This window comes from Pseudomonas sp. NPDC089392 (genome assembly GCF_044749595.1).
In the GTDB taxonomy this organism is placed as follows: domain Bacteria; phylum Pseudomonadota; class Gammaproteobacteria; order Pseudomonadales; family Pseudomonadaceae; genus Aquipseudomonas.
In genome coordinates, this window is record NZ_JBIVIF010000049.1 from 1 (window position 1) to 42,004 (window position 42,004).

Consider the following 42,004-nt stretch of genomic DNA (forward strand, 5'->3'; position numbering starts at 1 on the left):
GGCCTGAGAGGTATCTCTCGGTTATCTGAAAGTCTCAGTCAGAGATCAGCGCTGGCGGGCTGAACTCTGATTTTGAGTTTTCACACAGCCTGTGTGGGAGCGGGCGTGCCCGCGAATGGGCCTGAAAACATACCCACTGGAAATCCCCGGCCCCCTCTCTTTTTCCAACCCCACCAAGCTGTTACTGTACCCGATCAAAGCCCAACGCCTCTGGATCGGATGCCGACTTGATACGTCCCCTCCTGCTGTCACTCAGCCTGGCCTTGAGCTTTCCCGCAGTCGCGATGGTGAGCGAAAGCCACGGATACGCGCAGTTCGGTACGCTCAAGTACCCGGCCACCTTCACCCACTTCGACTGGGTCAACCCGCAAGCGCCCAAGGGCGGCACCTTGCGGGCCATGGCTTTTGGCACCTTCGACACCCTCAACCCCTACACCTTCAAGGGGTCGAGCCCGATCACCACGCCCAATTTCCAGCAGTACGGCATCAGCGAGCTGAACGAGCCGCTGATGGTCGGCACCGGCCAGTACGACCCGTCCGGCGACGAGCCCACCTCCAGCTATGGCCTGATCGCCCGCTCGGTGGAGTACAGCGAGGACCGTAGCTGGGTAGTGTTCAACCTGCGCCCTGAAGCCCGCTGGCACGACGGCCAGCCGATCACCGCGACAGACGTGGCCTTCTCCTACCGCACACTGCTCAAGGACGGCCACCCGATCTACCGCACCAACCTGCAGGAAGTGCAACGGGTAGACATCCTCGGCCCGCTGCGTATCCGCTTCGTGTTCAAGCGCGCTGGCAACCCGCTGCTGATCCTGCGCCTGGGCGAAATGCCGGTGCTGCCCAAGCACTACTGGCAAAAACGCGACTTCAAGGCCACCACTTTCGAGCCACCGCTGGGCAGTGGTCCCTACCGCATCACCCAGGTACAGCCTGGGCGCAGCCTGGTGTTCGAGCGGGTGAAAAACTATTGGGGCAAGGACCTGGCGGTCAACCGTGGCAAGTACAACTTCAACCGCGTGGAATACGAGTTCTACCGCGACGCCACGGTGGCCTTCGAAGCGTTCAAGGCCGGTGAGTTCGATATCTACATCGAGCACCAGGCGAAGAACTGGGCCAACGGCTACAACTTCCCGGCCGTGCGCCGTGGCGAAGTGATCAAGGCGCAGATCCCGCACCGCATCCCCACGCAAACCCAAGGCCTGTTCATGAACAGCCGCCGGGCCACCTTCAGCGACCCGCGGGTACGCCAGGCGCTGGGGCTGATGCTCGACTTCGAATGGACCAACCGCGCCCTGTTCAGCAGCGCCTACCGCCGCTCGACCAGCTATTACCCCAACAGCGAGTTCGCCGCTAGCGGCCTGCCCACTGGCAAGGAATGGCTGCTGCTGGCGCCGTTCCGCGACCAGTTGCCGGCCAAGCTGTTCAGCGAGCCCTACAAGGTCAGCCAGACCGAAGGCCGTGGTGTCAGCCGCCAGACCCTGCGTCAGGCCCTCGGCCTGCTTGCCGAGGCCGGCTGGAAACTGAACGGCCAACGCCTGGTCGATAGCAAGGGCCAGCAGTTGCGCATGGAGTTGCTGCTGGTAAACCCCAACCTTGAACGCATCCTGCAACCTTATGTCGAAAATCTGTCCAGCATCGGCATCGATGCGAGCTTGCGCACCGTGGACCGTGCCCAGTACAAACAACGCCTGGACCAGTTCGATTTCGACATGATTCTGATGACCCTCAACCAGACCCTGAGCCCCGGCCTTGAACAGTGGCTGTACTTCCATTCCAGCCAGGCCGCGACCAAGGGCAGCAAGAACTATGCTGGGGTCAAGGACCCGGTGGTCGACCACCTGCTCGACACCCTTTTGGCCGCGCGCACCCGCGACGACCAGGTCGCCGCCGCCCGCGCCCTGGACCGCGTGCTCTCATGGCAGTACTACATGATCCCCAACTGGTACCTCGACAACCATCGCCTGGCCTACCGCAACCGGTTCGCCTTCGTCACCACGCCGCCCTACACCCTGGGGCTGAACAGCTGGTGGATCAAGACTTCGGAGAAAGCCCAATGACGCCAACGCACCGCCTGCGCCAGCTGGCAGGCAGCCTGTTGCTCGCCTGCCTGAGCCTTCCCGCCCTGGCCGCACCGCAGCATGCGCTCACCCTGTACGACGAGCCGCCCAAGTACCCCGCCGACTTCAAGCACTTCGACTACGTCAACCCCGACGCCCCCAAGGGCGGTACCTTCCGCCAGTCCAGCTTCGGCGGTTTCGACAGCCTCAACCCGTTCATCAACAAAGGCGTGGCGGCCGAGAACATCGGCATCATCTACGACACCCTGATGCGCCAGAGCCAGGACGAGCCGTTCACCGAGTACGGCCTGGTGGCCGGCAAGATCGAAAAGGCCCCGGACAACAGCTGGGTGCGCTTCTACCTGCGCCCCGAAGCACGCTTCCATGACGGCCACCCACTGCGTGCCGACGATGTGGTATTCACCTTCAACGCCCTGATGAAGGACGGTGCGCCGCTGTACCGCCAGTACTACGCCGACGTCGCCGAAGTGGTCGCCGAAGACCCGCTGAAGGTGCTGTTCACGTTCAAGCACAAGAACAACCGCGAGCTACCGCTGATTCTTGGCCAGTTGCCGGTATTACCCAAGCACTGGTACGAAAACCGCGAGTTCAACCGTGGCAACCTGGAAATCCCGCTGGGTAGCGGCCCGTACAAGGTCGCCGAGGTAAAGGCCGGGCGCTCGGTGCGCTACGAGCGGGTCAAGGACTACTGGGCCAAGGACCTGCCGATCAACCGCGGCTTCTACAACTTCGACGCCATGACCTTCGACTCCTACCGCGACACCACCGTCGCCCTGGAAGCACTCAAGGCCGGGGCGTTCGACTATGCCCTGGAAGTCAGCGCGAAAAACTGGGCCACCGCCTACAACGTACCCGCCGTGCGCGATGGCCGCCTGATCAAGGAAGAACTGCCTAACGGAAACCCTACAGGCATGCAGGGTTTCATCTTCAACATCCGCCGCCCGGTGTTCCAGGACGTGCGCGTGCGCCAGGCGCTGAGCCTGCTGCTGGACTACGAGTGGACCAACAAGCAGCTGTTCAACGGCGCCTACACCCGCACCGGCAGCTACTTCGACAACTCGGAAATGGCCGCCCACGGCCTGCCCAGTGCCAGCGAGTTGAAAATCCTTGAACCGCTGCGCGGCAAAATCCCCGATCAGGTGTTCAGCGAAACCTTCCACAACCCGGTCAGTGACGGCAGCGGCATGATCCGCGAGCAGCAGCGTCAGGCCTACAAACTGCTGCAGGAAGCCGGCTGGAGAATCGTCGACGACAAGATGGTCGATGCCCAGGGCAAGCCGGTGAGCATCGAATTCCTGCTGGCGCAGACCGAATTCGAGCGCATCCTGCTGCCGTTCAAGCGCAACCTGGCCGACCTCGGTATCGAGCTGAACATTCGCCGGGTCGACGTGTCGCAATACATCACCCGCCTGCGCTCACGTGACTACGACATGATCGTCGGGGGCTACCCGCAGTCCAATTCGCCGGGCAACGAGCAGCGCGAGTTCTGGTCCAGTGCCGCCGCCGACAACCCCGGCAGCCGCAACTTCATCGGCCTGCGCGACCCAGCCATCGACCAGCTGGTGGACCAGCTGATCAACGCCGACTCGCGGCAGAGTCTGGTCGACCACTGCCGTGCCCTCGACCGCGTGTTGCTGTGGGGTTACTACGTGATCCCCAACTGGCATATCAAGACCTGGCGCGTGGCCTACTGGAACCATATTGGCCACCCGAAGGTGTCGCCCAAGTACGATATCGGCATCGACACCTGGTGGATCAAGCCCGGGGTAACCCCGGCCGCCAGCGAAGCCCCTGCGGACGAGGCCAAATAACATGCTGGCCTACATCCTGCGACGCCTGCTGCTGATCATCCCGACCCTGTTCGGCATCCTGATCATCAACTTCATCATCGTCCAGGCCGCCCCCGGTGGCCCGGTCGAGCAGATGATCGCCAAGCTCGAAGGCTTCGAAGGCGCCACCAGCCGCATTGCCGGTGGCGGTGCCGAGGTTTCGGTGGCTGGCTCCAGCTACCGCGGTGCCCAAGGCCTGGACCCGGCACTTGTCGCCGAAATCGAGCGCATGTACGGCTTCGACAAGTCGCCGCCCGAGCGCCTGTGGATCATGATCAAGAACTACGCCCAGCTGGACTTCGGCGACAGCTTCTTCCGCGATGCCAAGGTCATCGACCTGATCATCGAGAAAATGCCGGTGTCGATCTCGCTGGGGCTGTGGAGCACGCTGATCATGTACCTGGTGTCGATCCCGCTGGGCATCGCCAAGGCGGTGCGCCACGGCAGCCACTTCGACGTCTGGACCAGTTCGGCGATCATCGTCGGCTATGCCATTCCGGCGTTCCTGTTCGCCATCCTGCTGATCGTGCTGTTCGCCGGCGGCAGCTACTTCGACTGGTTCCCGCTGCGCGGCCTCACCTCCAACAACTTCGACGAGCTGAGCACTACCGGCAAGATCCTGGACTACTTCTGGCACCTGGTGCTGCCGATTACTGCGCTGGTCATTGGCAACTTCGCCACCATGACCCTGCTGACCAAGAACAGCTTCCTCGACGAAATCAACAAGCAGTACGTGGTCACCGCCAAGGCCAAAGGCCTGAGCCGGCCACGGGTGCTGTACGGCCACGTGTTCCGCAACGCCATGCTGCTGGTGATCGCCGGCTTCCCTTCGGCGTTCATCGGCATCTTCTTCACGGGCTCCTTGCTGATCGAAGTGATCTTCAGCCTCGACGGCCTGGGCCTGATGAGTTTCGAAGCGGCCATCAACCGCGATTACCCGGTGGTCTTCGGCACCCTGTTCATCTTCACCCTGCTGGGGCTGGTGGTGAAACTGATCGGCGACCTGACCTACACCCTGGTCGATCCGCGCATCGACTTCGCCAGCCGGGAGCACTGATATGGCCTTGTCCCCCCTAAACCGCCGGCGCTTCGAGCGCTTCAAGGCCAACCGCCGTGGCTGGTGGTCGCTGTGGCTGTTCCTGATCCTGTTCGGCCTGAGCCTGGGCGCCGAGCTGATCGCCAACGACAAACCGATTGCCGTGCGCTACGACGGCGAGTGGTACTTCCCGGCCTTCAAGCGCTACCCGGAAACCACCTTCGGTGGCGAATTCCCGCTGGAAGCCAACTACAAGAGCCCGTATATCCGCGAGCTGCTGGCGAAGAAAGACAGCTTCGTGCTGTGGGCGCCGATCCCGTTCAGCTACCAGAGCATCAACTACGACCTGCGCGTGCCCGCCCCGGCACCACCGTCGGCGGACAACTGGCTGGGCACCGACGACCAGGGCCGCGACGTACTGGCGCGGGTGATCTACGGCTTCCGCATTTCGGTGCTGTTCGCCCTCACCTTGACCGTGGCCAGCTCCATCGTCGGCGTCATCGCGGGTGCCTTGCAGGGCTTCTATGGCGGCTGGGTCGACCTGGCCGGGCAGCGCTTTCTGGAAGTCTGGTCGGGCCTGCCGGTGCTGTACCTGCTGATCATCCTCGCCAGCTTCGTGCAGCCCAACTTCTGGTGGTTGCTGGGCATCATGCTGCTGTTCTCGTGGATGAGCCTGGTGGACGTGGTACGCGCCGAGTTCCTGCGCGGGCGCAACCTGGAATACGTGCGCGCCGCGCGTGCCCTGGGCATGCGCAACGGCGCGATCATGTACCGGCACATTTTGCCTAACGCCATGATCTCGACCATGACCTTCATGCCGTTCATTCTCACTGGCGCCATCGGCACCCTCACCGCCCTGGACTTCCTCGGCTTCGGCCTGCCTGCCGGTTCGCCCTCGCTGGGCGAGCTGGTGGCCCAGGGCAAGTCCAACCTGCAGGCGCCGTGGCTGGGCATCAGCGCCTTCGCCGTATTGGCGCTGATGCTGAGCCTGCTGGTGTTCATCGGCGAATCCGCCCGCGATGCCTTTGACCCGAGGAAGTGACATGAGTGAACAGAACCTGATCGAAGTGCGCGACCTGGCGGTGGAGTTTGTCACCGGCGACCAGGTCAACCGCGTGGTTGACGGCATCAGCTTCGATATCCGCAAAGGCGAAACGCTGGCCCTGGTGGGCGAGAGCGGCTCGGGCAAATCGGTGACCGCGCACTCGATCCTGCGCCTGCTGCCCTACCCTTTGGCGCGCCATCCCAGCGGCAGCATCCACTACGAAGGCAAAGACCTGCTGCAGCAAAACGAGAAGACGATGCAGCGCATTCGCGGCAACCGCATTGCGATGATCTTCCAGGAGCCGATGACCTCGCTTAACCCGCTGCATTGCATCGAGAAGCAGATCAACGAAATCCTCCTGCTGCACAAGGGCCTGACCGGCAAGGAAGCCACTGCACGCACCCTGGAGCTGCTGGAACTGGTCGGCATCCCCGAGCCGCGCAAACGCCTCAAGGCCCTGCCCCACGAACTGTCTGGCGGCCAGCGCCAACGGGTGATGATCGCCATGGCGCTGGCCAACGAGCCGGAGCTGCTGATTGCCGATGAACCGACCACGGCATTGGATGTGACCGTGCAGTTGAAGATCCTCGACCTGCTGAAGGAACTGCAGGCGCGTTTGGGCATGGCCCTGCTGCTGATCAGCCACGACCTGAACCTGGTGCGACGCATCGCCCACCGCGTGTGCGTGATGCAGCGTGGGCAGATTGTCGAACAGGCTGAATGCGCCACGTTGTTCAGCGCACCGCAGCACCACTACACGCAGATGCTGATCAATGCCGAGCCCAGCGGGCTGCCGGCGCACAACCCGGTAGGCGCACCGTTGCTGGAGGTGGATGACCTGAAGGTGTGGTTCCCGATCAAGAAGGGCCTGCTGCGGCGCACGGTTGACCATGTGAAGGCGGTGGACGGGATCAACTTCAGCTTGCCGCAGGGGCAAACGCTGGGGATTGTTGGCGAGTCCGGGTCGGGCAAGTCGACGCTGGGTTTGGCGATCTTGCGGCTGATTTCCAGCCAGGGCGGCATTCGCTTCCATGGGCAGAACCTGGAGGGGCTGAACCAGAAAGCCGTACGCCCGCTGCGGCGCGAGATGCAGGTGGTGTTCCAGGACCCGTTTGGCAGCCTGAGCCCGCGTATGTGTGTGGCGGATATTGTCGGCGAAGGGTTGCGCATTCACGGCATTGGCAACGCGCAGGAGCAGGAAGCGGTGATCATTGCGGCGCTGGAGGAAGTGGGCCTGGACCCACGCACGCGGCATCGCTACCCGCATGAGTTTTCCGGTGGGCAGCGCCAGCGCATTGCCATTGCCAGGGCGCTGGTGTTGAAGCCGGCGTTGATTCTGCTGGATGAGCCTACCTCGGCGCTGGACCGCACCGTGCAGCGGCAGGTGGTGGAGTTGCTGCGCAATTTGCAGCAGAAGTACAACCTGACTTACCTGTTCATCAGCCATGACCTGGCAGTGGTCAAGGCGTTGAGTCACCAATTGATGGTGATCAAGCATGGGCATGTGGTGGAACAGGGGGATGCGCAGGCGATATTTCATGCGCCGCAGCATCCGTATACCCGGCAGTTGCTGGAGGCGGCGTTTTTGCAGGTGGATGCCGGTTCGTCTGAAGCCTTGCATCGCCCTTGAGATCGAGCGCCGCCCGCGCGGCGCTCGGTCTACGCAACACCGAAAAAACCAAGGCAGGCACCTTGCGGCCCTGATGCAATCGGGTGCAGAACGCCCTGCATGTCAGATTTAACCCCTTCCCTGTAGGCCATTTCCCAAACATACTCCTGCCGCGTGTTTTCCGTTGCGGCTGCTCTGGCAGCGCTCTAGTCTCGGGTTGTCGTTGCTCATCAACGACACGGCTTTGACAGGCCGCAACGGTATTATGTATACGGCTCGCCTTTATGGCAGCTGTACGTGGGGCACGTTCGCGTGCGCCGGAACTTGCATAGTCCGCCGGTCTGTCAACCCATGTACAGCTGCCACCCAACTGTTTGACAGCAGCCGGGGGATAGCCTCACGAAAGGTACTATGCGATGTTGAAGATTGTCCCCGATCCGCCCCCGCCCACCCATTCCCTCTATGCGCAGCGATGCCCACCGAGCCTCGGACTTTGCGCTGAGGCTTGAGTGATGTGTTGTCTGGGCTGGCCTCTTCGCGGGTAAACCCGCTCCTACAACGATAGTTGTCCCATGTAGGAGCGGGTTAACCCGCGATGAGGCCCGCACAGGCAGTCGAGAACTATGACGGGATTGAACAATGACCACAGAAGACACCCATTTCACCCCCGGGAAGACCACCTTCTGCCAAGGCGAAAACGGCACCCACCCACTGTTCCGCATCGAGCCAGGCATCCCTTGCCGCGACGCCCGCGAGCAATCGTCGGAGTTGATGGGCTATGTCCACGAACTGACCATCACCGGCCTGATGGACGAAAAACCGATGATGATCTGGGCCGCCCACTACCTCAGCGCAATGGCCAAGGCGCTGATGGATGACGCCGAACTGGGCATGATGCGCTAAGGATGAGGTTGCCTGGGAACCGCTGGATAATTTGCATCGAAAGCCAACCACGCCCTAGGCAACCCTCCATGCTGCGGTCGACTCGTTTATCGCGACTTTCAAATGTTTCGAATACAACTCAAAACCGGGCTGCTGCATCATCGTCACAACTCAGCAATCAACAACACTCTGGGGATACCTATGACCACTGCCGACGTTTCTCCCATGGTGCTTCCCGATGAGAAAGAAAACGCCTTCTGGCCGCACTGGGTAAAACCGCTCGACGAAGCGGCGATTTCCCACAGCAACACGGGGTTTCATCGCTGGGGCAACTTCTCCGAACTCGTTGCCTCCAAGGAAAAACGTGACGAGGTGAGCCGTGCTGCAATGGATGCGCTGGCAGCCCAAGCCCAGGAGTTAAAGATGGGATACCAATGAAGCGCTCGCCTTTTACGACCAATGCGAACGCACTTAACCTTGCCCATTACTTGACTTGCTCATGAACCCTTGCGCTGACCGAGAACTACCGGACTCTACGGCCAGCGAACACACATGATCTGCAACATCTCTGCTCGCTAAAAAACCAACCTTTCTTTCTGGTCGTAACCGTCATATTCACCTTCACGATTTCCTACACCCGCAACATTGAAAAACAATATTTACTCAATCATGTAGGACGCCCCTGACATACAGCCAAAAGTGTCCAGTTCAAAATCCGAGGCTTCACTTGAAGGGAGTTTCGCGATGGCTCACCACGGTTACATTTCGATCGTTGGCGCCCGGCAAGGGCTGATTTCGGCAGGTTGCTCCACCGAGGAGTCCATGGGCAACCGCTGCCAGAGCGGGCACAGGGATGAAATCATGGTACTCGGCTTCAGTCACACCCGATCCCTCCTGGGCAACATCCAGCGCACTCAACATCGCCCGATTCTGATCACCAAGCACATCGACAAATCCTCTCCCCTGCTGGCGCAGGCGATGGAAACTCTTGAACCACTCAACTGTGAAATCCACTTCTATCGCGTCAGTCGCTCCGGCGGCCAGGAGCTTTACTACAGCGTACGCCTTACGGGGGTGCTAATCGTCGACCAGCGTGTAGAGATGCCTCACTCGGTGCTGCAGAACGGCCAAGAAGCACAGGAGTACCTCGCACTCCGTTACCGCGATATCGATTGGCGACACCATATTTCCGGTACCAGCGGTTATGGATCGTGGGGTTCCAATGAATAACTCGATTGAGGCACAAGCCTACGGCTGGGCAGATCTTGCTGATGTCAGCCATGCCGCGATGCAACTGACCCAGCATGCCTGTGAGGTAGGTGGGCGGTGTATTCAGGATGACGTGCTGCGCATGCAGTTCACCCAGGAAGTCGCTTATGTGGGCAAGGCGATAGTTGAAGAAGTTGAAAGCGGTAATCTGCCTGCGGCTGAGGGCATGGTTGCGATAAAGGCAGAGCAGGATTCATTGCAACGCCAATCCTCCGACTACCTACGTCTAGTAATTGGATTGGGTGCAGGTGTGATGCAGATTGGAACTGGTATAGCCATATGCCAAGCGTCCGCTTGGATAGCGTGTGGCGCAGCAGGGATACCGATGGTATTGCATGGTTTAAATAATGTTTACGAGAACGCCTACAATATAGCTACAGGCCACACGGATACCGTGGGACCCATCCGAAAGGGATACCAGCGGCTCGCCGAATATAACGGAGGTTCGAAGTCGCAAGGCAATATTGCCTATGGGCTTGGAGACTTGGGCCTCTCTGCCTATGGGTTATTTCGCTCTGTTATCAAACCTGACGCCTGGCGTTTATTTAGATACATCGAAGCCGACAAAGGCCGTGCAATAAATCATATGGGGAGAGGCGCTCTTTCGCTTGAACTGGGAATCGACGTACTTACCGGCGAAATTATTTATGTAGAGCTAGATAAGTGACCTTGCGCCATTTACGCGGAAGCAAAAAACCATGATCATATTGATATCTGCACACATGGCCTTTGGTATTATTATCGCTTACCTTCTGAAGTGGTCATTTCACAAAAAAAAATTCTCATGGCTTTGGTTCTCTTGCAGCCTAGGGTTTAATGTATACAAGATAGATTTCTACCTCAAGCTCATCTACCAAGAATTCTTTCTAAAGGCAGACAAGCAAAGGGACCTATTTGAAAATTACCCTCTCTTGTATTGGCTTTGCATCTTGGCTGTGCTTCTGCATGCCTACGCGATACCCATTCCTTGGCGCTGTCGCCGAGGATGAGCACCTGCCAAGGCGAAAACGGCACCCACCCACTGTTCCGCATCGAGCCAGCCATTCCCTGCCGCGACGCTGGCGAACAGTCATCGGAGTTGATGAGCTACGTACGCGAACTGACCATTATCGGCCTGATGGATGACGACGAACTGGGCATGATGCGCTGAGAACCGAAGCGTTAAGTGGTTATATTGCGCTAACCACCCGTACAGTTTACCTAGGCAAAAGCCAGGTAATACCCATCGCAGTCCCGCACCCCGAACTCCCGTGAACCATAGGGCATATGCTGCAGCGGCCAGGTGATTTGAGCCCGGTCTTTCACGCGCTCGTAGTACCGCGCCACATCATCGACATGCAGGTAGAACGTTGCCGAAAACTGAGTCGGCCCGGCCCACAGGTCTTGCGTGGTGAAGACCAGATAGCAGTCCTCGAGACTGACACTGATCGTCCCCTCTGCGGTGTCGGTCTCTTCGAAACCCAGGGTATCCCGGTAGTAATCACGAGTGCGGTCCAGGTCGTCGCAGCGAAGCAGGGCTGTGAGCGGCATATGAACTCCGGTGATGGAATGCTCGGCCTATCATGACCCGGCTTCAGCTATTCGTCGACACTGCCCCACTTTGTGGGTGCGGGCTTGCCCTAATGCCAGTCAGTTAAGCGGTAAGGGCTGACGGGTGCTTGCCTTGGGATTTTGGTTGCCTGTTAGATCGAGCGCCGCGCGGGCGGCGCTCGATCGAATAGGCGCTGCTAAAGACACGGAGAACACCTTGCCTTTTGTTAACTGACTGGCATTAGGGCTTGCCCGCGAACACCGGCGAAGCCGGTGCCACGCCAGGTTTTCAGTGATGGCTGGCAATCGAAGCACGCACCGCGTGCACCTGCTCTGCCGTCACCGCCGAGGCTTGGTTCGACCAGCCTTGGCGCAGGAAGGTCGCCAACTGCGCTACCTCTGCATCGTCCATACGCTCGGCAAAGCCAGGCATCGGCAATACCGAAGGCGCACGCTCAGTCGACGGCGTCGCTGCGCCCGCCAAAATCACATGCAACAGCGCATCGGCGTTGGCAGCATTGACCACAGAAGCACCGTCCAGACGCGGGAACACGCGCTGCGCACCTTCACCGGAAACGAAGTGGCAGGCACCGCAGTTGTCGATGTACAGCCGCTCGCCCAAGGTCAGGTCCTTGGCCGCTGTCAGCTTGGCCGTGGTCGCTGCGCTGCGCTCGGCCTGCTGCTGATACGCCGGTCCTTTGGCCGGCGTCAGCGACTTCAGGTACGCGGCCATTGCCTGCAGGTCGGCGTCGCTCATGTGCGAGGTGCTGTTGGCAATCACGTCAGTCATCTCGCCGGCCACCGAGGCTTTGGCATTGCGCCCGCTGCCCAGGTACTCGATCAGTTCCTCCTCGCTCCAGTGCGGCATACCGCGCAGGGCCGGCACGTTCCAGCCGTTCAGTTCGGCACCGGTAAGGTAGCCGCCGGCGGACTCGTCCAGGCCTTTTTCCTGCATCGTAAGGGCGCGCGGAGTGTGGCACGAGCCGCAGTGGCCGAGGCCTTGCACCAGGTAGGCGCCGCGGTCTACCGGGGTGTCAGCGGCGCTGACCACGGCTGCCTCTGGAACGGGCGAGAACAGTGCACGCCAGTAGGTCAGCGGCATGCGGATCGACAGCGGCCAGGGGATGTCGTTGGCCTTGTTCGGCTGCTCGACCGCGGCCACGCCTTGCATGAAGTAGGCATACAGCGCCTCGGTGTCTGCATCGCTGACCTTGGCGTAGGACGGGAACGGCATCGCCGGGTACAGCGCGCTGCCATCATGGCCGATGCCGCGGCGTACCGCGCGCTCGAACTCGCCGTAGGTCCAGTTGCCGATACCGGTTTTCTTGTCCGGCGTGATGTTGGTCGAATAGATGGTGCCGATTGGCGAAGCGATGCCCAGTCCGCCAGCGAACGGCTTGCCGCCGTGGCTGGTGTGGCAAGCCACGCAGTCACCAGCGCGGGCCAGGTAGGCGCCCTTCTCGATCAATGCCGGGTTCACGGCCTGGGTCAGCTTGGCCTCGGCGTCGCCGGAGCGGTTGAGGAGGCTGGCGACGATCCATGCCAGCACCACGGCCAGCACAGCGACACCCAGCAATACCGACAGGATGGAACGGGATTTGTTCTTCATGCTCTCGCTCCTTACGCCTGCACCAGCGGGCCTGGGTTTTTCAGGTACAGGTCCTTGATGGCCTGGGCCGCGAACAGGGTCAGTGCGCCAATCATCGAGGTCGGGTTGGCCTGGAAGTTCTGCGGGAAGGCGTTGCCGCCCGGCACGAACACGTTGTGTACGTCCCAGCTCTGCAGGTAGCGGTTGAGTGCGCTGGTTTCCGGCGATTCACCCATGATCGCGCCGCCCACATTGTGGGTGGACACGTACTTGGTGATGTCCCAGTGCGAGTCCATGCCCAGGAAGCTTTCGCTGTAGCTGTCCGGGTTCAGCTCCTTGGTGATGTCCAGAACGATCTTGCGCAAGTGCTGCTGCAGCTTCAGTTCGTTCTCTTTCCAGTCGAAGGTGATGCGCAGCAGAGGCTGGCCCCACGGGTCCTTGTAGGTCGGGTCGAGGTCGACGTAGTGGTCGCGGTACGACATGCAGCCGGTGGAGATGCTGATCTTCATCGAATGGCCGTACCAGTCCTGCATGCCCTCCTTCCAGCCCTGGCCCCACTCCGGTGTGCCGGATGGCAGCGCGGTACCGATCGGCGTGCCGGTGGCTTGCGAGCTGTGGATCTTGGCGCCGCCGATGAAGCCCAGCGATGGGCCATCGAAGTTGCCAGGCGACACGTCGTTGAACATCTGCCCGGTGGCGCCGGCCGTGGCGAACGGGTTGAAGTGCTTGTCCTTGAAGAACAGCGTGGCACCGCCGTTGCTGAGGAACGCGTAGTTACGGCCGATGGTGCCCTTGCGGGTGACCGGGCTGTACGGCTGGCCGATGCCCGAAAGCAACATCAGGCGCACGTTGACGAACTGGAACGCCGCCAGCACGACGATCTTGGCCGGCTGGAACACTTCATTGCCCTGGGCGTCGACGTAGGTGATGCCTTTGGCGGTCTTGCCGTCCGGGTGCAGCTCGACGCGCAGGACGTTGGCATTGACCCGATAGTCGAAGTTGTCCATGCGCTTGAGCGCATCCATCACCGCAGTCTGCGGCGAGGCCTTGGAGTAGTTCAGACACGGATACTTGCTGCAGTAGCCGCAGTAGTTGCACGGCGCGATCTGGTTGCCGTAGGGGTTCTTCCAGGCCCGCGACACATTGGCCGACGGGTTGGGGAACGGATGGTAGCCGAGCTTGCACGCGGCGTCGGCGAACATCTTGTTGTTCAGCGTGTCTTCCAGCGCCGGCAGCGGGTACGGGTTGGAGCGCGGGCCTTCGAATGGGTCGCCGCCAACCAGGATCTGGCCGTTGAGGTTGCCAGTGTTGCCCGACAGGCCGCAGATCTTGTCGAACTTGTCCAGGTACGGCTCGATCTCGTCCCAGGTGAACGGGAAGTCGCCGATGGTCATGTCGCTCTGCAGGACGCCTGGGGCATAGGCCTGGTCGGCATAGGTCTTGAGCTTGATGTCGGTCGGCGTCGGGCGGATCAGCACGCCGGTCCAGTGCAGGCCCGAACCACCCACGCCGGTACCGGGCACGAAGGCGCCCCACTGGCGGGTCGGCAAGGCGGTGCCGTTGAGGTTGTGGCGCACGGTGAGCGCGCCATCCTTGGGCGTGACCATGATCTTGTTGCGCACGCCGTAGGCGTACTGGTCAGCCGGCTTGGGGTAGGCGAAATCGGCGTTGGTGCGGTCTTCACCGCGCTCGAAGGCGCGCACTTTCAAGCCTGCCTGGGCAAGCTCGATGCTCATCAGCGAGCCGGCCCAGCCCAGGCCGACGACGGCGACGTCGACTTCGTCATTGGTAATGTGTGCCATATAAACCTTGAATGCTGTAACTCGAAGCGAAGGGATCAACCGCGTTGGCCGGTCAGGCTGACCGGGCCGAGGGGGTACGGGACGTTGTGCTGGGCGACCCATTCCAGGTAGCTGGCCCTGGCACCGGGGAAGCCGATGGCGATCCACGCCTTCATGCCCTTGTTGCCGCCGTAGATGGGGTCGGCCAGCCAGCCCTGACGGCTGTGATTGAGCAGTTCGCCGAAGAACAACTTGGCTTTGAGCACGCTTTCGCCATGGGCGGCGAAGTCGACCTGGCCGGTTTGCAGCTTCTTCAGAACGTCGTCGCGCTTGCCCAGTTCGAGCAGCGCGAAGTGCTGGCCATGGGTGGCCTGGCACCAGCTTTCCAGCGCGGCGATGCCTTTGCGGTAGACCTGCTGCGGGGTGTATGGCAGCTGATAGCCGAGCGTGGCCGGGGCATTAAGGTCGAACGGCCCTTCCAGGTAGATCTCGCTGCCCAGGTCACCGGCCAGTTGCTGGTCGATGAAAATCGGCACGTTGGTTTCCAGCGCACCCGGACCACGGCCATCGGCGGGGATCAAGCGGTCGCAGGCGGCGAGGATGAAGGTCCATTCGGCCGGGGTGAAGAAGCACGGGGTGTAGCTGTCCAGGCTGGGCGCGGCCATTTCCGCGGCCATCGCGGCGCTGAGGCCATTGACGGTGATGCCCATCGCGGGCAAGGCGATCAGCGACGAAAGCAGAAACTTCCTTCGCGAGGTTTGTTTGGCTAACAACATGCAGGTCTACCTATGACTAATCACTAAGACCCGTGAAACGCTGGAAACGGCAGGCTTGGGAACTGCTCTTCTGCGACTGCGATGGTGCGCTGCAAGCAGGACAACGTATTCATACGGTCATACACATGACAGTCATCGTATATCACGGGACGCGAATGGTAGCAGGCTACCTAATAGGTAACAAATTGTTTATTTTCAGCCTGTCAACTACACAAATGTCGCAGCTGTATTGCCTGGGGTGGCCCTTTCGCGGGTAAACCCGCTCCTACAACGATTGTTGCCACATGTAGGAGCGGCCTTGTGTCGCGATGGGCTGCGCAGCAGCCCCGGCAACTTGTGTGTGAGCTCAGATCCAGGGGCCGCTACGCGGCCCCATCGCGACACAAGGCCGCTCCTGCACCGGTTGCGCACTCCCGTGAGACCGGCGCCAGCTGGGGCTGGTGGGACAACGGGTCGCCAAGTTACATCATCAACTTCTCTGACAACAATCGTCTTTCATCATCAGCCAGATCGGGCATAAATTCTCCACCGTCAACTCCAGCAGCAACGGTAGAGCCCCATGTCCAGCCCACTGCACCAGCCCACCTCCCCTGCCCTGGCCACGCTGATCCAGCGTTCCGGCCTGCCCAGCCCTGCGCTCAGCGAAGCCCAGGCACACACCGTGCTGCAGTCGCACTACGGCCTTGCCGGCAACCTGACGGCAATGGGCAGCCAGCAAGACCTGAACTTCCGCGTGGACACCCCTCAAGGCAGCCTCGTGCTCAAGGCCTGCCATGGCAGCTATGCCCAACTGGAACTGGAAGCCCAACACGCCGCCCTGGCCTACCTGCGCGAACAGGGGTTGCCAGTACCCGCCGTGCGCCCGGCCAGCAACGGCCAGACGCTGCTGGAACTGGACATCGACGGCCAACCTCTGCGCATGCGCCTGCTCGATTACATCGAAGGCCAGCCGCTGACCCGCCTCAAGCACATGGAACCTCGCCTGATGGCTGAACTGGGCGGGCTCTGTGCGAAGCTGGACAAAGCCCTGGTCGACTTCGACCACCCCGGCCTTGCACGCACCCTGCAATGGGACCCGCAACATGCCCAGGCGCTGATCGAACATCTGCTCCCAGTCCTGCAGGACAGCAGCCAACGGACCCGTATCGAACAGGCCACCCACGCTGCCAACGCGCACCTGCTGCCGCTGGTTGATCGACTGCCAAGCCAGGCCGTGCACCTGGACATCACCGACGACAACACCGTGTGGGCCCGTGACGGCGAACGCCAGTGGCAACTGCAAGGGGTGATCGACTTCGGCGACCTGCTGCGCACCTGGCGCATCGCCGACCTGTCGGTGACCTGCGCGGCGCTGCTGCACCACGCCGAAGGTGACCCGCTGCGGATCCTGCCGGCGATCAGTGCCTACCAGGCGCTCAACCCGCTGACCGAAGCCGAGCTGCGCGCCCTGTGGCCATTGGTACTGAACCGTGCTGCGGTGCTGGTGCTGAGCAGCGCGCAGCAACTCGCCGTGGACCCGGGTAACCAGTACACCCGCGATAACGTCGCGCATGAGTGGGAAATCTTCGACACCGCCACCGCCGTGCCTTTCGCCTTGATGGAGGCGGCCATCCTGCAGGCTGCCGGCCTGCAACCCGCCACGCCGGACCTGAGCAACTGCGCTCCCCTGCTCCCCGAACTGAACGGGCAGGCAGTGACGCGAGTCGACCTCGGCGTGCTCAGCGTGCATTGCGAAGCGGGCAACTGGGAGCAACCCGGCTTCGACCAGTACCTGCTGAGCTCGCAACCCGCCCCGGCCTGCAGCCTGCACGGGCAGTATCGCCTGTCGCAAACCCATATCGACCGCCCCGAAGAGCCGGCCACCTGCGCCCTCGGCGTCGAGCTGCACGTGCCCAACGGTAGCCTGGTGCAAGCGCCAGCAGCCGGCACGTGGCAGCGCCATGGCGACGGCCGTGGCTGCCTGCACACCGCGAACTGGGCCTTGTGGTTGCAGGGCCTGGAAGATACCCCGGCAGATGGCCAAGCCGTGGAACCAGGCCAGTCGCTGGGCAGCAGCTGTGGCTTCCTCAGTGTGCAGTTGTGTCTGGACACCGGCATCCAGCCGCCATTCTTCGCCACTCCGTCTCAAGCCGCCGCCTGGCTGGCCCTGTGCCCGTCACCCGCCGCGCTGCTGGGCTTCGACTGCGATGCCGAGCCACTGCCCGACCCGCAGGCACTGCTGGCCCGCCGCGATGCCAGCTTCGCCCGCTCGCAGAAGCACTACTACGCACAGCCGCCGCACATCGAACGTGGCTGGCGCAACTACCTGATCGACATGCAGGGCCGCTCGTACCTCGACATGCTCAACAACGTCGCGGTGCTGGGCCACGGCCACCCGCGCATGGTCGCCGAGTCGGCGCGGCAGTGGTCGTTGCTGAACACCAACTCGCGCTTTCACTACGCCGCCATCACCGAGTTCTCCGAGCGCCTGCTGGACCTGGCGCCCGAAGGCTTCGACCGGGTGTTTATGGTCAACAGCGGCACCGAAGCCAACGACCTGGCGATTCGCCTGGCCTGGGCCTACAGCGGCGGGCGCGACCTGCTGAGCGTGCTGGAGGCCTACCACGGCTGGTCGGTGGCCACCGATGCCATTTCCACCTCCATCGCCGATAACCCGCAGGCCCTGGAAACCCGCCCGGACTGGGTGCACCCGGTCGAGGCGCCGAACACCTTCCGTGGGCGCTTCCGTGGGGCCAACAGCGCCGCTGATTACCTGCAAGACGTCGACGCCAAACTGGCCGACCTCGATGCCCGTGGCCGCCAGCTGGCGGGCATCATCTGCGAACCGGTTTATGGCAATGCCGGCGGTATCTCGCTACCAGCGGGTTATCTGCAAGAAGCCTATGCCAAGGTCCGCGCCCGTGGCGGCGTGTGCATCGCCGACGAAGTACAGGTCGGCTATGGCCGCCTGGGCGAGTACTTCTGGGGCTTCGAGGAGCAGGGTGTGGTGCCCGACATCATCACCATGGCCAAGGGCATGGGCAACGGCCAGCCGCTGGGCGTGGTCATCACCCGCCGCGAGATTGCCGAGGCGCTGGAGGCCGAGGGTTACTTCTTCTCCTCGGCCGGCGGCAGCCCGGTCAGCTGCCGCATCGGCATGGCGGTGCTGGACGTGATGCAGGAAGAAGGCCTGTGGGACAACGCCCGCGACACCGGGCGCTACTTCAAGGCGCGCCTGCAGGGTCTGGTCGACAAGCACCCGCTGGCCGGCGCGGCGCATGGCTCGGGCTTTTACCTGGGGCTGGAGCTGGTGCGTGACCGTGAAACGCTGGAGCCGGCTACCGAAGAGACCATGCTGCTGTGTGATCGCCTGCGTGAGCTGGGCATCTTCATGCAGCCGACCGGCGACTACCTGAACATTCTCAAGATCAAGCCGCCGATGTGTACCAGCCGGGCTAGTGTGGATTATTTTGTCGACAGTATTGATCGGGTGCTGGGTGAAGGGTTGTAGGGAATTGGGTGGGGCTGGAGGTGTTGGGCTTTAGATGTTCAGGGCCTGTGAGGTCGAGCGCCGCCAGGTGTTCGCCGAAACATTTTCAGCGCCTATGAGATCGAGCGCCGTAGGTGTTCACCGAAACATTTTCAGCGCCTATGAGATCGAGCGCCGTAGGTGTTCACCGAAACATTTTCAGCGCCTATGAGATCGAGCGCCGCCCGCGCGGCGCTTCGCGGCTAAAGCGGCTCCTACGTTTGTTTCGGGCCAATTATGCCTGTGGGATTTGCGCGCGAACGCCTTGGCGCATGGCTCGATATCGCGTCGTACAAACAAGGCGGTCGCGCGCGCCTGGCACAGGCGATACTGGCCAGAAACAAACGTAGGAGCGGCTTTAGCCGCGAAGCGCCGCGCGGGCGGCGCTCGATCTCACAGGCGCCGAAAATCTCAAGGCAGGCCCATGGCAGCCCCGAGACATCTCAAAACCCAATCCATTACCCTTCGCACACAACCCCAACTTCAGGTTCACCCAACATGGCCTTCTCCAGCGACTCCCTGGCAATCTTCCTCGCAGTGCTGGATGCCGGCTCATTCTCCGCCGCCGCCCGCAAGCTGGGCCGTGTGCCTTCAGCCGTCAGCATGGCAATCGCCCAGCTGGAAGCCGAGCTGGACCTGCCGCTGTTCGACCGGGCCACCCGCAAAGCCCTGCCCACCAGCGCCGCCCTGGCCCTCGAGCCACAAGCCAGGCAGGTGATCTGCCAGCTCAACCTGCTCGACGCCCAGGCCCTGCAGCTGCACAAAGGCCTGGAAAAACGCCTGACCATCGCCATGGCACCCGAGCTCCAGACGGGCCGCTGGAGCCAGCCGCTGGAGGTCCTCGCCCAGGAGTTCCCAAGCCTGGAAATCGAGGTGCGCTCCGCCACCCAGACCGAAGCCATTCGCCTGCTGCATGACGGCAGCGTTCAGTTGGCACTGGTGTTCGAACGGCCCGGCATCGACGAGCGCGAGTCATTCCTCGAAGCCGGCAGCCAGTTGCTGGTAGCCGTCGCCTCACCGCGCCATCCAGCCGGGCAGAACAGCGGCACGCCATTGCCCGAAGAGGCCTTCGCCGAACAACGGCAAATCATCGTGGCCTCGGGCAAGGCCACCGGGTCGGACCCGCGCATGGTGCTGTCGCGGCGCATCTGGCTGACCGACAGCTACCTGGCTACGCTCGACCTGGTGCAGTCCGGGCTTGGCTGGGCCTACCTGCCGCAGCCGTTGGTTGAGCCGCTGATTGCATCCGGTGCACTGGCCGAAGTGCGTTTCGACAATATGGCCAGCCGCCTGCGCTTGTGGGTGGACATCATCTGGATCAAGTCGCGGCCGTTGGGCCTGGGCGCCAGGCGCTACCTGGACGTGATGCGCCAATGCTTTGAAACAGAATCTCCAAGGTCCTGACCGATACCCGGCTACGCTTCGAGCAAGCCAAGGGTTGCCCAGTAAGGACACTGACATGACCATCACACGACGCGACTTCCTCAATGGCGTAGCCCTCACCATCGGTGCCGGCCTCACCCCGCTGCAGATACTCCAGGCTGCACCGTCCGGCCGCTATTACCCACCCGCCCTCACCGGCCTGCGCGGCAGCCACCCAGGCGCATTCGAAGTGGCGCACCAGATGGGCTGGGAGCACAAGGTATTCGACACCAGCAGCCTGAAGGCTGAGGAGCAATACGACCTGGTGGTGGTTGGCGCCGGCATCAGTGGCCTGTCCGCCGCCTGGTTCTACCGCCAGCAGCACCCGAACGCCCGCGTGCTGATCATCGAAAACCACGACGATTTCGGCGGCCATGCCAAGCGCAACGAGTTCCAGGCCGGCGGCCAGATGATCCTCGGCTACGGCGGCAGCGAAGCCTTCCAGTCACCCAAGCACCTCTACAGCGACACGGTGAATGGCCTGCTCAAGCAATTGAACGTGGACGTGGACCGCTTCCAGACCGCCTTCGACCGCAACTTCTACCCCAACCTCGGCCTGTCCCGTGGCGTGTTCTTCGACCAGGCCGGCTTCGGCGAAGCGAAGCTGGTCAGTGGCGACCCGACGCCCATGGTCGCCGACGATATCGCCCCGGACAAACTCAACGCGCGCAGCTGGCGCGCATTCATTGGTGACTTCCCGCTACCCGAGGCCGACCGCCAGGCATTGATCGACCTGCACGAGGCCCCCCGTGACTACCTGGCGGACAAAAGCCTTGAAGTGAAAGAGGCCTATCTGGCCAAGACCAGCTATCACGACTTCCTGCGCAAGGACGTTGGCCTCAGCGAAGCCGCCACCCGCTATTTCCTCAGCCGCACCAACGACTTTTCCGCGCTGAGCATCGACGCCGTGGCCGCCGCCGATGCCTATGGCGTAGGTTTCCCCGGCTTCGCCGCCATGGGCCTGGCGCCGATCAGCGAAGAGCTGAAAGCGGAAATGGAAGAGCCCTACATCTACCACTTCCCCGACGGCAACGCCTCGCTGGCGCGGCTGTTGGTGCGTAGCCTGATCCCCACTGTAGCGCCCGGCAACAACATGGACGACATCATCCTGGCGCCCTTCGACTATGCCAGGCTGGACCTTGCGCAAAACCCGGTGCGCCTGCGCCTGAACAGCACCGCCGTCAGCGTCATCAACCGCGACGCTGGCGTCGATATCGGCTACAGCCAGGCCGGCCTGCTGCACCGGGTGCGCAGCAAGCACTGCGTACTGGCCTGCTACAACATGATGATCCCCTACCTGCTGCGCGACCTTTCCGCCGAGCAGGCCCACGCCTTGGCGCAAAACGTGAAGTTCCCGCTGGTGTACACCAAGGTGGTGATTCGCAACTGGCAGAGCTTCATCAAACTGGGCGTGCACGAGATCTACGCACCGAACCAGCCCTACAGCCGCGTGAAGCTGGACTACCCGGTGGACATCGGCGGCTACCGCCATCCGCGCGACCCCAACCAGCCCATCGGCCTGCACATGGTCTACGTGCCGACCACGCCCAACGCCGGCCTGGATGCCCGCGACCAAGCCCGCATGGGCCGCAGAAAGCTTTACGCCATGAAATTCGAGCAGATGGAAGACATGGTTCGCGAGCAACTGCAGGCCATGCTGGGGCCCGCAGGTTTCGACTACCACAGGGATGTTCAGGCCATCACCATCAACCGGTGGCCGCATGGTTATTCGTACTATGCCAACAGCCTGTTCGACGACCAGGGCGAGAGTGAAAAGCTGATGAACCTGGCCCGCAAGAAGGTCGGCAATGTCGCCATCGCCAACTCCGACGCGGCCTGGGAGGCCTACGCGCATGCGGCTATAGATGAGGCATCGCGTGCGGTGAACGAGCTGCTCGCGTAGCGCACTGCAGGGGCTGCCTTGCGCAGCCTCGTCCGAAAGCGAAAAGTCCTACAGCTCATTAGGACGCCGCTAGCTCCCTGCTGAATTGATTCCTCGTTAGATTTCTGCTCGCCATCAAGAAGAGAAAGGAACTTCTCATGTCGAGCCAGTCCGCACAGGGCTACTTGCAGTTGGTCGATCACTTCGCTAACCAGCAGCGCCAGCCAGAAGAGGCCCTGTACCTGTTACTGGACCCGTTTGCCGGTTGCCCGCCCGGGCACCCGCTGGGCATCGCTGCGCTCACCGAGGCGCTAGGTAATGATGCCGTAACGCGCGTCGACAACAGCGGGCTGGTGCAGGACCCTGAACGCTGGCCTGCGCTGGTCCGGCTCGCCAGCCCCGGTGAAGCAACCACCGCCCTTGCAGTGCTCAGCGCAACCTGTGCCGCGCGTGAAGCAACGGCCACCTGGCACTACGTGTGTGGCTGGCTGCTCAGCGAGCGACCTGCCGACCTCATCGCCCGACACATCAGCCAGCAGTGCCAGGTGCTGCATCAACCGAAACCGCATGGCATCACAGCCTGGTTCGAACCTGTGCGCCTGGCGTTGCTACGCGCAACCCTGAAAAACGCAGGCGTAGTCCTTGGGCCTGTTCGCAGCTGGCTACACCCCGATGGTTGTGGCAGTTGCACGGTATTTGAACGGCAACCTCTGGCTGGCGAGCTGGTCGTCCCCGAGGCCGCCAGGGCTACCCAGCACGTCGCCCCACAGATCATTCAACTGCTCGGCGCCTGGCGTCGGCTGAATGCCGCCCAGCATACCTACGCGCCCTGGCATTTCGCCGGCTCATCCGGCTTGCCGGAAAACGCCCCCACCCATGTCATGAACCTCATGCTCAAGGCTTTCAAGCAGGGCCTGCGCGACCGTGCCGATATCCAGTGCATGTGCCTGCACATGGTCATGATCCACCCACTGCTGCTTCAGCACCCGACCATCCAGCGCGATGTGGCACAGGCTGCGGCTGGCGAGCAACGCCTGGCTGCCCGTTTCGCCAGCTACGACGACCGCACTTGGTCACGCATTGTTGCCGCCCTGCCGCAGGCAAGGAGTTACTCATGAGCATCAGCAACGCCATCCACGTCGCCATGCAGGAAGAAGTACCCAACACCTACGGCAGTTGCAATGCCTGCGGGCGCTCCGGCCTGCCGATTCTGCTTTTGCGTGAGGCCTACGCCCCGCGCCCCGATACCGGGCGCCCCTATCGCCTGGCGGAGGACAGCGAAATCATCTTCCACCCGATGCACACCGACCAGTTGCGCCTGTTGCGCCAGGGGTATGTCTACGTGCTGCTCGACAAGGAAATCTGGCAGGCCTACGAGGTCGCGGCAGAAGGTACCTTGCAGCGCTTTCCGGTATCACAGATGCCACTGGGGCCACCTAGGTCGTTGCCCAAGTGGTGCGCCACCGAAGGCCACGACGTGATCGCCTCGTTCATCAACATCAACACCCTGCTCTACCGAAAGGCCTGGATCGCCTTCGCCAACGACCCCTGGCCCCGCGCGGTACTCGACCGCTACCGTAAAGGTATCGCCGACGGCGACCCAGGCACCCTCGCCCGCTTTGTCGAAGTAGATCTGGACACCGCGCGCAACGACCCTGCCAGCATCGGCATTGCCATGACCGATAGCTTCCGCTTCGGCATGGAGAATGTGCTGGAGTTTTCCACGTTCTCCTCTGCCAGGTTTGCCAGCGTTCATGGCTTTTACAGCCGTTTTGGCCGCTGGACTGAAACCAATAACCATGTGCGCAATGTTATCGCGCAGGAACAACTGCCCAACGGCGTGCTGGCGCTGACGCTGCCCGACCCGGTCGGCATGGTGATGGAACTGAACGCGCAACGCACGGGCTGGGTCCATGCCATGCAGGAGTGGCGAGCGCAACCGCAGCGGCATTTCGAGTACTTCACTTCGCAGGCATTACTGGGCATCCAGGAGTTGCACGCAGCCACGGCCGCCGCGCAGGGGGCCGAGGACGCACAGCGCGAGGCCACGCAGGTTGAGCAGTGGAACAACAGCCCGATCGCGGCCAAGGCGTATCTACCGCCGCTGGATATCGACGCACAGAGCGAGCGCAACATTGCGCGCAAACAGCAGGAAGCCCGTGAGCGGCTTGAACAGCGTTACGACGAAAGCGCCCGCGCTGCGTTCCAGGCCGATTACGACCGCGAACTGAAAAACTGGCAGTCGATGATCGACCAGGTTGGCGACCTGTATGCCCGGCACTATGCCAAACGCGCGTTTCAGCAGATCGGTTACTTCGACTATGACGCGAGAGACCCTGTTTCGGTCGAGTACTTCATCCAGATGATGGCCGCCTGCCTGGCTGGTGGCCCCACTGAAGCCCTGCCCCAGGAAGGCCAGCCGCTCGGGATGACCCAGCACATCTGGCAGCAGCTGCTGGAAGACGAGCGCAGCCTGCTGTACCAAGCGCTGCTGGCGAGGAACCAGAAGCTGATGCAGGAGGCGATTGTTGCGCTGGCCGGGGACGACTTCGGCAAGGTGTACGACATCATCAAAGGCATCGCCGGCACTGCCGACGGCCAGTTATTGATGATCAAGCCGATACAGGATGCCATCGGCCAGTTGCTGGCCGCGACCAACAGCGCAGGGAATGCGCTCAGCGAGCACCTCAGTGAACGGAGCAAGACGCTGATCGGCCATGCGCATCGCTCGGCATTTGCGCTGTTTGCCGGGCAGCAGGTAACCCCCCTGCGGGTGTCGCTGACACTGGGCGAATACATGAGCCTGCTCAACGAGGCCTTGCAGGCGCGGACCGATGCGTTTCTGCAACAGATTGACAAGCAGTTCCGTGACCCCGTGGGGCGCAAGGTGCGGGCCATGGTGCTCAGTGGGGCAATCAACATTGCTGCGCCGGGCAACCGCAACCAGATTATCGAGGTGGTGCTGTGGGCGTTTGAAAGCGCTGAGAGTTTGCAGGCGCGGCTGGCGCAGTTTCGGGAGGGGGCAGCCAGTGGCATCGGGGCGCTGGTACGCAGTGTTGCGATTGGTGCAGGTACGCTGGGTACTCAGGTTGCCGGTGGGCTGAAAGTCAGTTCGATGGCCGCGCAAAGCGTGGCGAGCGGTGCCATGCGTAGCTTGCGGGATGGAGCAGCCAGCGGCGCAAGCGCCGGACTGCTGTTTGCCTTGGGGGGCCTGTGGTTCCATCAGGACAGCCTGGGCAAGAACTATCGCGCGTTGCAAGAAACGCATCCGGAAAACCCGGAGGCGCTGGCGGCGATCTGGTCTTCATCGCTGGGATTACTGGGTACTAGTGTCGAAGCAGCAGGGCTTGTTGTTGCGCTGGTACGCCCGCAGATACCGCGCCCTGGGACGGTAACCACGATTTCACTGGGAAGCAAGATAGCCAGGTATGGCGCCGCTATTACCGCGTTGGCCGGTGCAATGGATACAGTGCAATACCTGAATGCGCTCGTTCGGACTAATCGCCAGGGGGATACGGCTTCAACCTTCAGATATATGGGTGCGGCCGGGGCAGCCGCGTTCTCCGCTGGCTTTGGTGTTTATGCCGCGCTATTCGCAAGTTCGCTGCTCAGCCCTGTCGGCTTTGCGATTATCCTTGGCCTGGTAGCCTACACGCTGGCGATGGATGCCAAAAATCAAGAATCTTCATTATTAGAACTGTGGTCCCGACATAGTAGATGGGGAACACCAGAGGAGCATCGACGCTGGTTAAATCCACAAGATCTGGACGCCGCAATTGGCGCACTGAATGCAGCAGCCTTGGGTATTCAGGTGCACACCTCGATTGAGACAAGGCTTCAATCCTCTCACACGGCACAAATGCCAAACCAGACTGGCGCTTTGCTCAGTGATGGAAATGTTGTCCCGGCAGGATTCTATCTTGACGTTCACATACGTCTGCCAAACTTCGATACCGAAGTAGCACATTACAAATGGCACCTGACCATTGTCCCGGCGGGACGAAATCGACAGCCATCTCATCTCGCAGGCAACAGTTCACTCCCGGGGAAAGTCGAATACACCCCAGGAGAGACGAAAAGCATCTTTACCAACCCTGAAATACTCAGCGACCACATACACTCGAAAACCACCGACAGAGCCCTGCACATCAGCGGTTCATTTCCACTATTGGAAAACCATAGTATGGAATGCATCGAAGTAACGCTCACTTACTGGCCGGACAGGCATGACCAATCAGGCCATGCAAAAGTATCAATAAGAGAAAATAAAATGACTTCCTTCTGGAGCTTATTCTAATGCGAGGCCCGAATCTTAATCCGCCCTGCACCGGTTGGAAGCAAGACCTCCCCCACCCAGACATCCCCAGCACCATTGAGCCCGGCCTGGGCTACCAGAGTGCAAACCACCAAGACCTGATCTACCTTGAAATACCCAGATCAATCGGCTGGGCGCGGGAAATAATGGCTTTTATTTCACTGCCCTCTATTGCCTTCACCGCGTGCCTGCCCATCACAATAAAACTCAGCTTCGAGTACCGAGATTTCGAATTTGTATCTATTGGTATTTTACTACTGGCCTGCGGAATATGGGCATCTACATTTTTCCTTCGAATAAGCATATCCCCACCCCGAGACGAACCACTCCGCTTCAACCGAGCACGGAAAAAAATCTATGCTTACAACTTCAAATACTGTTGGTGGAACCCCTTCACGACATGGAAAGTAGAACCCGTTTGCTATGACTGGTCGCAAGTCCGCGCCGAACGCTGGTCACAATCCGGCGTCAAATGGGGCGTCATGCTGTCCATCGTCGCGCCAGGCACAAACAACGTCGTCGACCGGTTTCACCTGAATACCATGGGCGCTGACCAGCATGCCTGGGCCTACATTTGCACCTACATGCAGGAAGGTCCCTCAGCCCTCCCGCCACCCGGGGAACCCAAGGATCACAACGATGTGCTCTGGTGTGAGGTCGCCCTGCGACTGGCCCCCAGAGTAGAGTGGCCAGCAGAAATGGATCTGGAATCGAGAACAGCACCCTGAACTAACAGGCTCTTGTGTGCCGGTTCAAGCTTGCTGGGGCTGCTGCGCAGCCCATCGCCGGCAAGCCAGCTTCCACCTCGACCGCATCGTTCTCATGCCTTGCGCAGCCCTGTGGGAGCTGGCTTGCCGGCGATGAGGCCAGGACAGGCAGTACAAAAAATAGGGGAACGCACCGCGCCCAAGGTTATGTTATCGGCGCCACCAACCTATACCCCACCCCCGCCTCGGTGATGATGAACCGCGGCCCCGTGGGGTCATCGCCCAGCTTCTGCCGCAGATGCCCGACCACGATCCGCAGGTAATGGGTGTCCTCCACATGAGTAGGCCCCCAGATATCCTTGAGCAACTGCTGCTGGGTAATCACCCGCCCCGGGTGCCCGGCCAACAGCGCCAGCAACGCATACTCCTTGCGCGTCAGCGCTACCGCCACACCGTCCAACGTCACCCGGCGAAAGGCAAAGTCCACGGTCAACGGCCCAAAGCTGGCCGCCACCTCCGAACCACCGGCCTGCGGCACCTGGCGCAACAAGGCCCGCACCCGGGCGAGAAACTCCTGGATGCCAAACGGCTTGGTCACGTAGTCATTGGCGCCGCCATCCAGCGCATCGACCTTCTGCACTTCACTGGCGCGCACCGACAGCACCATCACCGGTACCGCGCTCCATTCGCGCAGTTCCCGCAGCACCTGTTGGCCGTCCATGTCCGGCAGCCCCAGGTCGAGCACCACCAGGTCCGGTTTGCCCAGCGCCGCCTGGGCCAGCCCCTCGGCGCCGGTGGCCGCCTCCAGCACCTTGTAGCCTTGCGAGGCCAGGCTGATGCGCAGGAACTTGCGGATCTGCGGTTCATCGTCGATGACCAACAGGGTGGCGGACTGGCTCATGGGGTTTCGCTTTCGGCTTCAGGTTGAGGGGGCAGCGGCAAGCATAAAGTGATGCCGGTGCCCTGGCCATCAATGCCTTCGCCTACCAGAATCTGCCCGCCATGGGCGCCAATCATGCCCTGGCAGATGGCCAGGCCCAGGCCCGTGCCCTGCCCGCCACGGTCGCCACGGGCGGCGGTGTAGAACATGTCGAAGATCTTCTCGCGGTCGGCCACTGGAATGCCCGGCCCCTGGTCGAAAACGGCCAAGCGCAACTGGTCATCCTGCACAGCCACCCGCAGCTCCAGCCGACCATTGCCCGGCGAGAAGCGTGCGGCGTTTTCCAGCACGTTGACCAGTGCCTGCTCGATCAGCGCCGCGTGCACGAACAGTAACGGCAACTCGGCCGGTACGTCGGTGTGCACGCGCAGCGGCGCCAGCACCACGCGCAGGCGGTTGAGCGCACTGCCGACAATGTCTGCCGGGGCCACCCAGTCGCGGGCCAGCTTGAGGCCGCCATGGCCCAGGCGGGTCATGTCCAGCAGGTTCTGAATGTAGCGGTCGAGGCGCTCGGCTTCGTTACGGGTGCCCTCCAGCAGTTCGCGGCGGTCTGCAGCCGGAATGGCTTCGCCCAGCGCCAGCAGGCTGTCGATGCTGCCACGCATCGCCGTCAACGGCGTGCGCAAGTCATGGGACACCGACGCCAGCAAGGCACTGCGCAGTTGTTCGGTTTCGCCATGCAGGCGCGCGGCTTCCAGTTGTTCGGCCAGGCGGGCACGGGCCAGGGCCTGGGCCAATGGCTGGCCAAGGGCAGTGAGCAGGCGCCGGCGTGGGTCGCTGAGCGGCTGGCCAGAGCGCGGGCGCACACCGAGCAATGCCAAGGGCTGCTCGTCCACCGCCAGCGGCCACCACCACCAGCGCCCATTGGGCAGGGTATCGCTGCCGTGGCCGGCGGCCTGGCCGTGCTGCCAGGCCCAATCGGCGGCGGCGCGTTCGGTATCGCTGAAAGCGTGGGCTTCGCCGCTGGCGACCTGCAGCTGGCCTTCACCATTGCGCTCCAGCAGGCACACCTGCATGTCCTGCCAGCCATCCAGATGCTGGCCGGCGGCGTTGAACACGGCCTGTCGGTCGGTGGCCACGGTCAGCCGGCGCGACAGGTCGAGCAACTGGCTGGTCTGCGCCTGGGTCTCGCGCAGCGCCTGCAACTGGCGGCGCTGGCGCGCGGCCAGGTTGCCGGTAAGCGCGGCCATCAACAGGAAGAACACCAAGGTCAGCACATCTTCTTCGCGCTGGATGCTGAACGAGAAGTTGGGCGGAATGAACAGGAAGTCGTAGGTCAGGAACGACAGCGCCGCGCAGGCCAGCGCAGGCCCCAGGCTGCTGCGCACCGCCACCAGCAGCACCGCAGCCAGGAACACCAGCGAAATATTGGGTAGCGCCAGCACGCTCGACACCGCCCAGGCCAGACCTGCGGCCATGACCGTAGCCAGCAGCGCCAGCAAATAATGGCGCCAGACCCAAACCCGCCGCACCGCCGAACGCGGCGCTGGCGGCTGCACGTCGCGGTCCAGCACGTTGATTTCCAGGCCATGGCTTTCGCGCAGCAGCCGCGCGGCCACACCGGCACCGAACAGGCGCCGCCGCAAGCGGTCGCGGGACTGCCCGACCAGCACCAGGCTGGCCCGCCGCTCGGCGGCATGCTGGATTAGCGTGCGCGCCACTTCGCCAGCACGCAGCAGTACCACCTCCCCACCCAGGCGCTCGGCCAGTTGCTGCGCGGCCTGCAGGCGATGGCGGGCGGTTTCGTCGCGCAGGCGGCCGTTGTCCACGTGCACCAGGCTCCAGGGCAGGTGGCGGCGCTGGGCCACACGGCTGGCATGGCGCACCAGGCGTTCGGCCTGGTCGTCGCCATCCACGCCCACCAGCAAACGGCCGCGCAAGGCCGGGGCCTCCTGCCCGCGCTGGCGATAACCATGGGCCAGGTCGGCATCCACCTGGGCGGCGGCAGTTTGCATGGCCAGTTCGCGCAAGGCGGTGAGGTTGGTTTGCGAGAAGAAGGCGTCGATGGCCGCCCGCGCCTGCTCGGGCACGTACACCTTGCCTTCGCGCAGGCGTTCGAGCAGCTCGCGCGGTGGCAGGTCGATCAGCACCAGTTCGAAGGCTTCCTGCAATACCCAGTCCGGCAGGGTTTCGCGCACTTGCACGCCGGTAATGTCGCGAACCTTGTCGTTGAGGCTTTCCAGGTGCTGGACGTTGACCGTGGTGTACACGTCGATGCCGGCGGCCAACAGCTCCTGCACGTCTTGCCAGCGCTTGGCGTGGCGGCTGCCGGGGGCGTTGGTGTGGGCCAGTTCGTCGACCAGGGCCAAGGTCGGTGCTGCCTTGAGCAGGCCGTCGAGGTCCATTTCTTCAAGGGTGACGCCGCGGTACTGGCTACGCTGCAAGGGTTGCTGCTGAAGGCCGGCGAGCAGCGCCTCGGTTTCGGCGCGGCCGTGGGTTTCAACCACCCCGGCCAGCACCTGCACGCCCTGGCGTTGCTGGGCGTGGGCGGCCTGGAGCATGGCGAAGGTCTTGCCGACACCGGGGGCAGCACCGAGGAACACCTTCAGCCGGCCCCGGCCGGTTCGTGGGAGGGTGGCCAACAGCGCATCTGCGCGGGCGGAATCACTCATGTTTCATCCTTTGCAATTTCCAGCATTCAGCCGATTCAGGGGTAAACACCAGACCTGTAGGAGCGGGTTCGACGCCTCGATGAACCCGCTCCTACAGGGGCCCTGCTAGCCCCTCAAATCATTTAAAAGTGGCGAGTTTTTCCAAGGCCTGGTTCAACGCCAGCACATTGACTATCGGCGGGCCAATCAATGGGTGGAGGGTGGCCTCTTCCAGCAAGCCTTGCAAGCGCTCTACCGGCAGTTGTCGCGCCGCCGCAACCCGCGCAATCTGGTAAGCCACTGCCTCCGGTGGCAGGTGCGGGTCAAGGCCGCTGCCCGAGGTGGTCAGCAACGCCTGCGGCACCGGCCCCTGCTGCGCCTGATACAGCGCAGCCGCATCGCCCTTGACCCGCTCGGCCAGCGCCGGGTTGCTCGGCGACAGGTTGCTGGCACTGCTCGCCACCGTGGCATAGGCGCCTGCCGAGGGTCGCGAATGGAACCAGCCATCGCCCTGGAAATCCTGGGCGATCAGCGCCGAACCGCGCACCTTGCCCTGGTGATCGCGCACCAGGCTACCGTTGGCCTGGCTCGGGAACGCGACCTGGGCAATACCGGTCACCGCCAGCGGATACACCGCGCCAGTCAGCAACGTCATCAACAAAGCCAGGCTCAATGCCGGGCGTACATAAGCATCCATGGCGGCCTCCTCAAACCAGGTGCAGGGCATTGAGCAGCAAATCGATCAACTTGATCCCGGCAAACGGCACGACAATGCCGCCCAGACCGTAGACCAGCAGGTTGCGCCGCAGCAGGTGCGCAGCACTGGCCGCCTGTACCCGCACGCCACGCAGTGCCAGCGGGATCAGCACGATGATGATCAGCGCGTTGAACACGATGGCCGAGAGGATCGCGCTCTGCGGGCTGGCCAGGTGCATCAGGTTGAGCACACCCAACTGCGGGTAGATGGCGGCGAACAGCGCCGGCAGGATGGCGAAGTACTTGGCCACATCGTTGGCGATGGAGAAGGTAGTCAGTGCGCCACGGGTGACCAGCAACTCCTTGCCAACCTGTACCACGTCCAGCAGCTTGGTCGGGTCGCTGTCCAGGTCGACCATGTTGGCCGCCTCACGCGCGGCCTGGGTGCCATCGTTCATGGCCATGCCCACGTCGGCCTGGGCCAGTGCCGGGGCGTCGTTGGCACCGTCGCCACACATGGCCACCAGGCGGCCGTCGTTCTGCTCCTGGCGAATGCGCGCCAGCTTCTTCTCGGGCGTGGCCTCGGCCAGCACGTCATCCACCCCCGCCTCGGCGGCGATGGCTGCGGCGGTCAGCGGGTTGTCGCCAGTCACCATCACCGTACGAATGCCCAGCTTGCGCAACTCTGCGAAACGTTCGCGGATGCCTGGCTTGACCACGTCCTTGAGGTGGATTACCCCCAGCAGGCGCTTGTCGAGGCACACCAGCAGCGGCGTGCCGCCGCTCTGGGCAATGCGCTCCACTTCACGGGCCAGCGCTGGCGGCATTTCCAGGCGCTGCATGCCGACGAAAGCCAGCACCGCATCGACGGCGCCCTTGCGGTAACGGCGCTGCTGCAAGTCGATGCCCGACAGCCGTGTTTCGGCACTGAAGGCCACGGCTTGGTACTGCCCGGCAGGCGGTTCGACAAAGTCATGCAGCTGGCGCAGGTATTCGACAATCGACTTGCCTTCGGCTGTGTCGTCGGCCAGCGAGGCCAGCAAGGCGCCCTCCCCCAGCTCGCGGGCAGTGACGCCCGGTGCTGCATGCAGCGCGCTGCAGCGGCGGTTGCCGAAGGTGATAGTGCCGGTCTTGTCGAGCATCAGCGTGTGCACATCACCGGCCGCCTCCACCGCGCGGCCCGAGCGGGCAATCACGTTCAGCCGCACCAGCCGGTCCATGCCGGCGATGCCGATGGCCGACAGCAGGCCGCCGATGGTGGTGGGGATCAGCGTCACCAACAAGGCGGCGAGGAAGATCAGCGGCAGGCTGCCACCGGCAAAGTGGGCGAACGGCTGCAAGGTCACCACCACGATCAGGAAGATCAGGGTCAGGCCGATCAGCAGGATGTCGAGGGCGATCTCGTTCGGGGTTTTCTGCCGCTTGGCGCCTTCGACCAGGGCGATCATGCGGTCCAGGGTCGACTCGCCCGGGTTGCTGGTGATGCGGATCAGCAGCCAGTCGGAGACCAACCGGGTGTTGCCTGTCACAGCCGAGCGGTCGCCACCGGATTCGCGGATCACTGGCGCGGACTCGCCGGTAATGGCAGCCTCGTTGACTGCAGCAATACCTTCGAGCACCTCGCCGTCACCAGGGATCATTTCGCCAGCCACTACGCGCACCACGTCGTCCTTGCGCAGCGCACTGGCCGCAACGGTCTCGTAGCTGCCATCGCGCTGGCGGCGCTGGGCGGTCAGGCCCTGGCTACCGGCCTTGAGGCTGTCGGCACGGGCCTTGCCACGGCCCTCGGCGAGGGCTTCGGCGAAGTTGGCGAACAGCACGGTGAACCACAGCCACAAGGCGATCTGCACGGCAACGCCGGTGCTTACGCCACTGCCGGGGGCGAAGCACAGCACCGTGGTCAGCACGGCGGTCAGGGCCACCACCAGCATGACCGGCGAGCGCTTGAGCTGGCGCGGGTCGAGTTTGACGAATGCCTGCATCAATGCCGGGCGCCACAGCGCGGCGAGCCGCGTCTGGTCCTTGGCACTGTGTCGGGCTTGTACTTCAGGAATGGGCATGTTCATGGTCAGTCCTCAGAAACCCAAGCTCAGGTGTTCGGCGATTGGCCCAAGGGCCAGGGTGGGCAGGAAGGTCAGGCCACCAACCAGCAAGATGGTCACCAGCAGCAGGCCGGTGAACAGCGGGCCGTGGGTGGGGAAGCTGTTCAGCCCCTGGGGCGCGCTTTTCTTCGCCGCCAGGCTGCCGGCCAGGGCCAGTATCGGCAGGATGTAGCCGAAGCGACCGATGAGCATGGCCAAACCGATCATCACGTTGTGGAACACCGTGTTGGCACCGAAGCCAGCGAAGGCCGAACCGTTGTTGGCCGTGCCCGAGGTGTAGGCGTACAGCAGTTGGCTGAAGCCATGCGCACCAGGGTTGCTGACCGCACCTGCCGGGCCTGGCAGGCTGGCGGCAATGGCGCCGAGCACCAGCACGCCGACCGGCATCACCAGCAGGGTCGCCACCAGCAGTTGCACTTCACGGGCCTGCAGTTTCTTGCCGAGGTATTCCGGGGTGCGGCCGATCATCAGCCCGGCCAGGAACACCGCGATCAGCACGAACAGCAGCATGCCGTACAGCCCGGCGCCGACGCCGCCAAAGATCACTTCGCCGACCATCATGTTGACCATCGCCACCATGCCGGTCAGCGGGTTGAGGCTGTCGTGCATGGCGTTGACCGAGCCGTTGGAAGCGGCCGTTGTGGTCACTGTCCACAGCACCGAGCCGGTGGTGCCGAAGCGGCTTTCCTTGCCCTCCATGGGGGCGCTTTGCTGTACCTGCGCGCTTTCCAGCGCCGGGTTGGGCTGGTGCTCGGACCACAACGCCGTGCTGCCGCCAATCAGGAACAGGGCAAGCATGCAGGCGAGGATGGCGCGGCTTTGGCGCAGGTCCTTCACGTAGTGGCCAAAGGTGAATACCAGCGCCACCGGAATGAGGATGATCGACGCCACCTCGATCAGGTTGCTCCAGGCCGTGGGGTTTTCGAACGGGTGCGCCGAGTTGACGCCGAAGAAGCCGCCGCCGTTGGTGCCCAGTTGCTTGATGGCGATCTGGCTGGCGGCCGGGCCCAGCGGGATGGTCTGGTCAGTACCTTGCAAGGTCAGTGCATGGGCGTAGTCGGCAAAGGTCTGCGGTACGCCCTGCCATACCAGCAGCAGCGCCAGCAGCAAGCACAGCGGCAGCAAGCCGTAGAGGGTGGCGCGGGTCATGTCGACCCAGAAGTTGCCTAGCGTCGTAGCGCTACGCCGGGCAATGCCGCGGCACAGGGCAACCAGCACCGCCAGGCCGGTGGCGGCGCTGACGAAGTTCTGCACGGTAAGGCCGAGCATCTGGCTCAGGTAGCTGACCGACGCCTCACCGCTGTAGGCCTGCCAGTTGGTGTTGGTGACGAAGCTGACGGCGGTGTTGAACGCCAGCGACCATTCCTGGCCAGGCAGGTGCTGCGGGTTGAACGGCAGGTAACCCTGTAGCAGCAGCACGGCGAACAACAGCAGGAACCCGACGAAGTTGAAGGCCAGCAGGGCCAGGGTGTACTGCCGCCAGTTCTGCTCCTGGCTGGCGTTCACACCCGCCAGCCGGTAGCAGGCCTGTTCGACCGGGCCCAACACCGGCGACAACCAGGTGCGCTGGCCCTCCATGACCTTGAAGTAGAACCGCCCAAGCCAGGGTGCCGGTAGCAGCACGATGGCGAAAAATGCCAGGAGCAAGGCGAAATCGTAACTGTGCATGGCCGCTCCCTAGCTGCGATCGGCGCGCAGCAGCGCCACCAGCAGGTAAAACGCCAATGCCACTGCCAGCAGCAGTGACAGCCCGTCGAGCATGTTCATGAGTGGTTCTCCCCGTGTTGCGGCTTGGGCCGCTTTGGGGAAATTGTCCGAGAGAGGGCGTAAAGGGGCGAGATCGGGGGGTGGGGGTGGGTATAAAGAATGCGTAAAGATCAGCTTTTCAAGGGCTGTGCCGGCCCCTTCGCGGGTGAACCCGCTCCCACAGGTACAACACAGGCCTTGAACTTTGTGCAGTTCCTGTGGGAGCGGGTTTACCCGCGAAGAGGCCGGTTCAGGCTTATTGCTGAGGAGGCTGCGACGTGGCGTTGCGACTCCAGTCCAGTAACAGGCTGTAACCCACCGCCAGCAAGGTCGGCCCGATGAACAGGCCAATGAAGCCAAAGGCCAGCAAGCCACCGAACACACCCAGCAACACGATCACCAGCGGCAGGTTACCGCCACGACTTATCAAATATGGCTTCAGCACGTTGTCCACGCCACTGATGATGAAGGTGCCCCAGACCCCCAGGAACACCGCCATGCCGTACTCGCCCTTCCACACCAGCCAACCGGTGGCTGGGATCCAGGCCAGCGGTGGGCCCATGGGGATAAGGCTGAGCATGAACGTCACCAGGCCCAGCACGATCGCCCCCGGCACGCCGGCAATCAGGAAGCCGATCAACGCCAGCAAACCCTGCGCAGCCGCCGTGCCGATCACCCCGTTGACCACCCGTTGCACCGTGCCGGCCACCAGCTCCAGGTAGTACTCGGCGCGGTCGCCCATCAGACGCTGCAGCAAGCGCAGCACGAACGCTGCCAGGCGTGGCCCGTCGCGATAGAAGAAGAACACGAACACCAGGCTCAGGGTCAGTTCCAGCACGCCGCTGCCGATCTGCGCACTGCGCAGCAGCAACCAGTTGCCCACCTGGCCCAGGTGCGGCTTGATCGAAGCCAGCAAAGCCGCGCCTTGCTGGTCCAGCGATTGCCACCAGCTGACCAGGCGCTCGCCAACCAGTGGTATACCGCCCAGCCAGGCTGGCGCATCGGGCAAGCCGTCTACCTGCACGTCACGCACGAATGCGGTGGCATCGCGAATGTGATCGGCCAGGTTGAACCCCAGCCACACCAGCGGCAGTGCCACGATCAGGATCCAGGCCGTGGTCAGCAGGCTGGCTGCCAGCGTTTCACGCCCACCCAGCACGCGCGTCAGCAAGCGCATCAACGGCCAGCTGGCAAAGGCCAGGATGGCCCCCCACAACAGCGCCGAAATGAACGGTGCCATCACCCACAGGCCGGCACCCAGTAGCGCCAGCAGCAGTATCTGGACCAGCAGCCGATCATTGTTAACCATGGTGGCGCTCGTTCAACGGATCAGTTCAAGGTGCAGGCCGTCGGTGGGCGCATTGCCGACTTCAAGCCGGCCGTTACGCACGCCCGCCTTGACCAGCGCCTCGCGCCAGGCTTCGGCCTGGGCGCCACTGAGGCTGGCGCGCAAGGTGCTGTCGAGGTTCAGGCTACGGCTCAGCAGGTTCACCCAGGTGTCTTGCGGGGCAGCCAGGTCAGGGTAGTCGAGCTTGCCAGTGTCGCGCATTTCGCGCAGCACCGTGGCAGCGGTCGGCAGCAGTTCGCCCAGCGGGCTGCCGGCAACGAATTCTTCCACGTGCAGATAGGCGCGGCGGTTGCCACGGGTAACGCTGTACAGCGCGACCAGAGTGTCGGCCTCTTCTGCCGAGCGGCGCAGCAGGATGAACGCCTGCTGCTCGTCGCCACCGTTGAGGCGGGCATTGGCGAACACATCGTTGGCCCACAAGCTGGCCTCGCCGCAGTCGCGTCCCTGGCACCAGAACAGCGGATAACCGCCGTCACGCTGCAGTTCTTCGCGGGCACTGGTGAAGGCTTCGCGGGCGCTACGCTCAACCGGCAGTTCGTAGGTTACCGAGCTGACCTGGCCGCGGCTTTCGACCTTGTCCTCGACCCGCAGGCGCCCGCTGATCTTGCGCAGCGGGCCCATCGGGTAGACGCGCTCCTGCTCCACGGCCGGGCGTTGGTCGACCACCTTGGCGTCTTGTGGTACCGGCAGGCTGCCAGCCCACAGCACGGGGCTGGCCAGCGCCAGGCAAGCGACGACGGCATTACGGATGGCAACAGGCGCGCTCATTGGCGACCCAGGCGGCGCCCTGCGCCGAAGTGAAGCTCCAGGATGTCTGGCAGTTGCATGGTTGTCTCCCTTTCAACCCGCCAAGCCTCGACACTTGTCCGGTGCAAGTCAAGCAAAGCCAAAAAAGCGATTGAAACAGTCTGCGACAAGGGCCGCGCCCTGCTCATCGTTCAGGTGCAGGTGATGGCCACCCGGCAGTGTCACCCGCTCAAAGGGTAGCTGCTCCAGCAGCTCGGTGTGGCGCGCCAGCATGCCGTCGGCGGCCACCACCAGTTGCGCCGGGCAGCTCACCCGGCGCACATAGGCCATGGCCTGGGCTTCGCTCAGGCGCACTGGCGACGGCAGGGTCAGGCGGCTGTCGCTGCGCCAGCTGTAGCCGCCGGGCACCGGCATCAGGCCGCGCTGGGCCAGTAGTTCAGCAGCCTCGCGGCTGACCGCGACCATGCCTTTCATGCGCGCCTGTACGCCCTGCTCCAATGTCGGGTACACCGACTTGCGCTTGCCATCCAGGCGCAATTGGGCCTGCAGCGCCATGCCCAGGCGCTCGCCAGCGTCTTGCTCGGCGCCGGTCGGCGGAATGACGCCGTCGATCAACGCCAGGTGGCTGACCCGCTCCGGCAAAGCGCCGGCCAGTTGCACGGAAATGATTGCCCCAAGCGAATGGCCCAGCAGGGCAAAGCGCTGCCAACCGAGCTGTGCGGCCACTCGCAACACATCATGGGCATAGTCGGCCAAGGCATAACCGGCCCCCGGCGGTCGATGCTCCGAGTAACCATGCCCGGCCAGATCAAGGGCGACGATACGCAGGCCTTTCAACTGCGGGGCCAGGCGGGCGAAGCTGTTGGCGTTATCCAGCCAGCCATGCAGGGCGATCACCGGCAGCCCATCTTCAGGGCCGAACAGGTGTGCGGCCAGCTCGATATGGCCCAGGCTCAGGCGGACTTCCTCGACCTGCGCGTTCATGCCTGGCTCCAGCGGTCGAACAGGCCCTTGATCAGGCTGGCGGTGTCGGTGGGCCGCTCCAGCGGGAACATGTGCCCGCCCGGCACACTATGGTATTCGCCCTTGGGCAAGCCGCGCACGGCAAACGCGTGGTGGCGACGCACAACGTCACTGCGGTCACCCCGCACCATCGCCAGTGGCACCTGCAACTGCCGCGCAGGCGCGGGGCTGGTATGCGGGATGCTGCGGTAGATACTGATTTCCGTGGCGGGGTCGAAGCGCAACTGCAGCCCCTGCGCCACCGCTTGCAAACCGTGTTCAACATAAGCTTCGAGGCAGTCTGGGTCGAAATGACGGAACAGTGACTTGCCAGCGAAGTAGTCCCGGGCGCTGTCGCGGTCACTGAAGGTTTCGCGACGCCCCAGGGTGCGGCCAGCCGGGGTGATGCGGTCGATGAAGCCGAAACGCTTGGCAGTGCGCAGCAGCCACTGATCGGCACGGGTGAGCACTGGCGAGTCGAGCATCACCACCCCGCGGTAGTACTCGGGGCGGCGCAGCGCCGCGTGCAGGTGCAACACGCCGCCCAGCGAATGGCCGACGCCCCATACCGGCTGGTCCTGCTGGGCCAAGTGGTGCAGCAGTTCATCGACCAGGCTCTGCCAGTTGTCGTCCACCGGAAAACGCGGGTCGTGCCCGTGCTGGGCCAGGTGCCGCACCTGATAGTCCGGCGCCAGGGCGGCGAACAGCTTGCCGTAGGTGGCCGAAGGGAATCCGTTGGCATGGGCGAAGAAGATCTGCTGCGACATGGCGCCTGGTCCGGACGGGATAATGGCCCATTGTCGGTTTCGAGAGGCCGTTCGGCAATGTCCGGAAAGGTCATCGGCGACGGCTATCAGGCCATGAAGAGCGGTCGAAACTGGCCAGGGAGCGGCGCAAGCAGGCTTGCATGTAGGCCACTTGGCCCTCCAGAGCTTCGCGGGCCAGGCGCTGGTCCGGGTAGTCGAGCTGCAGGCGCCGCAGCGCCAGGCAACTGCTTTGCAGCAGGTGGGAGACACGCAGGCAGGCGTCCTGCAACGTGCGCAAATCTTGTTCGCTTTGTTGCCTGGCCGAGGGTTCCAGGTTGCCGTTGCCGTTGACCTTGTGCATCAGCTGGTAGAGCTTGGCATCGGCCGACTCGCGCAGCAGGCTGTACTGGGCGAAATCCAGTGCAATGCCTTGCTCTAATTTGTCTACGGTGGGTTGCAGGTCCAGGGAGCTTAATAGCTCCCGCATCACACCGCTCATTCGTCACTCCCTGACTCTTTTGCTTTGGGGCAACGCTAGCAAGCGCTGATGAAGGACGACAACTGACAAAAATGCCAGTTGCCCTCTCGGTTTCTGGGCCCGCTCCCACAGAGTCCCTGGGGTTTCAGGCCGGCGAGTGAATCGCCCGCAGGGTCATCAGCCCAGCCAGTGGCCAATCCCCTTCCAGCTCCGCCAGGCTGGCGGTGCTCATGGCCGCAGGTTGTTGCTGGTGACCATGCTCCAGCGCCCCGACCAAGGTCCCCACCAGCGGCTGATGGCTGACCAGCAGTACATGCTCCAGCCCCAGCTGCTCGATTTCGCCAATCACCTGCTGTACATCACTCTCTGGCGTCAGCCAAGGCACCGTGCGCACCGGCTCGGCAAAACCCAGGGTGTCATGCACCAGGGCCGCCGTTTGCTGGGCGCGCACGTAAGGGCTGGCGATAATCGCCTGCAAGGGCTGCCCAAGCAGTCGGGCGGCACTGTGCAGCACCTGCTCGCGGCCATGAGCGGTCAGGCGGCGCTCGGCATCGCTGTTGGCCCGCGGCTCCGCTTCACCATGGCGCAGCACCCACAGCTTCACAGCTTGGGCTCCTCGTCACGCACCGGGTGTGGCGCTGGGGCCACCGCATGCGGCGCCTCGCCTTCCGGCGCGCGCGGTGCCGGCCAGTCAGCGAACGGCCATGGCTTCTGGTCGCTGTGGAAGCTGCCGAAGCGGCCGATCTGCGCCAGGTACTGGCTCAGGCTGTCGCCAAAGTTCATCAGGCTGGCGCTGGGGGCGCCGTACACCAGGCGATAGATCAGCTGAACCAGCACCAAGCCGCCGAGCAGCAGTTCGGCCAGTTGCCAGACCACCAGGAACACCAGCATCCACAGCACCCGCAGGATGATCGACTCGCGCTGGGCGCGTTCGGGGGTATCGTTCATGTATCGCTCCTTGCTCTGCTCGGCTCAGTTGAAGCCGCTTATGGAAATGAAGTCGACATCGGTCTTGGGCTCGGCGCGCATCAGGTGCTCGATCACCTGGTTCAGCGTGCGGCCTTCGAACAGGATGGCATGCAGGCCCGCCACCAGCGGCATGTACACCTGCACTTCCTGCGCCTTGGCCTTGAGCACCTTGAGCGTGTTGACCCCTTCGGCCACTTCACCCAGGCGGTTGACCGCCTCTTCCAGGCTCTGGCCCTGGCCCAGCGCGTAGCCAATCTGGTAGTTGCGGCTCTTGGGCGAGGAACAAGTGACGATCAAGTCACCGACACCGGCCAGGCCGAGGAAAGTCATGGGGTTGGCGCCCTGGCTGACGGCAAAGCGGGTCATCTCGGCCAGGGCACGGGTAATCAGCATGCTCTTGGTGTTCTCGCCCATGCCCAATGCCACGGCCATGCCGGCGATGATGGCATAGACGTTCTTCAGCGCACCGCCCAGCTCGACGCCGAAGCGGTCGGCACTGGCGTAGACACGGAACGTACGCCCGTGCAGCACGGCCTGTACCTGCTGGCACAGTGCTTCGTGCTCACTGGCAACCACGGTGGCGGTCAGCGCGTGCTCGGCGATCTCGCGGGCCAGGTTAGGCCCCGACAGCACGCCAATGCGAGCCTCGGGGGCGATTTCTTCGAGGATCTGGCTCATCAGCTTGAAGCTTTGCGCCTCGATCCCCTTGGTCAGGCTGACCAGGCCCTTGCCGCGCAGCAGCTTGGCATGCGGCGCCAGTACACTGCGCAAGGCGCTTGATGGCAGGGCGACGAAAACCAGTTCGCTGGCCTGCAGGGTGGCCAACAGGTCATTGACCGGCTCCACGCCATCGTGCAGGCGGATACCCTTGAGGTAGCGCGGATTCTCGCGATTGACGCGCATGGCCTCGGCCTGCGCCGGGTCGCGCATCCATTGGCGCACCGGCACTCCGTTCTGCGCCAGCAGGTTCGCCACAGCGGTGCCGAAGCTGCCGCCTCCCAGAACTGCAACAGGTTGCTGTTCAGTCATATTCAATCCGTTAAAGCCAAAAATTAAGTGGCGACCCCGCCATTATACGGCTCGCCTGCTACAGAACCAGTATCAGGGCGTTTGCGGTGTTCGCCAGGACATTTTCGGTGGCGTCGAGATCGAGCGCCGCAGGTGTTCGCCGAAACATTTTCAGCGCCTATGAAATCGAGCGCCGCCAAGTGTTCGCCGAAACATTTTCAGCGCCTATGAAATCGAGCGCCGCCAAGTGTTCGCCGAAACATTTTCAGCGCCTATGAAATCGAGCGCCGCCCGCGCGGCGCTTCGCGGCTAAAGCCGCTCCTACGTTTGTTTCGGGCCAATTATTCCTGTGGGATTTGCGCGCGAACGCCTTG

General features: G+C 62.9%; 34 protein-coding genes. 16 read left to right on the plus strand and 18 right to left on the minus strand.

Features of this window, described 5'->3' with window-relative positions:
• The first annotated feature begins 227 nt into the window (after positions 1–227).
• The 10 genes from ACIP1G_RS27450 (at position 228) to ACIP1G_RS27495 (ending at position 10,898) form a co-directional block, all read left to right on the plus strand.
• The gene (locus tag ACIP1G_RS27450; RefSeq protein WP_400742735.1) at positions 228–2,057 is read left to right on the plus strand and encodes an extracellular solute-binding protein; all 1,830 of its coding nucleotides are present in this window, start codon (positions 228–230) and stop codon (positions 2,055–2,057) included.
• Complete coding sequence (locus tag ACIP1G_RS27455; RefSeq protein WP_400742737.1) at positions 2,054–3,889, plus strand: extracellular solute-binding protein; 1,836 nt, start codon at positions 2,054–2,056, stop codon at positions 3,887–3,889. Before ACIP1G_RS27450 ends, ACIP1G_RS27455 begins: the two co-directional genes overlap by 4 nt.
• A gap of 1 nt (position 3,890) precedes the next feature.
• The gene (locus ACIP1G_RS27460) at positions 3,891–4,964 is read left to right on the plus strand and encodes a microcin C ABC transporter permease YejB (protein WP_400742740.1); all 1,074 of its coding nucleotides are present in this window, start codon (positions 3,891–3,893) and stop codon (positions 4,962–4,964) included.
• Between the two features lies 1 nt (position 4,965).
• Positions 4,966–5,985 (plus strand): ABC transporter permease, encoded by a 1,020-nt coding sequence (locus tag ACIP1G_RS27465; protein ID WP_346643296.1) that lies wholly within the window; start codon positions 4,966–4,968, stop codon positions 5,983–5,985.
• A gap of 1 nt (position 5,986) precedes the next feature.
• The gene (locus tag ACIP1G_RS27470; RefSeq protein ID WP_400742743.1) at positions 5,987–7,618 is read left to right on the plus strand and encodes an ABC transporter ATP-binding protein; all 1,632 of its coding nucleotides are present in this window, start codon (positions 5,987–5,989) and stop codon (positions 7,616–7,618) included.
• 618 nt (positions 7,619–8,236) lie between these two features.
• Complete coding sequence (locus ACIP1G_RS27475; protein WP_400742746.1) at positions 8,237–8,500, plus strand: DUF3077 domain-containing protein; 264 nt, start codon at positions 8,237–8,239, stop codon at positions 8,498–8,500.
• A gap of 180 nt (positions 8,501–8,680) precedes the next feature.
• Entirely contained in the window at positions 8,681–8,917 is a 237-nt protein-coding gene (locus tag ACIP1G_RS27480) for a hypothetical protein (RefSeq protein ID WP_400742749.1), read from the plus strand.
• A 306-nt stretch (positions 8,918–9,223) separates the two neighbouring features.
• A complete protein-coding gene (locus ACIP1G_RS27485) occupies positions 9,224–9,709 on the plus strand; it encodes an Hcp family type VI secretion system effector (protein ID WP_400742752.1) in 486 nt (161 codons plus the stop codon).
• On the plus strand, positions 9,702–10,415 hold the full coding sequence (locus ACIP1G_RS27490) for a DUF4225 domain-containing protein (RefSeq protein ID WP_400742755.1): 714 nt from the start codon (positions 9,702–9,704) through the stop codon (positions 10,413–10,415). The genes ACIP1G_RS27485 and ACIP1G_RS27490 overlap by 8 nt, the downstream gene beginning before the upstream one ends.
• A gap of 318 nt (positions 10,416–10,733) precedes the next feature.
• Positions 10,734–10,898: a DUF3077 domain-containing protein gene (locus ACIP1G_RS27495; RefSeq protein WP_400742758.1), complete on the plus strand. Its 165-nt coding sequence runs from the start codon at positions 10,734–10,736 to the stop codon at positions 10,896–10,898.
• 50 nt (positions 10,899–10,948) lie between these two features.
• Here ACIP1G_RS27495 and ACIP1G_RS27500 read toward each other — a convergent pair whose 3' ends face one another.
• From ACIP1G_RS27500 to ACIP1G_RS27515, 4 genes are all read right to left on the minus strand, one after another.
• Positions 10,949–11,278, minus strand: coding sequence for a VOC family protein (locus ACIP1G_RS27500; protein ID WP_400742761.1), 330 nt, complete (start codon positions 11,276–11,278; stop codon positions 10,949–10,951).
• A 289-nt stretch (positions 11,279–11,567) separates the two neighbouring features.
• The gene (locus tag ACIP1G_RS27505) at positions 11,568–12,887 is read right to left on the minus strand and encodes a c-type cytochrome (protein ID WP_400742764.1); all 1,320 of its coding nucleotides are present in this window, start codon (positions 12,885–12,887) and stop codon (positions 11,568–11,570) included.
• 11 nt (positions 12,888–12,898) lie between these two features.
• Positions 12,899–14,668: a GMC family oxidoreductase gene (locus tag ACIP1G_RS27510; protein WP_400742766.1), complete on the minus strand. Its 1,770-nt coding sequence runs from the start codon at positions 14,666–14,668 to the stop codon at positions 12,899–12,901.
• 35 nt (positions 14,669–14,703) lie between these two features.
• Positions 14,704–15,423: a gluconate 2-dehydrogenase subunit 3 family protein gene (locus tag ACIP1G_RS27515; RefSeq protein ID WP_400742769.1), complete on the minus strand. Its 720-nt coding sequence runs from the start codon at positions 15,421–15,423 to the stop codon at positions 14,704–14,706.
• Positions 15,424–15,982: 559 nt separating this feature from the next.
• Here ACIP1G_RS27515 and ACIP1G_RS27520 point away from each other — a divergent pair.
• The 6 genes from ACIP1G_RS27520 (at position 15,983) to ACIP1G_RS27545 (ending at position 27,278) form a co-directional block, all read left to right on the plus strand.
• Positions 15,983–18,913 carry an aminotransferase gene (locus ACIP1G_RS27520; RefSeq protein WP_400742771.1) on the plus strand — a complete coding sequence of 977 codons (2,931 nt, stop codon included), beginning with the start codon at positions 15,983–15,985 and terminating at the stop codon, positions 18,911–18,913.
• Between the two features lie 516 nt (positions 18,914–19,429).
• On the plus strand, positions 19,430–20,335 hold the full coding sequence (locus ACIP1G_RS27525; protein ID WP_012273322.1) for a LysR family transcriptional regulator: 906 nt from the start codon (positions 19,430–19,432) through the stop codon (positions 20,333–20,335).
• A 55-nt stretch (positions 20,336–20,390) separates the two neighbouring features.
• The gene (locus ACIP1G_RS27530; protein WP_400742774.1) at positions 20,391–22,256 is read left to right on the plus strand and encodes an FAD-dependent oxidoreductase; all 1,866 of its coding nucleotides are present in this window, start codon (positions 20,391–20,393) and stop codon (positions 22,254–22,256) included.
• Positions 22,257–22,393: 137 nt separating this feature from the next.
• Complete coding sequence (locus tag ACIP1G_RS27535; RefSeq protein WP_400742776.1) at positions 22,394–23,353, plus strand: hypothetical protein; 960 nt, start codon at positions 22,394–22,396, stop codon at positions 23,351–23,353.
• Positions 23,350–26,532: a T6SS effector BTH_I2691 family protein gene (locus tag ACIP1G_RS27540; RefSeq protein WP_400742778.1), complete on the plus strand. Its 3,183-nt coding sequence runs from the start codon at positions 23,350–23,352 to the stop codon at positions 26,530–26,532. Before ACIP1G_RS27535 ends, ACIP1G_RS27540 begins: the two co-directional genes overlap by 4 nt.
• The gene (locus tag ACIP1G_RS27545; protein ID WP_400742781.1) at positions 26,532–27,278 is read left to right on the plus strand and encodes a DUF6708 domain-containing protein; all 747 of its coding nucleotides are present in this window, start codon (positions 26,532–26,534) and stop codon (positions 27,276–27,278) included. Before ACIP1G_RS27540 ends, ACIP1G_RS27545 begins: the two co-directional genes overlap by 1 nt.
• 184 nt (positions 27,279–27,462) lie before the next feature.
• Here the strand turns inward: ACIP1G_RS27545 and ACIP1G_RS27550 are convergent, their stop codons facing one another.
• The 14 genes from ACIP1G_RS27550 to ACIP1G_RS27615 form a co-directional block, all read right to left on the minus strand.
• Entirely contained in the window at positions 27,463–28,158 is a 696-nt protein-coding gene (locus ACIP1G_RS27550) for a response regulator (protein WP_400742782.1), read from the minus strand.
• Positions 28,155–30,809, minus strand: a complete 2,655-nt coding sequence (locus ACIP1G_RS27555; RefSeq protein ID WP_400742784.1) for a DUF4118 domain-containing protein — start codon at positions 30,807–30,809, stop codon at positions 28,155–28,157. Before ACIP1G_RS27555 ends, ACIP1G_RS27550 begins: the two co-directional genes overlap by 4 nt.
• Positions 30,810–30,927: 118 nt before the next feature.
• Positions 30,928–31,485 carry a potassium-transporting ATPase subunit KdpC gene (gene kdpC / locus ACIP1G_RS27560; protein WP_400742785.1) on the minus strand — a complete coding sequence of 186 codons (558 nt, stop codon included), beginning with the start codon at positions 31,483–31,485 and terminating at the stop codon, positions 30,928–30,930.
• A gap of 10 nt (positions 31,486–31,495) precedes the next feature.
• A complete protein-coding gene (gene kdpB, locus ACIP1G_RS27565; RefSeq protein WP_400742787.1) occupies positions 31,496–33,550 on the minus strand; it encodes a potassium-transporting ATPase subunit KdpB in 2,055 nt (684 codons plus the stop codon).
• Between the two features lie 9 nt (positions 33,551–33,559).
• Positions 33,560–35,254: a potassium-transporting ATPase subunit KdpA gene (gene kdpA / locus ACIP1G_RS27570; protein WP_400742789.1), complete on the minus strand. Its 1,695-nt coding sequence runs from the start codon at positions 35,252–35,254 to the stop codon at positions 33,560–33,562.
• A 9-nt stretch (positions 35,255–35,263) separates the two neighbouring features.
• Positions 35,264–35,353: a K(+)-transporting ATPase subunit F gene (gene kdpF, locus ACIP1G_RS27575; RefSeq protein WP_003251485.1), complete on the minus strand. Its 90-nt coding sequence runs from the start codon at positions 35,351–35,353 to the stop codon at positions 35,264–35,266.
• A 235-nt stretch (positions 35,354–35,588) separates the two neighbouring features.
• Positions 35,589–36,641, minus strand: coding sequence for an AI-2E family transporter (locus ACIP1G_RS27580; protein ID WP_400742792.1), 1,053 nt, complete (start codon positions 36,639–36,641; stop codon positions 35,589–35,591).
• A 12-nt stretch (positions 36,642–36,653) separates the two neighbouring features.
• Positions 36,654–37,448 carry a DUF4892 domain-containing protein gene (locus tag ACIP1G_RS27585; protein WP_400742794.1) on the minus strand — a complete coding sequence of 265 codons (795 nt, stop codon included), beginning with the start codon at positions 37,446–37,448 and terminating at the stop codon, positions 36,654–36,656.
• A gap of 108 nt (positions 37,449–37,556) precedes the next feature.
• A complete protein-coding gene (locus ACIP1G_RS27590) occupies positions 37,557–38,411 on the minus strand; it encodes an alpha/beta hydrolase (RefSeq protein ID WP_400742797.1) in 855 nt (284 codons plus the stop codon).
• A complete protein-coding gene (locus ACIP1G_RS27595) occupies positions 38,408–39,196 on the minus strand; it encodes an alpha/beta fold hydrolase (RefSeq protein WP_400742798.1) in 789 nt (262 codons plus the stop codon). Before ACIP1G_RS27595 ends, ACIP1G_RS27590 begins: the two co-directional genes overlap by 4 nt.
• Before the next feature lie 70 nt (positions 39,197–39,266).
• Positions 39,267–39,662, minus strand: a complete 396-nt coding sequence (locus tag ACIP1G_RS27600; protein WP_400742799.1) for a hypothetical protein — start codon at positions 39,660–39,662, stop codon at positions 39,267–39,269.
• A gap of 136 nt (positions 39,663–39,798) precedes the next feature.
• A complete protein-coding gene (gene sixA / locus ACIP1G_RS27605; protein WP_400742801.1) occupies positions 39,799–40,257 on the minus strand; it encodes a phosphohistidine phosphatase SixA in 459 nt (152 codons plus the stop codon).
• Complete coding sequence (locus tag ACIP1G_RS27610) at positions 40,254–40,601, minus strand: DUF4389 domain-containing protein (protein WP_027592856.1); 348 nt, start codon at positions 40,599–40,601, stop codon at positions 40,254–40,256. The genes sixA and ACIP1G_RS27610 overlap by 4 nt, the downstream gene beginning before the upstream one ends.
• Positions 40,602–40,625: 24 nt before the next feature.
• The gene (locus tag ACIP1G_RS27615; RefSeq protein WP_400742803.1) at positions 40,626–41,651 is read right to left on the minus strand and encodes an NAD(P)H-dependent glycerol-3-phosphate dehydrogenase; all 1,026 of its coding nucleotides are present in this window, start codon (positions 41,649–41,651) and stop codon (positions 40,626–40,628) included.
• Positions 41,652–42,004 lie beyond the last annotated feature (353 nt).

Excerpts from the sequence above, each read along its gene's own strand:
- ACIP1G_RS27455 (WP_400742737.1), top strand. The coding sequence starts at position 2,054 with ATGACGCCAACGCACCGCCTGCGCCAGCTGGCAGGCAGCCTGTTGCTC.
- ACIP1G_RS27460 (WP_400742740.1), top strand. The coding sequence starts at position 3,891 with ATGCTGGCCTACATCCTGCGACGCCTGCTGCTGATCATCCCGACCCTG.
- ACIP1G_RS27465 (WP_346643296.1), top strand. The coding sequence starts at position 4,966 with ATGGCCTTGTCCCCCCTAAACCGCCGGCGCTTCGAGCGCTTCAAGGCC.
- ACIP1G_RS27470 (WP_400742743.1), top strand. The coding sequence starts at position 5,987 with ATGAGTGAACAGAACCTGATCGAAGTGCGCGACCTGGCGGTGGAGTTT.
- ACIP1G_RS27475 (WP_400742746.1), top strand. The coding sequence starts at position 8,237 with ATGACCACAGAAGACACCCATTTCACCCCCGGGAAGACCACCTTCTGC.
- ACIP1G_RS27480 (WP_400742749.1), top strand. The coding sequence starts at position 8,681 with ATGACCACTGCCGACGTTTCTCCCATGGTGCTTCCCGATGAGAAAGAA.
- ACIP1G_RS27485 (WP_400742752.1), top strand. The coding sequence starts at position 9,224 with ATGGCTCACCACGGTTACATTTCGATCGTTGGCGCCCGGCAAGGGCTG.
- ACIP1G_RS27490 (WP_400742755.1), top strand. The coding sequence starts at position 9,702 with ATGAATAACTCGATTGAGGCACAAGCCTACGGCTGGGCAGATCTTGCT.
- ACIP1G_RS27495 (WP_400742758.1), top strand. The coding sequence starts at position 10,734 with ATGAGCACCTGCCAAGGCGAAAACGGCACCCACCCACTGTTCCGCATC.
- ACIP1G_RS27500 (WP_400742761.1), bottom strand. The coding sequence starts at position 11,278 with ATGCCGCTCACAGCCCTGCTTCGCTGCGACGACCTGGACCGCACTCGT.
- ACIP1G_RS27505 (WP_400742764.1), bottom strand. The coding sequence starts at position 12,887 with ATGAAGAACAAATCCCGTTCCATCCTGTCGGTATTGCTGGGTGTCGCT.
- ACIP1G_RS27510 (WP_400742766.1), bottom strand. The coding sequence starts at position 14,668 with ATGGCACACATTACCAATGACGAAGTCGACGTCGCCGTCGTCGGCCTG.
- ACIP1G_RS27515 (WP_400742769.1), bottom strand. The coding sequence starts at position 15,423 with ATGTTGTTAGCCAAACAAACCTCGCGAAGGAAGTTTCTGCTTTCGTCG.
- ACIP1G_RS27520 (WP_400742771.1), top strand. The coding sequence starts at position 15,983 with ATGTCCAGCCCACTGCACCAGCCCACCTCCCCTGCCCTGGCCACGCTG.
- ACIP1G_RS27525 (WP_012273322.1), top strand. The coding sequence starts at position 19,430 with ATGGCCTTCTCCAGCGACTCCCTGGCAATCTTCCTCGCAGTGCTGGAT.
- ACIP1G_RS27530 (WP_400742774.1), top strand. The coding sequence starts at position 20,391 with ATGACCATCACACGACGCGACTTCCTCAATGGCGTAGCCCTCACCATC.
- ACIP1G_RS27535 (WP_400742776.1), top strand. The coding sequence starts at position 22,394 with ATGTCGAGCCAGTCCGCACAGGGCTACTTGCAGTTGGTCGATCACTTC.
- ACIP1G_RS27540 (WP_400742778.1), top strand. The coding sequence starts at position 23,350 with ATGAGCATCAGCAACGCCATCCACGTCGCCATGCAGGAAGAAGTACCC.
- ACIP1G_RS27545 (WP_400742781.1), top strand. The coding sequence starts at position 26,532 with ATGCGAGGCCCGAATCTTAATCCGCCCTGCACCGGTTGGAAGCAAGAC.
- ACIP1G_RS27550 (WP_400742782.1), bottom strand. The coding sequence starts at position 28,158 with ATGAGCCAGTCCGCCACCCTGTTGGTCATCGACGATGAACCGCAGATC.
- ACIP1G_RS27555 (WP_400742784.1), bottom strand. The coding sequence starts at position 30,809 with ATGAGTGATTCCGCCCGCGCAGATGCGCTGTTGGCCACCCTCCCACGA.
- kdpC (WP_400742785.1), bottom strand. The coding sequence starts at position 31,485 with ATGGATGCTTATGTACGCCCGGCATTGAGCCTGGCTTTGTTGATGACG.
- kdpB (WP_400742787.1), bottom strand. The coding sequence starts at position 33,550 with ATGAACATGCCCATTCCTGAAGTACAAGCCCGACACAGTGCCAAGGAC.
- kdpA (WP_400742789.1), bottom strand. The coding sequence starts at position 35,254 with ATGCACAGTTACGATTTCGCCTTGCTCCTGGCATTTTTCGCCATCGTG.
- kdpF (WP_003251485.1), bottom strand. The coding sequence starts at position 35,353 with ATGAACATGCTCGACGGGCTGTCACTGCTGCTGGCAGTGGCATTGGCG.
- ACIP1G_RS27580 (WP_400742792.1), bottom strand. The coding sequence starts at position 36,641 with ATGGTTAACAATGATCGGCTGCTGGTCCAGATACTGCTGCTGGCGCTA.
- ACIP1G_RS27585 (WP_400742794.1), bottom strand. The coding sequence starts at position 37,448 with ATGAGCGCGCCTGTTGCCATCCGTAATGCCGTCGTCGCTTGCCTGGCG.
- ACIP1G_RS27590 (WP_400742797.1), bottom strand. The coding sequence starts at position 38,411 with ATGAACGCGCAGGTCGAGGAAGTCCGCCTGAGCCTGGGCCATATCGAG.
- ACIP1G_RS27595 (WP_400742798.1), bottom strand. The coding sequence starts at position 39,196 with ATGTCGCAGCAGATCTTCTTCGCCCATGCCAACGGATTCCCTTCGGCC.
- ACIP1G_RS27600 (WP_400742799.1), bottom strand. The coding sequence starts at position 39,662 with ATGCGGGAGCTATTAAGCTCCCTGGACCTGCAACCCACCGTAGACAAA.
- ACIP1G_RS27610 (WP_027592856.1), bottom strand. The coding sequence starts at position 40,601 with ATGAACGATACCCCCGAACGCGCCCAGCGCGAGTCGATCATCCTGCGG.
- ACIP1G_RS27615 (WP_400742803.1), bottom strand. The coding sequence starts at position 41,651 with ATGACTGAACAGCAACCTGTTGCAGTTCTGGGAGGCGGCAGCTTCGGC.